We start from the raw sequence: 56328 nt of genomic DNA, 5'->3' as shown, positions 1-56328 counted from the left end.
CGCCACCGGCCAGCATCTCCTCGGTGATCACGGTGAAGGGGGCTGGAGCATGGCCGTCGGCGTCGATCCAGAAAGACCGGTGGAAGATCTGCAGCGGCGTGTGGGTGTCGAAGGTCGGGACGATGCGGTCGATGGCGCCGAGGTTGCGGTGGATGAAGGCGGCGATCCGCGCCGTGTCCTCGACCGCGCCACGCCCGGACCGGCCGCCGACATAGAGCGCGCCGCCCGGCAGGCAGAAATCGCGCTGCAGGTCGATCAGCAGCAGGTCCGTGCGCCGCTCTCCCGCCGTTTTGACCTTGCCGCGCCAGTGCTCGGCCGCGGCACGCAAGGCGTCGAGATCCGGCCGGTACGACCAATCCCCGGCCCGGGCCGGATCGAAGAAGGGAGGAAGCGTCGCGCTCATGCCGGCCCCGCTGCGTGCTGCCGGGACAGCCTAGTCGGCGGGGCAGGGCGCCGGAAGGGGCGTCCGTCCATCCCCCCGTGGCCGGAGAGCTGCGGGCGACCGTGGTCAACGGCGTCACCTACGTCGCCGGCGACGTCAACGGCGACAAGGCGATCGACCTCCACGTCGCCCTGACCAACCATCCGGCGCTGGTCGCCGGGGATTTCGTGCTCTGACGCGACAGCAGGCCGGCGCCCGGACCGAGCCGGCGCCGGCCCTACGTCCCCTTCCGGGGCGCGCTTTGCAGGAAGCTGCGCAGCGCCTCCGCCCAGAACTTCGCCATGCCGGTGGTGCCGTGGCCGCGGGTTTCGGCGCTGGCCGGGATCAGGACCAGCCGCGCGGTCGGGATGCGCTTCAGCGCCTCCTCCATCACCCCGGTCTCCGGCGGGTTGCGCTCGTCGTCGGCCGAGTTGATCGCCAGGACCGGCGCCCGGATGCGGTCCAGGCGCGGCGACGGATCGTAGTCGCGCGACGACTCCCACTGGTACAGCAGGTCGTTGGCATCCGCCGGGAACGGCGCGGCGAGACGGTCGTCGACCAGCTTGTCCGCCGCCGCGCGGGTTGGCGCCAGGGCCTGATAGGCCAGCGTCCCGCCGCTGGTGCCGAAGCCGAAGAAGGCGTTGACCAGCGCCAGCGATTTCGGCTGGGCCGTGTAGTCGCCGCCCTTCCAGCCGGGGTCGCTGCGGATTGCCTCGATCAGCATCCGGCGCATGATCCAGTTCCGGCCGGACATCGCGGCCGGCTGCGACGCCATCGGCACCAGCGCGTCCATGGCGTCGGGATGGGCCTCGCCCCACAGCCATGTCTGCATGCCGCCCATGGAGTTGCCCAGGACCAGGCGCAGATGGCGGATCTTCAGCCCCTCGGTCACCAGCCGGTACTGCGCCTCGACCATGTCGTCGTAGCCGTAGCGCGGGAACCGCATCCGCAGCCCGTCGGAGGGCTTGGACGATTTCCCGGCGCCGATCGCGTCGGGCAGGATGATGAAGTACCGGTTGGCATCCAGCGGCTGGCCCGGGCCGAACAGCTCGCCGGCGAAGGCGGGCGTCAGCATCCCGGCGCCGGAGCCGGCGGTGCCGTGCAGGATCAGCACCGGCTCCCCGGTCGGCTCGCCGACCGTGGTGTAGTGCAGGCGCAGCTCGGGCAGCACCTCGCCGTTCCGGAAGCGGAAGTCGCGGACGATCCAGTCGCCCTCCCGGGGCGCGGGATACTCCGCCGCCCCCGCCGCGGATGCCGCCAGGGCGAGGGCCGCCCCGACCGATGCACGACGCGCCCATTCCAGCCACCGCATGGCCGCTTCCTCCCTGTTCCGCCGCGTGGTTGCCATTCGATGATGGACGGGGCGGCGTCGCGGGACCAGGGCTTACTGGAACAGGCTGGAGACCGACTTCTCCTCGGCGATGCGCAGGATCGCCTCGGCCATCAGGGGCGCGATGGTCAGCTGCCGGATATTGTGGCTCAGCCGCACCGCCTCGGTCGCCAGGATGCTGTCGGTCGTCACCATCTCCTTGAGCGGGGAGGCGCCGACACGGGCCACGGCGCCGCCCGACAGCACGCCGTGGCTGATATAGGCGAAGACCTCGGACGCGCCGCGCTCCATCAGCGCGACGGCGGCGTTGCACAGCGTGCCGGCGCTGTCGGCGATGTCGTCGATCAGGATGCAGCGGCGGCCGTCGATGTCGCCGATCACGTTCATCACCTCCGACACGCCGGCGCGCTCGCGCCGCTTGTCGATGATGGCGAGGTCGGCGTCCAGGCGCTGCGCCACCGAGCGGGCGCGGACCACGCCGCCGACATCGGGCGAGACGATGACCAGGTTGTCGCTGGAGAAGCGGCTGCGGATGTCCTTCACGAACACCGGCGCGGCCACCAGGTTGTCCAGCGGGATATCGAAGAAGCCCTGGATCTGGCCGGCATGCAGGTCGAGGGTCAGCACCCGGTCGGCACCGGCGCGGGTGATCAGGTTGGCGACCAGCTTGGCCGAGATCGGCGTGCGCGGGCCGGTCTTCCGGTCCTGGCGGGCGTAGCCGTAATAGGGCATCACCGCGGTGATCCGGCGGGCCGAGCCGCGGCGCAGCGCGTCGATGGTGACCAGCATCTCCATCAGGTTGTCGTTGGCCGGGAAGCTGGTCGGCTGGATCACGAAGACGTCCTCGCCGCGGACGTTCTCGAGGATCTCGACGAAGACCTCCATGTCGGCGAAGCGCCGGATCTGGGCCTTGGTCAGCGGGATTTGCAAATAGGCGGCGATCGCCTCGCAGAGCGGGCGATTGCTGTTGCAGGCGATGATCTTCATGGGGGGCGGCTCGGTGGTCTCGGGCGGTGGCCGGGGCCGGATGCGGCTGCGTATATCCCGCGCGCACCGGGGTGTAAACGGACTTCGCGCAACCCTGTCCCGAATTTGTCACATCATCATCAGCACGCAGCCGCCGAGCAGCGCCACGATGATGAACAGGAACAGGGTGATCAGATGCGGCACTGTTTCAACCCGTCAGCAGGATCGCCGAGATCTGCCGGCCGTAATCCGGCTCCTTCCTCAGCGTGGTGCGGCGATAGCTGAAGAACTGGTCCTCGTGCGCCAGCGTGTCGAGCCCGGTGACGGTGACCTCGCGAAGCCCGGCGCGGCGCAGGCGATGGGCGACATAGCCCGGCAGGTCGAAGTGCGGCCGCGCGCCGTTGCCGGGGACGCGGAAGAAGCCGGCGCTGTCCGGATCCTCCGTCAGGAACCGGTCGCGGAACTCGGGGCCGACCTCGTAGCTGTCCGGGCCGATGCAGGGGCCGACGGCCGCCGCGATCCGCTCCGGCACTGCGCCGAGCGCCCGCATCGCCGCGACGGTGGCGTCGGTGACGCCGCCGAGCGCGCCCTTCCAGCCGGCATGGGCGGCGCCGACCACCCCGGCCTCGGCATCGGCAAACAGGATCGGGGCGCAGTCGGCGGTGAGGATGCCCAGCGCCACGCCCGGACGGTCGGTGACCATGGCGTCGGCCCGGGGCGACGTCTCCGGCGTCCAGGGCCCGGTCACGGTCACGACGTCCGGGCTGTGCACCTGATGGACGGTCAGCAGCGTCTCGGCAGGCCCGAGCTCACGCCGGCAGCGGTCGCGGTTCTCGGCCACCGCGTCGCGCCGGTCGCCGGAGCCGAAACCGCAGTTGCGCGAGGCGAAGATGCCCTCGCTGACGCCGCCGGTGCGCGGGAAGAAGCCGTGGCCGATGCCGGGCAGGGCGGACAGGGCGTCGACGATGATCACGAGGCGGGCTCCGGCCGATGCGGACGGGAACCGATTAGCATCGTCGGCCGAGTCAGGGAAACCCCGCCGGCGCGCCGAGGCCGGGCGAGGGCAGAGCCAGGGCCTTGAACAGCGTGCCCATCTGGTCCGGGCCGGCCAGCCGCTCGACCGCGGCGTCAATCTCCCCGGCGCGGGCCGGGGAGGCCGTCTTCAGCTGCGCCGCGCGGGCGCGCAGCCCCAGCGCCTCCAGGAACGCGCCCTGGGTCACCGGGCCGTGGGCGGCGGCGCCGGCCTGGGCCGCGGCCTCCGCCAGGGCCTGGAAGTCGACATGGGCGGTCAGGTCGGCCTCGCCCGGCGCGTCGAGCGGATCGGCGAAGGCGTGGCGCCGGACGGCCTGGAAGCTGTCGCCGGGTGCGCTGCGGGCCGGGCCGTAATCGACGATCAGCGCGGCGCCACCCTGCTGCGCCAAGCGCCGGCCGAGGAGGGCGGCATGCGACAGCCCGGCCGGGCAGGCTTCGGCGATCGATCCTTCCGGCGCGTCCCGCACCGCGTCCGGGATCAGCGCCAGCGCGGGATCGGCGCGGGCCGACAGCTCCCAGCGCAGCCGGCCGGCCGCCTCGTCCCAGCCGACCAGCCGCTCGTGCCAGCCCTTGGCCCCGCGCTGCCACTGCCGGATCGGCAGGGCGTCGAAGAACTCGTTGGCGACCACCAGCGCCGGCCCGTCCGGCAGGTCGGCCAGCCGGTCCAGCCAGACCGGGGCCGCATCGGCCAGCCGTGCCGCCTGGGCGGCGCGCAGGGCCGGGCTGGTCTCGACCAGATGCAGGCGCAGCGCGGCGCGGAAGCCGGGCGCGGCGCGGCCGATGGCGCGCAGCGCATCCTGCATCAGCGTGCCGCGGCCGGGACCGAGCTCGACCAGCAGCACCGGGTCGGGCGCGCCCATGCGCTGCCAGAGGTCGGCGCACCACAGGCCGATCAGCTCGCCGAAGATCTGGCTGATCTCGGGCGCGGTGGTGAAGTCGCCGGCCGCGCCCAGCGGGTCCTGTTTGACGTAGTAGCCGTGCCGCGGATGGCCCAGCGCCTCGGCCATGTACTGCGCCACCGTCAGCGGCCCGTCGACCGCGATGCGGCGACGCAGAAGGTGGAGCAGCGCGGTCACGTGCTCGGCGACGGGGCCGGGGCTTCGACTGCCGGCCGGCGGGCCGCCCAGAGCACGATGGCGAGCCCGACGAGGACCATCGGGATCGACAGCTGCTGGCCCCGGGTGAACCAGTCGGTGCCCATCAGGTAACCGAGCTGGGCGTCCGGTTCGCGCACGAATTCGACCAGGAAGCGCGACACGCCGTACCAGGCGATGAAGGCGCCCAGGACGATGCCCGGCCGGGCCCGGACGCGTCGGCTGGCCGCAAGCGGCAGCAGGATCAGGAACAGCACCAGCCCCTCGAGCCCGGCCTCGTACAGCTGGCTGGGGTGGCGCGGCGCCGGCCCGGCGTTCGGGAACACCATGCCCCAGGTCACCCAGGGCTGGGTGACCACGCGGCCCCACAGCTCGCCGTTCACGAAATTGGCGATGCGGCCGAAGAACAGGCCGATCGGCGCGGCGGCGGCCACCACGTCGCCCAGCAGCAGCGGCGAGAAGCCGCGCCGCCAGGCGAACAGGACGATCGCGGCGCTGACCCCGAGGAACCCGCCATGGAAGGACATGCCGCCGTGCCAGATCTCCAGGATCGACACCGGGTCCGCCAGGTATTCGTCGAGATTGTAGAACAGGACGTAGCCGAGCCGGCCGCCCAGGATGGTGCCGATCACCGCCCAGGTCAGGAAGTCGTCCAGCGCCGCGCGGTCGGGCGGCAGCGCGGTGCGGCGGGTCAGCCACAGCGCGTAGCGCCAGCCCAGGATGAAGCCGGCGATGTAGGCGAGGGCGTACCAGCGGATCGCGATGGGGCCGATCTGCAGGGCGACCGGATCGAACCAACCCATGTCTGTTCCCGTTCCGGGGGGCGAAGCGTGCCCTTATAGGCGCGCGGTCCAACGTGTTGCAACGCGGGGGACCGGCCGCCATATTGCCTGATGATGATGATCTGTCCTGGATACCGCCTGCGATGCCCTTCGACACCAAGCTGATCGACGATCTGGTCCGCGTCGCGACCGGAGCCTTCGGTGCCGTCGCCGGCGTGCGCGAGGAGGCGAGAACCCGCCTGCGCGAGCAGTTCGAGCACATCCTGTCGCGGCTCGACGTCGTCACCCGCGAGGAGTTCGAGATCGTCCGCGCCCTGGCCCAGCGGGCCCGCGAGGAGCAGGAACTGCGGGCCGCCCGCGTGGCGGCGCTGGAAGCCGCGGCGAAGCCGGCTGCGGAGGCGAAGCCCGCGGCGGCGAAGCGCCCGGCCGCGAAGCGCGTTTCGGCGGCGGCTGCAGCGGCGGCGACCGCGGCCAATCCCGCCCGCAAGGCCAAGACCGCCGCTTCGGCGGCCGCCCCTGCGCCGAAGGGCCGCAGGGCCCGTACCAAGGCGGCGGACTGATTTTCGTCACAAATCATCCACAACTTTTATCGTGGCGGCGGAGCATATCGGTTGCGCCCAACAAGCCCTTGTGCGACCGTTGTCTTGGAAAGGCTGTAATGGTTAACACCACTACACATTGGGTATTGGCCGACAGCGAGCGCCATAGATGTGCCTCGCCGCGGTACGGGAGCGGAGGATCATGACCACAGCGTCCCAGACCTTCGAGGAAGCCGCCTTCACCCAAAACCCCCTCGATACGCTCGAGGAGATCATCGGCGCCAATGACTGGAGCTTCGAGCGGGCCAGCAACGAGGAGATGCTGGCCGAGGTCGCCGGCCGGTGGTGCAGCTATCGCCTGTTCTTCTTCTGGCAGGAGGAGATCAGCGCCATGCAGTTCTCCTGCCAGTTCGACCTGAAGGTGCCGGAGAAGAAGCGCCGCGACGTGGCGGAGCTGCTCGGCATCATCAACGAGCGGATGTGGCTGGGCCATTTCGATGTCGACTCCGAGGAGCTGACGCCGATGTTCCGGCACACCACGCTGCTGCGCGGCGCCCAGGCGGCGAGCCAGGAGCAGCTCGAAGACCTGGTCGACATCGCGCTGACCGAATGCGAGCGCTTCTATCCGGCCTTCCAGTTCATCCTCTGGGGCGGCAAGAGCGCCAGCGAGGCGGTCTCCGCCGCGATCCTGGACACGGTCGGCGAAGCCTGAGCCGGCCGGCCGATGCGAAGCTGACGACGAGCCCGGCTTCCCCAGAAGCCGGGCTTTTTCATATCGGCGCGGCTCCGCGCCGGCATGACCTGACGGGCGGCGGAGCCGGGACGTCCGGTGCTCACGGATCTGAGCGTCCGCCGCGCTCCGGTTGTCGGGCGCAGTCGGCCTGCCCGTGCTCGGGCAATCCCAGGCGCCGTGCCAGGGCGGGCGGCCTGACCAGCGTGATGCCGCGCTCCTTGGCATAGGCGGCCCGGCGCTGGAATTCGGCTTCCTCCGGATCGAGCTCGGCCGGGGGCGGCTGGGAATCGGGCGGTGCCGCGTCGGCGGGCGGCGTGAATTTGGCCGGGAGCACTGTGTCGCCGGCACCGGCTCGCCAGGGATTGTCGGGCACGCGCAGCCTCATGATGACGTTGTCGTCATCGTCGAAGACTTCGCCGGTGTCGACCCTGTGCAGGTAGGCATCGTCCCCCGGGAGGCCGAGATCGGCGGCGGGGATGCAGCGATAGTATGCGGATTCGGTGACGGGCTCCTCCGAGATCCAGCCGCTGGAGTCGTAGCCGGGCGGCGGGACGAACGGAGTGCCGGCCGATGCCTTCGGGCCGGCCGGATCGGCCTTCGCCTTGGCCGGGTCGAGGCCGGCGGCGAGGGCGCGGCGGGAGAGGCCGATGGTGCGGCCGAGACGCAGGATCAGGGTCTCGACCGGCAGGGCGGTGTCGGCGAGGTCGGCGTCGATACGCTCGTCCTCGATGAGCTTTTCCCAGAGCCCGGTCGTCAGCCGCTCCTTGGCTTCGGGCTTGCCGGCGGCGATGGCGCGGGAGACGCGCTCGGCGACGGCCTGGCGTCGGTCGTTCTTCTCCTCACGCCGCAGGTTCCGGCGGGCTTCGGCCTTGTGCTGCGCCTCCTCGCGCTGCCGGCGCAGCCTGGCCTTGAGGGCAATGGCGCGGCGGATGCCGAGGAAGAGGCTGCTGAAGCCGGCTTCGGCCTTGCCGGCGCGGTCGAGATCGCCGGCCGCGAGGGCAGCGAGGCCCTGGGCCTGGAAGCCGGCGGCCAGCGCCTCGGCGAAGTGGGCCATGCGGGACAGCATCGTGAGGTCGGCCTCATCCGTGGCCGGCGGAGCGGCGGACGGAGTTGCGGCTGTGATCGCGGCATCGACCATCCCTGAATTAGAACAAAAGAAGAACAATTGATCAAGCGAAACCGTATCCGTGCCATCGCGAGGTGCGAAGCCGCGTGGCGATCGGGACCGGCGCCGCCCGGACGGCCACGCCCTGCGGGGCTCGCCATGACGGCTGCGTTGGCAGGCGATTGCGATGAGGAGGCGATAGCGCTGGCGGGGGCAATCCCGCTGCGCAGCGATCCGGAGCGATCGATGGTGATGCTTTTGCCATAACATGATATTCATAACCTCGGCTAAATTGTTTTCATTCCGATCGTTTCCAGACCCGGCCAGCCGGGCGCATTTCACAGTCCGGCCCCTCCCCAGAAGAACGGCGGCGCCCGACAGCAGGAGGAACAGCCGTGACCCAGACCCTGAACGGCACCGCCGGCGCCGACACCCTCACCGGCACCGATCCGGGCAATGCGGCCAATCCGGACGGCATCGACATCATCAATGGCGGCGCCGGCAACGACACGCTCAGCGGCCTCGGCGGCAACGACACCATCTCGGGCGGCGCCGGCGCCGATGCGATGAACGGCGGGGCCGGCATCGACACGCTCACCTACGCCAACGCCACCGCGGGCGTCGGCGTCGCCCTGAACACCATCGCCCGGGGCGGCGATGCCCAGGGCGACACGATGAGCGGCTTCGAGAACCTGATCGGCACCGCCTTCAACGACCAGCTCGCCGGCGATAGCGGGCGGAACGTGATCCGCGGCGGCGGCAACGACTACATCCAGCTCACCGGCGGCGGCGACACGATGGATGGCGGCGCCGGCAGCGCCGACATCATCGACCTCCGCGTCTGGGGCTCGGCCCTCACCGTCAACCTCGCCGCCGGGACGCTGACCGGGGCCTCGACCGGGGGCGCCACCCTCTCCGGCCTCGAATGGATCCTGGGCTCGGGCTTCAACGACATCCAGACCGCCAACCAGGCCGTCAACACCATCCTGAGCGGGGGCGGCGGCAACGACACGCTCAACGGCCTGGACGGCAACGACCAGCTCTATGGCGACAATTTCAGCGGCACCGGCGGCGGCAATGGCACCGACACGCTGAACGGCGGCAACGGCAACGACTATCTAGAGGGCGGCAGGAACGGCGACCAGATCAACGGCGGCGCCGGCACCGACACCATCGGCTATGCCGATTTCAGCGTCGGGGTGACCGTCAACCTGGCCACCGGCACCGCGACCGGCGGCGATGCCACGGGCGACACCTACACCAGCATCGAGAACGTCACCGGTTCGGGCCAGGCCGACATCCTGACCGGCAACGCCGCGGCCAACACCCTCAATGGCGCCGGCGGCGCCGACCTGCTCGACGGCGGCGCCGGGGCGGACGTGCTGAACGGCAGTTTCAGCGCCGACACGGCGACCTATGCCGCGTCCACCGCGGCGGTGATCGTCAACCTGCTGACCAATGTCAACATCGGCGGCCACGCCGAGGGCGATTCGCTGATCTCGATCGAGAACGTCACCGGCTCGGCCTTCGCCGACGTCATCAACGGCAATGCCGGGGCCAATGTGCTGAGCGGCGGCAGTGGCAACGACGCGCTCCAGGGCGGCGCCGGGGCCGACACGCTGGCCGGCGGTGCCGGGATCGACAGGGCGAGCTACACCACCTCGTCCGCCGCGGTCGTGGTCACGGTCAACGGCGCCGCCTCCGGAGGCGACGCCGCGGGCGACATCCTGTCCGGCATCGAGAACCTGACCGGCTCGGCCCTCAACGACAGCCTGACCGGCGATGCGGGGGCCAACACCCTCGACGGCGCCGGCGGGGACGACCCGCCCGCCGGCGGCGCCGGGGCCGACACGCTGATCGGCGGCACAGGCATCGACACAGCCTCCTACGCCGCCTCGGCTGTGGCGGTCGCGGTCAACCTGCTGACCGGGACCGGCACGGGCGGCGATGCCCAGGGCGACATCCTGGGCGGCTTCGAGAACCTGACCGGCTCGGCCTTCGCCGACACGTTGACCGGCTTAGCCGGGGCCAATGTGCTGACCGGCGGCAACGGCGACGATGCGCTCCAGGGCGGCGCCGCGGCCGATACCCTGCAGGGCGGCGCGGGCAACGACCGCTTCGTCCACACCGCTTTGTCCGACAGCGCGGTCTCAGGGCTCGGCAAGGACGTGATCCGGGACGTCTCGACCGGCGACAAGATCGACCTGTCGGCGATCGATGCCGACGGCGACTCCGGCAACGGCGACACCGCCTTCACCTTCGGCACCGGCGACTTCACCCGCCATGCCGGGGAACTGCGGGTGGTGACCTACGGCTCCATCTAGGTGGTCTATGTCGACGTCAATGGCGACAAGGTCTCGGACCTCGCCATCAACGTCACCGCCGACCACGCCCTGACGGCCAGCGACTTCGTGCTCTAACCGGGCGACTTCCTGGATCAGGACGGCGCCGGACGGGTCTCTCCAGGGGCGACCTGTTTTCGGCATTCGATCGCGAATCGAATCCGCGCCTGCGGGATTCTGCCTATTCGGCTATGCATATTGTCTGCTAAATCTGTCGTAATTTTCAGGCCCCGGCCGAACGGGGCGCATTTCAGCCCGGCTGTTCCTCTGGGATCAACGGCGCCCGATGCAGGAGGACGAAGCGTGACCCAGACCCTGAACGGCACCGCCGGCAACGACACGCTCACCGGCACCAATCCGGGCGATCCGGCCAATCCGGACGGCATCGACATCATCAATGGCGGCGTCGGCGACGACACGCTCAGCGGCCTCGGCGGAAACGATGTGCTGAAAGGCGAGGGCGGCAGCGACACGCTCCAGGGCGGGGCCGGGGCCGACACGCTGGACGGCGGCTCGGACACCGGCGTCAACTTCGGCGATACGGTGAGCTATGCCCAGTCCAGCGCGGGCGTCACGGTCGACGTTAGTGCGGGCACCTGTTCGGGAGGCGATGCCGAGGGCGACACGCTGATCGGCATCGAGAACATCATCGGCTCGGGCTTCGCCGACACCTTGGCCGGCAGCAGCAGGGCCAGAAGCATCGCCGGCGGCGCCGGGGACGACCTGCTCCACAGCGCTCTCGTCGGCCTGTCCACCACGCTGGACGGCGGCGCCGGCACCGATACGGCCAGCTTTCATGGCAGCCACCATGCGAGCGTCACGGTCAACCTCGCGGCCAACACCGCGACGGGCGACGCCGAGATCGACACGCTGATCAGCATCGAGAACGTCATCGGCTCGGCCTTCGCCGACACGCTGACCGGCGACGCCGGGGCGAACGTCCTGGCCGGCGACGACGGCAACGACGTGCTTCAAGGCGGCGCCGGCGCCGACACGCTGCAGGGCGGCAACGGCAGCGACACCGCCTCCTATGAAGAATCCGCCGCAGGCGTCTCGCTCAGCCTGTCGTCCAACACGGCGTCTGGCGGCGACGCCGAGGGCGACAGCTTCAGCAGCATCGAGAACGTCACCGGCTCGGCCTTCGCCGACGTGATCAACGGCGAGGCCGGGACGAATGTGCTGGATGGCGGCGCCGGCGACGACGTGCTCGCGGGGCGCGGCGGCGCCGACACCCTGCGGGGCGGGGCCGGCAGCGACACGGCCAACTACATCGCGTCCTCGGCCGTCACGATCAACCTCGCGACCAACAGCGCGGCCGGCGGGGACGCCGCGGGCGACAGCTTCAACGGCATCGAGAACATCACCGGCTCGAACGGGGCCGACAGCCTGACCGGCGATGCCGGGGCCAACGCCCTCGACGGCGCCGGCGGGAACGACCTGCTTGCCGGCGGCGCCGGGGCCGACAGGCTGATCGGCGGCACGGGCATCGACACAGCCTCCTACGCCGCCTCGGCGGCGGCGGTCGCGGTCAACCTGCTGACCGGGACCGGCACCGGCGGCGATGCCCAGGGCGACACGCTGGCGACGATCGAGAACCTGATCGGCTCGGCCTTCTCCGACACGCTGACCGGCAGCGCCGCGGCCAATGTGCTGACCGGTGGCAACGGCGACGATGTGCTCCAGGGCGGGGCCGGGGCCGACACCCTGCAGGGCGGCGCCAACATCGACACCGTCACCTATGCCGCCTCGGCGGCCGGGGTGGTGGTGACGGTCAACGGCGCCGGCTCGGGCGGCGATGCCGCGGGCGACGTCCTGTCCAGCATCGAGGTCCTGACCGGCTCGACGTTCGACGACACGCTGACCGGCAGCGCCGGGGACGACATCCTGGACGGCGGCGGCGGCGACGACACGCTCCAGGGTGGCGCCGGGGCCGACAGGCTGGTCGGCGGCGCGGGCACCGACACGGCGACCTATGCCGCCTCGACCACGTTCGTCGAGGTCTGGCTCGACATCGGCGCCGGCGGGGGCGGCGATGCCCACGGCGACAGGCTGACGGCGATCGAGAACCTCATCGGCTCGGCCTTCGCCGACGCGCTGGGCGGCGATGCCGGGGCGAATGTCCTGGCCGGCGGCGACGGCGACGACCAGTTCGTGGGGCTCGGCGGCGCCGATGCGCTGCAGGGCGGCAACGGCATCGACACCGCCTACTACAACATCTCGGCGGCGGCGGTCATGGTCAACCTGCTGACCGGGACCGGCACGGGCGGCGAGGCCCAGGGCGACGTCCTGTCCGGCATCGAAAATCTGTCCGGCTCGTCCTTCGCCGACACGCTGACCGGCGATGCCGGGGCCAATGTGCTGACCGGCGACTTCGGCGACGACACGCTCCAGGGCGGCGCCGGGGCCGACACGCTGGATGGCGGCGCGGGCACCGACACGGCGACCTATGCCGCCTCGACCACGTTCGTCCGGGTCTACCTCTATATGGGCGTCGGCACGGGCGGCGACGCCCAGGGCGACAGGCTGACGGCGATCGAGAACCTCATCGGCTCGGCCTTCACCGACGCGCTGGGCGGCGATGCCGGGGCGAATGTCCTGGCCGGCGGCGACGGCGACGACCAGTTCGCGGGGCTCGGCGGCGCCGATGCGCTGCAGGGCGGCAACGGCATCGACACCGCCTACTACAACATCTCGGCGGCGGCGGTCGCGGTCAACCTGCTGACCGGGACCGGCACGGGCGGCGACGCCCAGGGCGACGTCCTGTCCGGCATCGAAAATCTGTCCGGCTCGTCCTTCGCCGACACGCTGACCGGCGATGCCGGGGCCAATGTGCTGACCGGCGGCGACGGCGACGACACGCTCCAGGGCAGCAGCGGCGCTGACAATCTGCAGGGCGACAACGGGGTCGACACCGCCTCCTACGCCGCCTCGGCTGTGGCGGTCGCGGTCAACCTGCTGACCGGCACCGGCGCGGGCGGCGATGCCCAGGGCGACACGCTGGCGACGATCGAGAACCTGACCGGCTCGGCCCTGGCCGACACGCTGACCGGCGACGCCGGGGCCAACATCCTAGCCGGCGGCGACGGCAACGACGTGCTTCAAGGCGGCGCCGGCGCCGACACCCTGCAGGGCGGCAACGGCAGCGACACCGCCTCCTATCTCCTCTCCGCCGCAGGCGTCTCGTTCAACTTGTCGTTCAACACGGCGGCCGGCGGGGACGCCTCGGGCGACAGCTTCAACGGCATCGAGAACGTCACCGGCTCGGCGTTAGCCGACACGCTGATCGGCAACGCCGGGGCCAACACCCTCGACGGCGCCGGCGGGGACGACCTGCTCGCCGGCGGCGCCGGGGCCGACACGCTGATCGGCGGTACGGGCATCGACACAGCCTTCTACGCCGCCTCGGCTGTGGCGGTCGCGGTCAACTTGTTGACCGGGACCGGCACGGGCGGCGATGCCCAGGGCGACAGCTTCAACGGCATCGAGAACCTGATCGGCTCGGCGTTAGCCGACACGCTGATCGGCAACGCCGGGGCGAACGTCCTGGCCGGCGGCGACGGCAACGACGTGCTTCAAGGCGGCGCCGGCGCCGACACCCTGGTCGGGGGTGGCAGCGCAGACTATATCACTGGCGGCGCCGGTGCCGACGTGCTCAACGGCGGCGCCGACACGGACACCGTCTCCTACGCCGCCTCGGCCGCCGGGATCGTTATCAACCTGCTGACCCGCGCCGGCACGGGCGGCGACGCGCAGGGCGACAGTTTCTTCTCGATCGAGAACGTCGCCGGCTCCGCCTTCGCCGACCGGCTGTACGGCGACGTCGGCGCCAATGCGCTGACCGGCGGCAACGGCGACGACCAGTTGCGCGGCGGTGCGGGTGCCGATGTGCTGAATGGCGGCGCCGGTATCGACACCATCTCCTATGAAGAATCCGCCGCCGGCGTGTCGCTCAGCCTGTCGTCCGGCGCCGCGTCGGGCGGCGATGCCGAGGGCGACAGCTTCAGCAGCATCGAGAACGTCATCGGCTCGGCCTTCGCCGACACGATCAACGGCCAGGCCGGGGCGAACATCCTGGATGGCGGCGCGGGCGACGACCTGCTGGCGGGGCGCGGCGGCGCCGACACGCTGATCGGCGGTGCCGGCAGCGACACCGCCGACTACATTGCCTCCGCGGCCGTGAATGTGAACCTGGCCACCAACACCGCGACGGGAGGCGATGCCCAGGGCGACACCTTCAGCGGCATCGAGAATCTCTCCGGTTCGAACTTCGGCGACATCCTGACCGGCGATGCAGGGGCCAATGTGCTCGCCGGCGGTAACGGCAATGATATGCTCGAGGGCGGCGCCGGAGCCGACGTTCTGGATGGCGGCGCGGGCAGCGACACGGCGAGCTATGCGGGGTCGGCTGCGGGCGTCGTGGTCAACCTCGAGACCGGCGTCATCGGGATCGTTATCAACCTGCTGACCGGCGCCGGCACGGGCGGCGACGCGCAGGGCGACAATCTCTTCTCGATCGAGAACGTCACCGGCTCCGCCTTCGCCGACCGGCTGTACGGCGACGTCGGCGCCAATGCGCTGAGCGGCGGCAATGGCGACGACCAGCTCCGCGGCGGTGCGGGTGCCGATGTGCTGAATGGCGGCGCCGGCTCGGACTTCGCCAACTACCAGGGCTCGGCGGCGGCGGTGTCGGTCAACCTGCTGACCGGTACCGTCTCGGGCGGCGACGCTGCGGGCGATGTGCTGACCGATATCGAGAACCTGTACGGCTCCAGCCATGACGACCAGCTGACCGGCAACGATGCCCGCAACATCATCGGCGGCGAGATCGGCAATGACACCCTCGCCGGCAATGCGGGCGATGACAGCCTCTCCGGCGAGGAGGGCGACGATACGCTCGACGGCGGCGACGGCAACGACCGGCTCGTCGGCGGCGCCGGCATCGACACCATCCGCGGCGGTCTCGGCCACGACTCGGTCGATGCGGGCAGCGAGAACGACACTGTCTTCGGCGAGGACGGCGACGACTCGCTCCTCGGCGGCGCGGGCGACGACACCCTTCATGGCGGTGCGGGCGCCGACGAGATCGACGGCAGCATCGGGAACGACGTCGTCGCCGGCGATGCCGGGGACGACAGCATCGCCGGCGGTGCGGGCGCCGATCGGATCGACGGCGGCGCCGGCCACGATATCGTCCAGGGCGGCGCCGGCGCCGACGCGCTGGTCGGCGGGGCCGGCATCGACACCGCCTATTACAGCGCCAGCGGGGCCGGGGTGACGATCGACCTCGCGACCGGCACCGGTGCCGGCGGCGATGCCCAGGGCGACACCCTGAGCGGGATCGAGCAGATCTACGGTTCGGCCTTTGCCGACGTGCTCACCGGCGACGCCGGCAACAACACCCTCTGGGGTGTCGGCGGTGGAGACGTGCTCACCGGCGGCCTCGGCGCGGACCTGCTCAAGGGCGGGGTCGGCAACGACGTCTTCGCCTATGCCAGCGTCGCCGACAGCACGGTGGCGGTCGCAGGGCGGGACACGGTCTTCGACTTTTCGGCCGGAGATCGGATCGACCTGTCGGCGATCGACGCGGATGGCGGTTCGGCCAACGGCGACACGGCGTTCGCCTTCGGCACGGGGCCCTTCACCGCGGCCGGCCAGGTCCGGGTCCTCGATTTCGGCGGCGGCCGGTATGGCGTCTATCTGGAGACCTCCGGCGATCGCGTGGAGGACGCGATCATCACCGTTCAGTCCAATCACGCCCTGACCGCGGCGGATTTCGTGCTGTAGGGGCGGGGGCAGGTCGCCGGTCTGCAGGGCGGCCGGTGCGTTCGTGCCGTCGACGCATCGGTCCGGCCGGCATGCCCGTCCGGGACTGCGCGATGACGGAGTGCCGGGAATCGTGCTAGGTCGGCAATGCGCTGATCGCCGGGACGACCGCCATGCCCAAGATCGACCTCGCCGCCGTGCCGGAACGCAAGGGCTCGGGCTATCCGCACCCCTTCGACGCGCCCTGCGCCGACCGGATCCGGCAGCGGCTGGGCGAGGCCGGCGGGCTCACCGATGTCGGGATCAACCTGATGCGGCTGCCGCCGGGCGGCTGGTCGAGCCAGCGCCACTGGCATTCGGAGGAGGACGAGTTCGTCTATGTGCTCGCGGGCGAACTGACGCTGGTCGAGGATGGCGGCGAGACGGTGCTGCGCGCCGGCGACTGCGCCGCCTTCCCGAAGAACTCCGGCGACGGCCACCACATGATCAACCGGTCGGACGCCGTGGCGGTCTATCTCGAGGTCGGCACGCGCTCGCCCACCGACGTGATCACCTGCTCCGACATCGACATGATGAGCCCCAGCACCGACGGCCGGTTCCTGCACAAGGACGGCACGCCCTATTGACCCGGAGGTGACGATGGCCGAGGTCCTGCTGTTCCATCACGCCCAGGGGCTGACCCCCGGCGTGCGCGCCTTCGCCGACGCGCTGCGGGCCGCCGGCCATGCCGTGCACACGCCCGACCTGTTCGACGGGCGCATCTTCGGCAGCATCGACGAGGGCATGGCCTATATCCAGCAGGCGGGGTTCGACGATCTGCGGGAGCGCGGCGTCCGCATCGCCGACGAACTGCCGCCCGCGCTGGTCTATGCCGGCTTCTCCTTCGGCGTGCTGCCGGCGCAGAAGCTGGCCCAGACCCGGCCCGGGGCGCGCGGCGCCCTGCTGTTCTACTCCTGCTTGCCGATCAGCGGCGACTGGGCTTTCGGGCCCTGGCCGGACGGCGTCCCGGTGCAGATCCACGGCATGGACGCCGACCCGATCTTCGTCGGCGAGGGCGACATCGACGCCGCCCGCGAGATCGTGGCCAAGGCGGCGGATGCGGAGCTGTTTCTGTACCCCGGCGACCAGCATTACTTCGCCGACAGCTCGCTGCCGTCCTACGATGCCGAGGCGACCGCGCTGCTCACCCGGCGGGTGCTCGCGTTCCTGGCACGGGTCTGACTGGGCTGGCCATTGTGCTGGGAATTCGATCAATCGGATCTGCACAATCTATTTGTCGGATTTAACCGGGCGTTCCATGCTGGCTTCGATCCAGCGGCGCGGCAGGCGGCCGGCCGGAATCCCTGTTCGTTTGCTCTCCAGAAGACGGTGGCTCCCGGCCATGGCCCGGGGCCCGGCCTCGACATTCCGACGGGAGGAAGACCATGGAGTATCGCAAGCTCGGCAACAGCGGCGCGGTGGTGACGGCCTATTGCCTCGGCACCATGACCTTCGGCAAGGAATCCGACGAAGCGACGTCCTTCGCGCTGATGAACGACTATGTGGAGGCCGGCGGCAACTTCCTCGACACGGCGGATGTCTACAGCACCGGCGTGTCGGAGGAGATCATCGGCCGCTGGCTGAAGAGCCGGCCCGGCATCGGCCAGAGCCTGGTGATCGCCACCAAGGGCCGCTTCCCGATGGGGCAGGGGCCGAATGACCTTGGCCTGTCGCGCAAACACCTTGGGGCGGCGCTCGACGCCTCGCTGCGGCGCCTGGGGGTCGAACAGATCGACCTTTACCAGATGCACGCCTGGGACGCGCTGACGCCGCTGGAGGAGACGCTGCGCTTCCTCGACGATTCGGTGCGCAACGGCAAGATCGCCTATTACGGCTTCTCGAACTTCCTCGGCTGGCAGCTGACCAAGGCGGTGTGGCTGGCCAAGGCGAACGGCTACGCCCCGCCGGTGACGCTGCAGCCGCAATACAACCTCCTGGTCCGCGACATCGAGCACGAGATCGTGCCGGCTTGCCTCGACGCGGGCATCGGGCTGCTGCCCTGGTCGCCCCTGGGCGGCGGCTGGCTGTCCGGCAAGTACAAGCGCGACCAGATGCCGACCGGCGCCACCCGCCTGGGCGAGAACCCCCAGCGCGGCATGGAGGCCTATGACGCCCGCAACGCCAAGCCGGCCACCTGGGCGGTGATCGGGGCGGTCGAGGACATCGCCCGGGCGCGCGGGATCGGCATGGCGCAGGTGGCGCTGGCCTGGGTCGCGGCGCAGCCGGCGGTGACCTCGGTGATCCTGGGCGCACGCACCCGGCAGCAGCTGGCCGACAATCTCGGTGCGGCGAGCCTGGCGCTGACCGGCGAGGAGATGGCCGTGCTGGACGCCGCGAGCCGGCCCGAGATGGCGGACTACCCCTACGGCGCCGGCGGCATCAACCAGCGGCGCCGCAGGATCGAGGGCGGGCGCTGACCCCGCGACGCCGCTCCGTTCAGACCGCCTGGCGCTCGGACGGGGCGGCGGCGCCGTCGCGGGACGGCACGGGCGCCATCGCCTCGAACACGCCGTCGCGCCGCACCAGGGCGTGGTACAGCGCCGCGGCGACATGCAGCAGGATCAGCGCGAAGAAGGCGAAGGCCAGATACACATGCGCGCTCCACAGCAGGGCGTGCAGGCCGGCATCCTGCGGCAGGATCGGCGGCAGGGTGACGCCGGGGAACAGCACGACCGGATAGGCCGCGGCCGACAGCATGCCCCAGCCGATCAGCGGCATGCCGATCATCAGCAGGTAGAAGGCGATGTGCGACAGATGCGCGGCCAGCTTCATCGGCTCGGGCATGTCGGCCGGCAGCGCCGGCGCGCCGTAGCGCAGCCGCAGCCCCAGGCGGATCAGCACCAGCACCAGGATGGCGATACCGAGCGGCTTGTGGATCGCCACGAGCGTCAGATGCTTCGGCATGACGGTGGACACCATGCCGACGCCGATGAACAGCATGGCCAGGATGCAGACGGCCAGCAGCCAGTGCAGCAGGCGCTGGGATGCGGTGAAGTGCCGGCGGCCGCTGGTCATGGCTTCGCTCCCGTCTCGGTGCGCGGATAGTCCTGCTCTTCCGCGGTGCGCAGGTTGTAGGACACGGCATAGGCGGCCGACCGCGCGGCGGGGAAGGGGTCGTCCGAGGTGCGGATGCCGTCGGGCAGCACGGTGGGGTCGAAATTGATGTCGCGGCAGGGGCCGTGCGGCTCGGCCTCGATCCGCTGCACAATCAGGGTGCCGACCTCGACGGTGCGGCGGTCCGCCGGCCAGGCCTTGCTCGGGTCCGCGGTCGGATCGCCCGGATCGGCGACGGTCACCGCCAGGGTCCAGCGCTGCGGGCCGGCGGCGACGCGCTGGGTGATCTCCTGCTCCAGGAGGTCGGGGCCGCGCTTCGCCAGCTCCTCCGGCGGCACCGGCACGGTCTGCGCCGCCGGCAGCAGCGACCAGCGTACCGTGCGGTCGGCGCCGGAGGCATCGGTGAAGACGAAGCTGTTCAGGCTGTTGAACCGGTCCTCGGCATAGCTGCCGGTCCAGGGCGCGCTCTGCGCCCAGGCCACGAAGGCGCCGAATTCCGGATGCGCGGCGGCGAAGCGCTTCATCGCCTCCGGGTCCTTGCTGCCGGAGGCGGTCAGCAGCTCGTAGAAGGCCTGCGGCGTCGCCACCGGGAAGACCGGCGGGTCGATCATGGCGCTGCGCCATTCCTGCCCGTCCGGCGTCGTGATCTGCAGCCCGATGCCGTGCACGCGGACCGTCGCGTCCTCGGCGTTCGGGTTCGGGGTGGCGAGGTTGAAGCGCCCGAGGGCGGGGTACTCGCCCGCGGCGAAGACCCGGGCCTTCGACAGAGCCGCCCCGGCGCCGTTGGACCCGAAGACGCCGGTGAAGCAGATCCCCTTGGCATGGTTGCGGCGATGGCCGGGGGCCGCGCCGCCGGGCGGCGCCAGCGCAGACACCAGCTTGTCCGGGGTCAGGCGCTGGGGCGAGAGCCACCCCGCCGTGTAGGCGAAGGCCGCGCCGCCGGCACCGACGACGACTGCGATCAGGGCCAGCGATCCGAGAGCGGAACGCGATCGTTGCGGCTGGGGCATTCCATCCTCGCTGTACAGGGGACTCGAGGGCCTCGATCCGAGGGTATTGTCTCTTCGTCGGACGAGCCGGAAAGGTTGCCTGGCCCGATGTTCGTCTTGCCGTCTGTAAGGGGAGCCCGCCACTGTCGGGGGGGCAGGGACAGTGGCGGGCGGTGGACATCAGCGGTGTCGGGGGGAGAGCCGCTGTGCCATGACAAGCTAGCCGAAAGGGGCGGTCCGGCTTATCGGACATGCGATCAGGCCGGATCATACCTAGGGATAGGTCAGTCCTGCCCGCCGGCTTCCCCGTTGCCTTCCAGCTTCCGGCGCAGCGCCGACATGACGGCGTGGGTCGTCGCGATGTCCTCGACCCGCAGCCCTTCGGCCAGGCCGTCGACCCAGGGGGCCTGCAGGCGCATGGCGGCGTCGAAGGTCTCTCTGCCCTTGCCGGTCAGCTCCACCAGCTGCGCCCGCCGGTGATGCGGGTTGGGCCGGAAGACGACCAGCCCTTCCGCCTCCAGATCGTTGACGATGCGCTGGACGTTCTGGCGGTTGGCGCCCATGTCGCGCGCCAGCCAGGCCACCGGCTGCGGCCGGTCCGCCGCGACGATGGTGCCGAGCACCTGCCAGCGGGCGCTGGTCAGGCCCAGCCCGACGACCAGCCGGTCCCCCGCGCTGACGATCCGGCTGTTCAGCCGGAACAGGTCGAGGATCAGGTCGGTCAAGGCGGTCCCCGCCGGCGTTCGCGTCGCTCCGGTCACGTGTCACCATGCAGTGATATTGACATTATAATGTCAATATGGTCTGTTGCGGTCACTCCAATTTGACATCATGCAACCATATCGGACGGAGCTTGTCATGCCGCAGATGCGACCCCTGGATCCCGCCTTCCCGATCGACCGCCAGCTCGCCGTCGACGCCGCGCCGGTCGTGCTGGTCAACGTCTTCACGATGGACGCGGCCGACGAGCAGGCCTTCCTCCGGGCGTGGCGGGGCGACGCGGGGATCATGAAGCGCCAGCCGGGCTTCATCTCGACCCAGCTGCACCGGGCGATCGGCGACAGCCCGACCTATCTGAACCATGCCGTCTGGGAATCGACGGCCGATTTCCGGGCCGCCTTCGCGAATCCGGAGTTCCGGGCGAAGCTGTCGGCCTATCCGGCTTCGGCCGTCGCGTCGCCGCACCTGTTCCAGAAGGCTGCGGTGCCGGGCATCTGCGTGGCCTGACCGACCGGACTACTGGCCGACGCTCTGGGCCAGCAGCTGGTTGCGGATCTCGACATGCGGGTAGCCGACCACGGTGACCCGGCGGCCGCTGGAGACCCGGCCGGGCTGGTCGGGCGGCACCACCACGGTCCACGCTTCGGTCGGGGTCTGCAGGCGGAACGAGGTCACGCCGTTGCGGCGGGAGACGCCGTCGATCCGGCCGGTCACGGTGATCGGCGTGCTGGTCGCGTATTCGCGCGGATCGGCCGGCGCCGCCCCGCCCGCCGTCGCCGAGACCGCGGGATGGCGCGGGTCGGGCGCGACCGGCGACCGGCGTGGCTGCTCGAGCTGGGTGCCGGGCGGCACCGGATAGGGCATCGCCTTCTCCGGCACGGTGGTCGGGGCCGGCGCGGTGGGCTGGACGACGCTGGTCTGGGCCCAGGCCGGCGATGCGGCCATCAGGCCGGCGAGAAGGACGGCGGAAACCGCGTGGGGGAGGGTGACCATGCTTCGCTCTCCATCTTCGCCGCCGGGCGGTGACCCGGCGGCGGGAACCGTGAGCGTCAATCTCCGGCAAAGCCGGGATCTCCGCAGCTTAAGAAATGGAGAGCATCCGTCCAGGTTCCGGCCCTGTCCGCGAAGAACCTTGCGCCCGTCCGGGACGGCGCCATGATGGCGCGTCTCGACGGAACGGGGAGCGACAGGTGTCCGATCTTCTGCTGGTCGGCTGCGGCCGGATGGGAAGCGCGCTGGTCAAGGGCTGGCTGGCCGGCAAGGCGGCCGACCGGATCTGGGCGGTGGAGCCGGCCGAGCTCGGCCTCGCCGACCCGCGGCTGCACCATGTGCGCGGTGCCGCCGGGCTGCCGGCCGATCTGGCGCCCGAGGTGGTGGTGCTGGCGGTGAAGCCGCAGATGATGCCCGAGGCGCTGCCGGCCTATCGCCGCTTCGCCGGGCCGGGAACGCTGTTCCTGTCGATCGCCGCCGGCCGCACCCTGGCCTGGCTGGAGCAGGGGCTGGGGGCGGAGGCTGCGGTGGTCCGCGCCATGCCGAACACCCCGGCCGCGATCGGCCAGGGCATCTCCGTCCTGGTCGCGAACGCCGCGGTGACGCCGGAGCAGCGCCGCCGCGCCGAGACGCTGATGCAGGCCGCCGGGCAGACCGCCTGGATCGAGGACGACGCGCTGATGAACGCGGTCACGGGCGTCTCCGGCAGCGGCCCGGCCTATGTCTTCTACCTGATCGAGACCCTGGCTGAGGCCGGCCGTGCCGCCGGGCTGCCGGCCGAGCTGGCGATGCAGCTGGCGCGGCAGACCGTGGTCGGCGCCGGCGCCCTGGCCGGGGCCGCGACCGAGAGCGCGGCGGAGCTGCGCATCGCCGTGACCAGCCCGAAGGGCACCACCCAGGCGGCGCTGGACGTGCTGATGGCGCCGGACGGGCTGCAGCCGCTGATGACCAAGGCCGTCGCCGCGGCGACGCAGCGCGGCCGCGAGCTGGCGTAATGGCCAGCAGCAGCGAACGCGTCGCCGCGGCGCTGGCGGCGGCGGGGCATGCCCCCGAGATCCGGGTGTTCGACGCATCGACCCGCACCTCTGCCGACGCCGCGGCGGCGATCGGCTGCGAGGTGGCGCAGATCGCCAAGTCGCTGGTGTTCCGCATCCGCGGCAGCGCCCGGCCGGTGCTGGTGATCGCCAGCGGCGTCAACCGGGTCGACGAGGCGGCGGTGGCGACGGCGCTGAGGGACCGGATCGACGGCGCCCGGATCGAGCGCGCCGATGCCGGCTTCGTGCGCGACGCCACCGGCTTCGCCATCGGCGGCGTCGCCCCGGTCGGCCACGCCACGCCGCCGCATGTGGTGATCGACCGCGACCTGCTGGCGCTGCCCCGGATCTGGGCCGCGGCCGGGACGCCGAACTCGGTCTTCGCCCTGACGCCGGAGCAGCTGGTGGCCCTGACCGGCGGCGTGGTCGCCGACGTGGCGAAGCGAGACGGCACCGGTTGACTCGTCTCGCTGCGGGACGCTACGACAGGTCCATGGCGACGACGATCATCCTGAAGCGCACCACCAAGACGACCGCTACGGCGGGCGCTCCCTGGTGCGCGCGGTGACCGCCGCGTCCTAGCAACCAGAGGCCCCGCCGAGGACGGACGGGGCCCACCGGTGAAGCCATCGTCCCTCCCGGTTCAACAGGAAGGACGACATCGTGCTCGCATCATCCGATCTCCAAGAAGCCCCGCGCGGCGTGCGCTCGCGCGATCCCGTGATCGCGATCGTCGGCGCCACCGGAGCGGTCGGCATCGAGCTGCTGCGCTGCCTGGAGGCGCGGCGCTTCCCGGCCGCCGAGGTCCGGCCGCTGGCCTCGGCCCGCTCCGCCGGCCGGACGATCCCGTTCCGCAGGCGCGACCTGGTGGTCGAGGAGCTGACGGAGGGCAGCTTCGCCGGCGTCGACATCGCCTTGTTCTCGGCCGGCGCCGGCATCTCCCGGCGCTACGCCCCGGCAGCGGTGGCGGCCGGGGCGGTGGTGGTCGACAACTCCTCGGCCTTCCGTATGCAGCCGGACGTGCCGCTGGTGGTGCCGGAGGTGAACGCGGCGGCGCTGGCGGGCCATGCCGGCATCGTCGCCAACCCGAACTGCGTCGCCGCGATCATGACGGTCGCGCTGGCGCCGCTGCACCGGGCGCATCCGCTGCGGCGGGTCTCGGCGGCGACCTACCAGGCCGCCTCGGGCGCCGGCGCCGCGGCGATGGAGGAACTGCGGGAGGCCACCGCCGCCCATCTGCAGGGCCGGCCCTTCGAGCCCAAGGTGCTGCCCCACCCCTATGCCTTCAACCTGTTCAGCCACAATGCCGAGGTCGACCCGGCCAGCGGCTACAACGGCGAGGAGCTGAAGGCGATCGCCGAGACCCGCCGCATCCTGGGCGCGCCGGACCTCCCGATCGGCATCACCTGCATCCGCGTGCCGGTGCTGCGGGCCCATTCGATCGCGCTCTCGGTCGAGTTCGACTCCGTGGTGACACCGGAGGAGGCGAGAGGCCTGCTCGAAGGCGCGCCCGGCCTGCGCCTGGTCGACGACCGGGCCGCGAACCATTTCCCGATGCCGTCCGAGGCGAGCGGCCGGGACGAGGTGCTGGTCGGCCGCATCCGGACGGATCTCGGCGACCCCAGCGGCCGCTCCCTGGCCTTCTTCGTCTCGGGCGACCAGCTGCTGAAGGGCGCCGCCCTCAACGCCGTGCAGATCCTGGAGCATCTGCGGTCGTGATCCCGGTGCCGGCTCGCCTTCGCGGCGAATTGCGCTAGATTGGAACCGATCGCGCCCGGCTCCGTTCGGGGCCGGGCGCTCTCCGGGGGGCCGCAAGGCCGAGCGCGCGAGGGCCGGGACCATGGCGAAGAAGGCCGATATTGCGAACCACATCGTCACCACCGCGGTCGACCTGGCGGCGGAGAAGGGGTGGCGCGCCTTGACCCTTTCCGACGTCGCCCAGGCGGCGCGGGTGCCGATGTCGGCGCTGTACCGCCACTGCCCGACCAAGGCGGAGCTGCTGGCAGGGTTCAGCCGGATGATCGACCAGGCGGTGCTGTCCGAAGGCCTGCCGGGCGAGGAAGAGAGCCCGCGCGACCGGCTGTTCGACCTGCTGATGCGCCGCTTCGACGTGCTGTCGGGCCATCGCGCCGGGGTCAAGGCGATCCTCCGCGACCTGCGGCTCGACCCGCTGACCATGCTGTTGCAGGCACGGCAGCTCGAGCTGTCGATGCGCTGGACGCTGCAATCCGCCGGCATCTCGACCTCCGGGCTGCTCGGCCGGGCGCGGGTGCAGGCGCTGTGCCTGATCTACGGGCTGGTGCTGCGCGCCTGGGAGCAGGATGATTCGCCGGATCTCGACCGCACCATGAAGGCGCTGGACCAGCGGCTGCGCCAGGCGGAGCAGTGGGAGAACACCTTCGGCCGCGGCCGCGGCGAGCGCCGGTCGGAGCCGCCGGCCCAGCCGGAAGCCCAGGCGGGGCAGGAGCCGACGCTGCACTAGATGGCAATCGGTTGCGCTGGATGACAGCTTTGCTGCAGTGCACAATTTCCGTTTGCGGTGCGGCCGGCCCCGTGTAAGGTGCTGTTTAATTGTGCAACCAGGAGTTGGGCCATGAGCAAGGTGCCGCCGGTCTGGGATGTCGACTTCACCAAGCTGCTGAGCGAGTTCAAGGTGCCGGGCGTCGACCTCGACGCGGTGCTGCAGGCCCAGCGCAAGAACATCGAGGCGCTGACCGCCGCCAACCGCACCGCGGCGGAGGGGCTGCAGGCCTTCGCCCGCCGCCAGGGCGAGATCCTGCGCCAGAACCTGGCCGAGCTGCAGAGCCAGTTCTCCAACGCCGTCGCCGCCGGCGCGCCGGAGGAGAAGCTGGCGAAGCAGACCGAGCTGGCCAAGGCCACCTTCGAGAAGGCGATCGCCGACATCAAAGAGCTGGCCGAGCTCCTGGCCAAGTCGAACACCGAGGCCGCCGAGATCGTCAGCAAGCGCGTCAGCGCCAGCTTCGACGAGCTGAAGAGCGTTCTGAAGACCCCGACGACCAAGCGCTGATTCTGATGTACGAGAGAAGGCCGCCTGCAGGCAGCCTTCTTGCCTTTCGGGTGCCGGCGCGGCAGGGTGCGCGCCGGTTTCGCGGAGGGCAGAATGACGATCAGCTACGACGATTTCGCCAAGGTCGACATCCGGGTAGGCACCATCGTGGCGGTCGAGCCCTATCCCGAGGCACGCAAGCCGGCCTACAAGCTGACCGTCGACCTGGGGCCGGAGATCGGGCAGAAGCGCAGCTCGGCCCAGCTGGTCGCGCTCTATACGCCGGAGACGCTGCTCGGCCGCCAGGTGGCGGCGGTGGTGAACTTCCCGCCCAAGCAGATCGGCCGCTTCATCTCCGAGATCCTGGTGCTGGGCTTCCCGGACGCCGATGGCAACGTCGTGCTGGCCGCGATCGAGCGGCCGGTGCCGAATGGCGGGCGGCTTTACTAGGCCTCCACGGTTGACGCGGCGGCGAGACCCGCCGATCATCGTCCCGATCGCAGGATCAGCCATACCCTCCACGTGACTGGCGAGACGGGGGAGCACCCCGAGGGAGCGTGGAGGACCGTTTCGATGCCGCTCGCCTGGGCAGCCTTCTTTGGAAGCTGGTCAGGCGATTCGTGTTCTAGGCATCGAAACGGAGACTTCCATGGACTATCAGCACCAGCCCGATCCGGCAGATCCCGATCTGCGCAGCCGACTGGCCGAAGCCGATCCGCAGGCCGCCGCGATCCTCGAGCGCGAGGAGCGCCGGCAGCAGCAGGGCCTGACCCTGATCGCGTCGGAGAACCATGCCTTCCCCGAGCTGCGGCCGCTGATCGGCTCGGTCTTCGCCGACAAATACGCCGAAGGCCAGCCGCGCCGCCGCTACTATGGCGGCAACCTCCACGCGGACGAGATCGAGGAGCTGGCCCAGGGCCGGGCCAAGGCGCTGTTCGGGGCCGAGCACGCCAATGCCCAGCCGCTGTCCGGGTCGCCGATGAACCAGGCGGTGTATTTCGGCCTGCTGCAGCCGGGCGACACCATCCTGGCCATGGACCTGTCGCATGGCGGGCACCTGACCCATGGTGCCCCGGTCTCGGCCATGGGCCGGATCTTCCGCTTCGTCCGCTACGGCACCGTCGCCGGCGGCGGCTTCGATTTCGACGCGATCCGCGAGATCGCGCGGCGGGAGCGGCCGAAGCTGCTGATCACCGGCTTCTCCTCCTACCCGCGCGACATCGACTACGCCGCCTTCAAGGCGATCGCCGACGAGGTCGGGGCCATCACCATGGCCGACGTCTCGCATATCGGCGGGCTGATCGCCGGCAAGGCGCTGCCGAACCCGCTGGCAGCCGGCTTCGACGTCGTCACCACCACCACGCACAAGACCCTGCGCGGCCCGCGCGGCGGCCTGATCCTGTGCCGCGAGCCGTTCCGCAAGGCGATCGATCAGGCGGTGTTTCCGGGGCTGCAGGGCGGGCCGCACATGGACCAGGTGGCGGCGCTGGCCACGGCGCTGCACCTGGCGGCGCAGGAGGAGTTCCGGGCCTATGCCCGGCGGGTGCTGGACAACGCCAAGGCGCTGGCCGCCGCGCTGCAGGGCCGCGGCGCGCAGCTGGTGACCGGCGGCACCGACAACCACCTGATGGTGGTCGACGTGGCATCCAGCTTCGGCATCGACGGCGACGAGGCGCAGCAGCGACTGGACCGGGTCGGGCTGGTGACGAACAAGCAGGTGGTGCCGGACGACACCCGCCCGCCGCTGCGCCCCTCCGGCCTCCGGCTCGGCACGCCGGCCGTCACCACCCGCGGCATGCGCGAGGGGCAGATGACGGCGCTGGCCGACCTGATCGTCGACGCGGTCACCGGCGCACGGCCGGAGCCGGCTTTGGCGAACGCGGTCCGGGACTTCGCCAGGCGGTTCCCGATCCCGGGGTGAGCGGGGCGGAGAGGCGGGGGAACCCCCTCACCCGAAATCGCTGCGCGATTTCGACCTCTCCCCGAGGGAGAGGTGATTTCAGCGCTGGCCTCGAATTCCCTCTCCCCAGGGGAGAGGGAGGGGCCCGGCGCGCAGCGACGGGAGGGTGAGGGGGTGGCTCGGTGCCCGCCGGTCAGCTCGTCGGCTTGAACCCGGCCCTTTCCCCATAGGCGAAGCACTCCTCGGCCGAGGGGATCGCCCGCGACGTGCTGTACGACCCGAGGCTGAGCGCCGCGACGCAGACGCCGAGACGCAAGCCCTTCTCCACCGGCCAGCCCTCGTGCAGCCCCAGCATGACGCCGGAGGCGAGGGCGTCGCCGGCGCCGTTGGTGCTCTTGACCTTCTCCGGCGGCACCCAGGCCGCGCCCTGGCGCCACAGGCGGCCGGCGCGGTCGGCGGCGACCACGCCGTCCGGGAAATGCACCACGGCCAGGGTGAAGACGCCCATGCGGATCAGCGCCGCGGCCGCTGCCTCGACCAGCGCCCAGTCGGGCCGGCCGTCGCGATGGGTCTCGACGCCGGTCAGCGCCGTCGCCTCCGACTCGTTGATGATGATGCTGTCCAGCAGCGGCAGGCAGGGGAGGGCGAGGTCGCGCAGCCGCTCCCCCGCCACCCCGACCAGCTCCAGATTGGTGCGGTGTCCGGTGGCCTTGGCGCGGGCCAGCACCTCGGAGAAGCCGTTGCCGTTGCCCTGCGGAACGTCCATCCGGGCGTGCACCCCGGGCGAGCCGACATGGAAGATCTTCGCGGTCGACCCGGCCAGGTCGAAATGCCCGGTCGAGAGCTGGGCGTTGACCCCCTCCTGGTGGAAGAAGGTGCGCCGCCCGCCCTCGGCCACGATCATCACGTCGGTGTAGGAGGTGCGGCCGCCCGGCACCACCGCGATCCGCCCGGCGCCGATGCCGAGCTCGCGGCAGGTGTCGAGCGCGATCCGCCCGTAGGCGTCGTCGCCGACGATCCCGATCACCTCGATCGGGAAGGGGGCGCCGAGGCGGGCCAGGTCGATCGCCATGTTGAGGCCAGGCCCGCCGCAGTCCGGCATCTCCTCCCGGATTCGGGCGACGTGCTCCTGCGGCGGGAAGCGGTCGATGACCTTGTTGACGTCGATGCAGATGGTGCCGCCGCAGATGATGCCCGAGCGCTCCATCTCAGCCCTGCTTCAGCACGGCTTCGGTGGTCTGGATGTCGTCGGCCAGCGGGCGCAGCGGGGTGATGCCCTGCTTCTGCAGCTCGCCGTGATAGGCGCGCACCGCCTCCTCCGGCGCGATCGTGCCGTCCGCCACCTGGCGCATGAAGCCGACCATCGCCAGCGGCGATTCCGCCAGGTTGATCTTGCGGCCGAACAGGGCGACGCGGGCGCCGTATTTCTCGGCCTGGTGCAGCAGCTCGAAGCAGTCGCGGGTGGTGCCGGCGCCGCCGCCGAGCACGCCGACGATCAGGCTGGGGTCGAAGCCGGCCAGCTCCTCCAGCGCCTTCGGGCCGTTGTAGGGGATCTTCAGGAACTGCGGCCGGTCGGCCTTCATCACCCCGGCCAGGCAGCGCAGGATGCAGTCGTTGACGTAATGCGGCTGCACCGCCGGGTCGATGCCCGTGGCGACGTTGGGATTGAACACCTCGAGGAAGTACTTGAAGCCGTTGGCGGCCGCGTCGGCGCGGAATTCGGCGAAGGCCTCCAGCGACCGGATGTCGGCGTCGAGGTCGTTGTTGAAGGTGACGGAGTAAAGGCCGAGATCGGTGCCGGTCACCGGCGCCTGCGGATCCGGCGCCGTGCCGCCATGCATCACCCGCGGCAGCGAGGCCGAGCGGAAGGGCCGCGACGGCTTCTGCGTGTAGCCGCCGCCGCGCACGGCCCAGACGTCGGTGGTGTCGTTGGCGCGGATCGCCGGCTTGACCTTGCTGTTGCGGAACGTGCCGCTCTCGACCAGCCGCTCCAGGTTCGAGGCGGAGACCAGCATGATGTCGACGATGTCCTGCTCCACCACCTGGCGGATGGTGTCCAGGAACTCGTCGCGGGTGCGGTAGCGGGTCCAGCTGCCGTCCGGCGCGCGCTTCGGGCCGGTCGAGGTCAGGCTCGGCCCCATGTCGCCGTCCTTGGCGTCGGCGATGATGAAGTCGCTGCGCTTGTACTGTCCGGCGCGGATGCGGGCCAGCTTCTCGTCCAGGCGGGTCATGCTCGGTCTCTCGTCTTTCGGTCGGTTGGGGTCAGAGTAAGGATTCACGTGGCGGTCTCGACGTTCGGGGCAGGCTGGTCGCCCGGCATCGCCCCGGTCATGATCGCCACCACCTCGGCCATGCTGTGGCGCTGCGGCGAGGTCACGGCGACGCGGCGGCCCAGGCGCATCACATGGATGCGGTCGGCCACCTCGAACACGTTCGGCATGTTGTGGCTGATCAGGACCACCGGCAGGCCGCGGTCGCGGATGCCGCGGATCAGGTCCAGCACCTGGCCGGTCTCGCGCACGCCCAGCGCCGCCGTCGGCTCGTCCATGATCACCAGCTTGCGAGCGAAGACCGCGGCTCGGGCCACGGCGACGCCCTGGCGCTGGCCGCCGGACAGGCTCTCGACCGCATGGGTAATCGAGGGCAGGCGGAAGCGCAGCTCGTCCATGTGGCGCTGTGCCTCGCGCCGCATCCGCGGCTTGTCGAGCAGCCGCAGCCAGCGGCCGAGCGGTCCGGGCCGGCGCAACTCGCGCCCCAGGAACAGATTGGTGGCGATGTCCAGCGCCGGCGCCACCGCCAGATCCTGATACACCGTCTCGATGCCGCGGCGGCGGGCGTCGAGCGGCCCGTGGAACCGCACCGGCTGGCCGTCCAGCAGCACCTCGCCCTCGTCGGGCGTTATGGCACCGGACAGCACCTTGATCAGCGTCGACTTGCCGGCACCGTTGTCGCCGACCACCGCCAGCACCTCGCCGTCGCGCAACTCGAAATCGACGCCGCCCAGCGCGGTGACGTGGCCATAGCGCTTGACCACGCCGCGGGCCTCCAGGACGGGTGCGGTCATACCCGCCTCCATCGCGACAGCTGGTCCAGCGCGACGGCGGTGATCACCAGGACGCCGGTGACGAGGTCCTGCCACAGCGGGTCGATGCCGATCAGGGTCAGGCCGTTGCGCAGCACGCCGACGATCAGCACGCCGATCAGCGTGCCGATCAGGCTGCCGCGGCCGCCGAACAGGCTGGTGCCGCCGATCACCACGGCGGTGATGCTGTCGAGATTGGCGGTCTGCATCGCGTTCGGATCGGCGTTCGGGATCCGTCCCAGCGCCAGCCAGGCGCCGATGCCGTAGAGAAAGGCTGCGAACAGATAGACCGACAGCAGTCGCCGCTGCACCGGGATGCCGACCAGCCGCGCCGCCTCCGGGTTGTTGCCGATGGCGTAGACATGCTTGCCCCAGGCGGTGTGGTTCAGCAGGTACCAGACCAGCCCGTAGAGGCCGAGCATGATGATGATGCCGTAGGTGACCACGGCGCCGCCCAGGCGCAGCGTGTTGCCGGTCCAGCCCAGCAGGTCGTCCATCACTGGGAAGGCGCCGCCGCCGGAGAACAGGCGGGTCGCGGCGGTGACGATGCCGAGCATGCCGAGCGTGACGATGAAGGGCGGCAGCTTCAGCCGGCTGACCAGCGTGCCGGTGATCAGCCCGACCAGGCTGCACAGCCCGATCGCCAGCAGCAGCGAGGGCAGGGCGGCATGGCCCTCGTCGACCAGCTTGCCGGCGACGATGGTGCCCAGCACGGCGATGGCGCCGGTGGCCAGGTCGATACCGGCGGTCAGGATCACCAGCGTCTGGCCGATCGCCAGCGTGCCGATGATCACCGATTGCTGCACGATCAGCGACAGGTTGCCGGGGGTCAGGAAACGCTCGCTCATCGCCGTGAACACGGCGCCGAAGACCACGAGCACGATCAGCGGGCCGAGCGGCGGGGTGGTCAGCACTCGCGCCGTCCGACCGATCCAGGACGAGGAAGGGACCATCGCTCTCTCGTTCGGGAGGGCCGGGGGATGGGCGGGCCCTTTGCGGCCCGCCCCGGTCGCGCTGGCGGTCAGCCCCAGCAGTTCTTCTCTCCGAATTCGAGGTCTTTCGACTCCAGCCCCGGCAGCGGCTTGCCGGTGATCAGGAAGGATCCGGTGTTGACGAAGCCGCTCGGCTTCTTGCCGCTCTTGGCGTATTCCGCCACGGCGTCGACGCCCATCTGAGCCATCTTGTAGGGGAACTGCATCACCGTCGCGGCGACGCGCCCGTCCTTGACATATTTGACGCCCAGGCAGCCGCCGTCGATCGAGGTCAGGACGATGTCGTCCTCCTTGCCGGCCGCGCGGATGGCGGCATAGGCGCCTTGCGCCGCGGGTTCGTTGATGGTGTAGACGACGTTGATGTCGGGATGGGCCGACAGCAGGTTCTCCATCGCCGTCTGGCCCTTGTCCTGGGCGCCGTTGGTGTTCTGCTTGCCGACGATCACGGCGTCGCCCTCGGCGATGCCGAAGCCCTTCAGGAAGCCGTCATGGCGGAAGGTGTCGACCGTGCCGCCCGGCGTGCCGTCCAGCATCGCCAGCTTCGGCGCCTTGTCGCCCAGCGCCTTGCGGGCGTACTGGCCCTGCTGCACCCCGGCCTCGAAATTGTCGGTGGCGAAGGTGGCGTCGACCGCGTCCGGCGGGTCGGTCGCGGTGTCGAGCGCGATCACCAGGATGCCGGCGTCGCGCGCCTTCTTGACCGCGCCGAGCACGCCGGTCGAGTTGTTCGGGGTGATCAGGATGCCCTTGGCGCCGGCGCTGATCAGGTCCTCGATCGCTGCTACCTGGCCCTCGTTGTCGCCGTCGAACTTGCCGGCCCGGGCGATCAGCTTCAGCCCCTTGGCCTTGGCCTCCGCCTCGGCCGCCTGGCGCATCTTTACGAAGAACGGGTTGACCTCGGTCTTGGTGACGAGGCCGACGATGGCCTCCTGCGCCATCGCGGCGGTGCTGCCGGCGGCCAGGGCCAGTCCGACGGCGCCGGCGGCGAGCAGGCCGGCAAGGCGACGGCGGTTCACGGACAGCGCAGCCTTGGGCGTCTGCGATCGGATCATCGCGGTTTCCTCCTGTTTGCGGGCCGGCGCTTCTGCGGCGCCGGCCCTGCGGATTGGCCGGACGATTGACCGGCAAGCGGAACGATAATTCCGACTTTTGACGAGAGTCAATCTGATCTTCTGGATCTTTTGCACGAAAACAATCATAAATGAGCGATGGCTGTTTCAGACCCCGAGATCCATGCCCTGGGTACCGCCGGCGCCGGCCATGTGCTGTCGTTGATCCTGTCCGGCCAGGCGCGGTCGCGGGCCGACCTCGCCCGTATCTCCGATCTCTCCCGCGCCACCATCACCCAGCGCCTGGGCGTGCTGTTCGAGTCCGGGCTGCTGCGGGAGGCGGAGGAGACGCAGGCCAGCGGCGGCCGACCCGCCCGCGTTCTCAAGCTGAACGAGGGGTTCGGCGTGGTGCTGGCGGCCGATGTGGGCGAGAGCCGGATCCGGGTGGCGGCGACCGATCTGGGGCCGCATGTCCTGGCCGAACGGCTCGGGGATCTCGAGGTCGGCAGCGGGCCGGTGCCGATCCTGACCTGGATCGCGCAGCAGTTCCGCGATCTCCTGGCCGAGATCGGCCGGCCGGCATCGGACGTGCTGGGCATCGGCCTGTGCCTGCCGGCGCCGGTCGACCATGCCGGCGGACGGGTCGTGGGGCCGTCGGTGATGACCGGCTGGGACGATTTCGACATTCCCGGCTGGTTCGCTCCCGACTATGCGGCGCAGGTCCTGGCCGAGAACGACGTGCGGCTGCGCACCCTGACCGAGCACCGGCAGTTCTGGCCGGAGGAGCGGCAGCTGGTCTTCATCAAGGCCGGCACCGGCATCGGCAGCGGCATCATCACCGACGGCCGGATGCATCGCGGCGCCCGCGGGGCGGCGGGCGACATCGGCCACATCCAGCTGCGCGACGCCGAGGCGCCGCTGTGCCGCTGCGGCAAGCTGGGCTGCGTCGAGGCCTATGCCGCCGGCTGGGCGATCGCCCGCGACCTGCGGGCCCGGGGCTTCGAGGCGCGGGACGCGCGCGACGTGATGGCGCTGGTCCAGCGCAACCGGCCGGAGGCGATCAGTCTGGTGCGCCAGGCCGGCCGGGTGCTGGGCGAGGTCGCGGCCGATGTGGTCGCGGTGTTGAACCCCGGCGTCATCGTCGTCGGCGGCACCTTGGCCGAGGCGGGCGAGCACCTGCTGGCCGGGGTCCGCGAGTTCGTCTACCAGCGCTGCCTGCCGCTGGCGACCGGCGACCTGACCATCACCACCGCCCGGTCGGGCGAAATGGCCGGCCTGCTGGGCGCGGCCCGGCTGGTGGTCGACACCAGGCTGCAGCCGCAGGCGGTCGACCGGCTGATCGCGGGTCGGAGAACCGCTGCATCGTAGGTAGGGTTCGCCCTTGCGAACCCAACCTACGCCGTCCGCTCCTCGACGACGCAGAACTGATTGCCCTCCGGATCGACCATCACCGTGTAGCCCTCGGCCTCGCGCTGGACCCTGGCGCCGAGGGCCAGCAGGCGCCGCACCTCGGCGGCGCGGTCCGGCGCGGTGATGTCGAGATGGACCCGGTTGTTCGTGTAGTCGCGCCCCGGCACCTGGTGGAAGCACAGGCTGGAGCCCGGCCCGTCGACCAGGACCACGGGGTCGGTCTCCGGCGTCAGGCCCAGCGCGGCCAGACGCTCGATCTCCGCCTGGTCATAGGCGCGCACGGCATAGCCGTCGAGTGCCGCGGCCCAGAACCGGGCCAGGGCCGGCGCCGAGCGGCTTTCGAACACGATCTCCCGCAATCGGCCCATTGCTTTCTCTCCCAGGGTCAGAGCGGCAGCCGCACCGTGCAGCGCAGCCCGCCCATCGGCGAGGTCGACAGCACCAGGTCGCCGCCGTGGCTGCGCGCGACGTCGCGGGCGATGGCGAGGCCGAGGCCGGTGCCGCCGGTCTCCTGGTTGCGCGACTCGTCCAGCCGGACGAAGGGCTTCATCGCCTCCTCGCGTTGCTTCGGCGGGATGCCCGGGCCGTCGTCGTCCACCACCAGGGCGACGGCGCCGTCGTCCTGGACCACGGACAGCCTGATGTGCCGGGCGTGGCGCCGCGCATTGGACAGCAGGTTCGCCAGGCAGCGCCGCAGCGCCTCGCGCCGCAGCGGCAGCACGTGGCTCTCCGGCGTGTCGAAGGCGATGTCGGCGCCCTCCCGCCGGGCGGCCACCACCACCTCCTCGAGGAAGGCGGCGAGGTCGGTCGGCGTCGCCTCCTCGGTGCCCTCGCCGCGGGCGAAGGCGAGATAGGCGTCGATCATCTGCCGCATCTCGTCGACATCGGCGCGCAGCTCGTCGATGTCCGGCCCGTCGCCGAGCATGGCGAGCTGCAGCTTCATCCGGGTCAGGGGCGTGCGCAGGTCGTGGCTGACCCCGGCCAGCATCTCGGTGCGCTGCTGGATCTGACGGCGGATGCGGTCGCGCATGTCGATGAAGGCCTCGGAGGCCTGGCGGATCTCCTCCGCCCCATGCGGCCGGAACCCCGGCATGTCGCGGCCCTTGCCGAAGCGGTCTGCGGCGATGGCGAGGCGCCGGATCGGGCGCAGCTGGTTGCGCATGAAGATTATAGCGACGGCGGACAGGATCACCGTCGACCCCAGCATCGACAGGTAGAACAGGTTGGTGGTGAAGCTGGACAGCCGCTTCGACGGCACCTCCACCGTCAGCACGCCGTCCGGCAGTTGCATGCGGACGACGTCGGTGTCGTCCTCCCTGGAGGACTGGATGGTGAAGTCGTAGGGCTGCGAGGCGCGGATGGCCCGGGCGAGGGCGCGCTGGCCCTCGTCCAGCGCATCGCTTCCGGTCGGCCCCAGCTCGACGCCGGGATCGAAGCTGTAGACCAGGCCGGTATTCCGCTGCGCCCGCAGGAACACGGCGCCGCGGGCGACGGGCGTCATGCCGTCGGCGATCTCGTCGATGGTCAGGCCGATCTCGCCGGAGACGGTGCGGGCCATCGTCGTGGTGATCACGTCGATGTGGCGGCCGAAGAAGACGTAGGTGGAGATCGCCTGGGCCAGGATCATCGGCGTGACGATGATCACCAGGGCCCGGCCGAACAGGGTCCGCGGCAGGAACCGCTTGATCCGCGCCCGCAGCCGGAAAGGGGTGGACAGCCGGGGCAGGGCGGCAGGAGCTCGCATCATCCGTCGGGTCTCAGCACATAGCCTTCGCCGCGCACGGTGTGGAGATAGCGGGGCAGGCGCGGGTCCGGCTCGATCTTACGCCGAAGCCGCGTCACCTGCACGTCGACCGCCCGCACGCCGCCGTCGATCGTGCCGGATTCGGTCAGCGCCTCGCGCGACACGGTCTCGCCGGCGTGCTGCGCCAGGATGCGCAGCAGGTTCTCCTCGCCGGTGGTCAGGCGCACACGCTCGCCCTCCTGCAGCAATTCGCCGCGCTCGATGTCGAAGGTGAAGGCGCCGAGCCGGATGGTGCCGGCGGCCCGCGGCGGCGGGGGCGCCAGGCGGCGCAGGATGCTGTTGATGCGCAGCACCAGCTCGCGCGGCTCGAACGGCTTCGGCAGGTAGTCATCGGCGCCGCTCTCCAGCCCGGCGATCCGGTCCTCCGGCTCACCGCGGGCGGTCAGCAGCAGGATCGGCGTGCTCATGCGCTGGCGCAGATCGGCGGTCAGCTGCAGCCCGGTCTCGCCCGGCATCATCACGTCCAGCACGATCAGGTCGAAGGCGATCGCCGCCAGCTTCTCGCGCGCATCCGCGGCGTCGACCGCGGCCGTCACCAGGAAGCCGTTCTCGACCAGGTATTTGCGCAGCAGTTCGCGGACGCGGCGGTCGTCCTCGACGACCAGGATATGGGCGGGCTCGTCGGCGGTCATGGTCATGGCCGGCTACCGGCTGGCGACCCGGGGGGCGGAGGCCGGGGCTTCCGGCTCCTCCTCCGCGGCGGCCGGCTCGCTCAGCGCGATCAGCCCTTCCAGCACCTTGCGGAAGCCGTCCACCGCCTCGGCCCCGGCGTTGCGGTAGGCCTGGCCGATCAGCTTGCGCTGGCTCTCGAACAGCTGGCGCTCCAGCACCGCGCCCGTGTCGGTCAAGGTCAAGAGGCGCTGGCGCCGGTCGCGCTGGCCCTGGCGCTGCTCGACATAGCCGCGCTCGACCAGGTCGTTCAGGACTCGGCCCAGGCTCTGCTTGGTGATGCGCAGGATCGCCAGCAGCGCACTGACCGTGATCTCCGGATGCCGTCCGATGAAATAAAGCGCGCGGTGATGGGCCCGGCCGAGACCCAGGGTTGCCAGCAGCGCATCGGGCTCGGCAGTGAAGCCGCGATAGGCGTAGAATAGCAGCTCGATGCCTTGGCGGATCTCCTCCTCGCGGAGGAAGAGCGGGTTCACGGGCGATTTTATGTCAGCCATGTTGACTTGTTTTGACCCCGAATGTTACCGCTCACGGTCCGACGGCGACACAAATGACAATGCGGGAAAGGCCCATCATGTCGACGACTCCTCCCTTCCACGACCGTGACGGCTGGATATGGATGGACGGCAAGCTGGTCGAATGGCGTAGCGCCAACATCCACGTCCTGACTCACGGCTTACACTACGCCAGTTCTGTATTCGAAGGGGAGCGGGCTTACAACGGCCGGATCTTCAAGGGCACGGAGCATTCGAAGCGGCTGGAGTTCTCGGCGACGACCCTGGGCATGAAGCTGCCCTACAGCACGGCGGAGCTCGACGCGGCCAAGAAGCTGACCCTCGAGAAGAATGGGCTGACCGACGCCTATATCCGCCCGGTGGCGTGGCGCGGGTCGGAGATGATGGGCGTCTCGGCCCAGGCCAACACCATCCATGTCGCGATCGCGGTGTGGGAATGGCCGAGCTACTTCTCGGCCGAGGCGAAGATGAAGGGCATCCGCCTGACCCTGTCCGACTGGCGGCGGCCGTCGCCGGACTCCGCCCCGGTGCACGCCAAGGCGGCCGGCCTGTACATGATCTGCACCCTGGCCAAGCACAAGGCCGAGGCGGCGGGCTACCAGGACGCGCTGATGTACGACTATCGCGGCTATGTCGCGGAGGCGACCGGCGCCAACGTCTTCCTCGCCATCGACGGCAAGCTGCACACGCCGACCGCCGACTGCTTCCTGAACGGCCTCACCCGCCAGACCGCGATCGAGCTGGCGCGGCGCAACGGCATCGAGGTGGTCGAGCGGCACATCCAGCCGGAGGAGCTGGCGAAGGCGACCGAGGTGTTCCTGACCGGCACCGCGGCCGAGATCACCCCGGTCGGCGAGATCGGGGCGCACCGCTTCACCCCGGGCCAGATCTGCAAGACCATGATCGACGCCTACAGCGCCGAGGTCAGGAAGGCCCCGGCGGCTGCCGCGGCCTGATCGGTCGGTCAGAATAGGACAGGGCGCGGCCATCTCGGCCGCGCCCTTTCGTTACCACCGGTAGCGGATGCTGCCGATCACCGTCTGGCCCTGGCCTTCGTAGCAGTAGCCCTGGGCGCAGGTGGTGTAGTCGCGGTCGAACAGGTTGGTGGCGTTGACCGCCAGCTGCACCCCGTCCAGCCGCGGCTCGACCGCGCCGAGATCATAGCGGATCGCGGCGTCGAACAGGGTCACCGCCTCGTTCCGGCCGGTGGTGTTGTCGTCGTCGCGGTAGCTCGACCCGATATAGCGCAGGCCGGCGCCCAGGCTGAGCCCCGGCACGATCGTGTCCGGAACCCGGTAGTCGGCCCAGGCGGAGACGATGTGGTTCGGGATGCCGGACGGGTCCTTGCCCTCCGTCGCCTCGGTGCCCTTGGTCACCTCCGGATCGAGATAGGTGTAGGCCAGCTGCAGGCTGAGCCCGTCGCCGAGATCGGCGAGGCCCTCCAGTTCGATGCCGCGCACCCGCACCTCGCCGCGGGCGGCCCGGAAGTTGACATGGGCCGAGTCCGCGATCAGCCCGTTCTCCTGGGTCATCTGGAACACCGAGGCGGTGATCAGGCTGTTCAGCCCCTCGGGCTGGTACTTGACGCCGGCCTCGATCTGCTCCCCGGTCGTCGGCTTGAACAGGCGGCCCTGCCAGTCAGTCCCCGTGTTCGGGGTGAAGGACGTGGCGTAGGAGACATAGGGCGCGAGGCCGAAATCGGTAAGATAGCTCAGGCCGACGCGGCCGGTGAAGGCGCTGTCGGAGGCGTCCTGATCGGTGCCGGCGATGCGCTCCTGGCTCGTGGTCTCGAGCCAGTCGTGCCGGCCGCTCAGCGTCAGAAGCCAGCCGCCGAAGCGGATCTGGTCCTGCAGATAGACGCCGATCTGCTGCTGCTGCTGCAGGGTGCGGGCATAGACCGGCGGCTGGTCGATGTGCTGCTTGCCGTAGTTCCGCGTGACCAGGTCCAGATCAGGCGCCGGCCCGTCGCCGGCGATGTTGGTGGTGTCGAGGAAGGTGTAGTCGAGCCCGGCCAGGAGCGTGTGCTGCACCGGTCCCGTGTCGAAACGCAGCTGCGCCTGGTTGTCGACCGACACCGTGTCCAGGCTCTCGCGGTCCTGCCCGGCCCGGCGGAAGACGGTGTTGCCGTCATCGGACAGGCCGGTGATGTAGACGTAGCGGGTGTTGGAATCGACATGGGCGTAGCGGAAGTTCTGCCGCAGCGTCAGCGTGTCGTCGACCCGGTGCTCGATCTCGTAGCCCGCCCGCACGCTCTCCATGTCGAGGTCGTTCCAGGCGGAATCCGCGGTGCGGATGTCGAGCAGGCCCGTGGCCGGCGAGTAGTAGTTGAACAGGCTGCCGCCGGTCTTGTCCTTCTGGTAGGCGCCGAGGAAGGTGACCGTCGTGTCCTCGTTCGGTCGCCAGGTGAAGGCCGGGGCGATATAGGCGCGGTCGTCCGGCACCGCCGGCATCTGGGTGTCGCTGTCGCGGAACAGCCCGGTCAGGCGCCAGGAGAAGCGATCGTCCAGCGGCCCGCCGACGTCGAACTGGCCCTGATAGCGGTCGTGGTTGCCGAACTGCAGCTCGGCCTCGCGCAGCGGCTCGTCCGGCGGGCGCTTGGTGACCAGGTCGACCAGCCCGGCCGGCGAGGACAGGCCGTAATTGGCCGAGGCGGGGCCGCGCAGCACGTTGATCGCCGACAGGCCGTAGGGCTCGGTGCGGATGCCGGCGAAGACCTGGCCGGTCGGCTGCCGCAGCCCGTCGCGGAAGATGCCGAAATAGGCGGCGTCGAAGCCGCGGATCCAGAACTGGTCGAGCCGCGGCGAGAAGCCGTAGAGGCCGGTCAGGATACCGGGCGTGTAGACCAGGGCCTCCTGCAGGCTCTGCACGTTGCGCGCGTCCATCTGGCCGCGGGTGACGACCGAGACGGATTGCGGCGTCTCGATCAGCGGCGTGTCGGTCTTGGTGGCGCTGGCGCTCCTCGTGGCGGTGAAGCCGCGCACCTCGGTCGTCGGCGTCTCCGTGCTGCCCTGAACGACGATCGGGGCGAGGGTCACCCCGGTGTCGGTGGCCGGAGCCGGTTCCGCGCCCTGTGTCGCGGCCTGGGCCAGGATCGCCGTCGGCGCCAGCGCCGTGGTGGCGAGCAGCCCGAGCAGAAGATAGGTGCGGGATCCTGGTCGATGTCGCATGGGGAAGGTCGGCTCCGATCGCGAGGGAGGCCCGGCAGGGATCGCCGGGTTCAAACGGCGGGCTAATTGACATCAATTCTCATTCTCGTCTAGGTCGTTTTGGGAACGTGACCAGGATCCACCATGAATCGATGCAAGGCGCTGGCCTGCGCCCTTCTGCTGCTGACCTGCCTGCTGGCCCCGTCGGTCCGGGCGGAATGGCCCGTCACCGTGACCGACGCCGCCGGCCGGCAGGTCACGGTGCCGCACCAGCCGCGGGCGGTGCTGCTGGGGGCGGGCATCAACCTGGTCGCCCTGTCGCTGATCGACCCCGATCCGGTGTCGCTGCTGGTCGGCTGGGCCGACGACACGCGGCAATACGACCCCGGCCTCTACGCCGCCTTCCTGGCGAAGTTCCCGCGCCTGGCCAAGGTGCCGGTGGTGGGCGGCGGCACGGATGAGAGCTTCTCGCTGGAGAGGGCGCTGACGGTCGGGGCGGACCTCGCGATCTTCGGCGCCTGGCAGGCCGAGACCGAGCAGGGGCGGCAGATCCTGGACCGGCTGACGGCGGCGGGGGTGCCGGCGGTGGTGGTCGACTTCAACCACCGGCCGCTGGCGAACACGGCGCCGGGCATGCGGCTGCTCGGCCGCGTGCTCGGCCGCGAGGACCGGGCCAACGCCTTCGCCGATTTCTGGGAGGCGCGGATCGACCGCATCCGCCGGCGCGTGGCGGAGCATCCGGAACCCGGCCCGGCCGTGCTGATGCACGCCTATCCGCAGCCGGAGGACTGCTGCTGGGCGATCGGGGAGACCGGGCTGGGCGAGCTGGTGTCGCTGGTCGGCGGGCGCAACATCGCCGCGGACCGGTTTCCGGATGCCGGGGGCGGGGTGCTGAGCCTGGAATACGTGATCGGGCAGGACCCGCAGGTCTATATCGCCACCGGCCTGCCGGAGGCGGAGGGTGGGCGGGGCTTTTCGATCGGCCCGGGCGTCCCCGCCGAGACCGCCCGGCAGGGGCTCGCCAGGGTGCTGGCCGCGCCGGGCCTCTCCGGCCTCGCGGCGGCCCGCGACGGCCGGGTGCACGGGCTGTGGAACTTCTTCAACGCCGTGCCGCTGAACATCGTGGCGGTGGAGGCGGTGGCGCGCTGGGTGCGGCCGGAGATCTTCGGCGACCTCGATCCCGGCGCCACCCTGGCCGAGATCAACAGCCGCTTCGCCGCCATGCCGTTCGACGGCGCGCTGTGGGTCAGCCTCGACCCGGCTCGCGACCGGCCGTCGGCGCATTAGCCGCGACGGTCAGCCGCCAGGCCGCCCAGGCGCCGAACAGGGCCAGCGGCAGGGCGGTGACGAACACCCACAGCGCCGCCGCCCGGGCGGTCTCCACCGTCAGGCCCCCGCCGAAACCGACCAGGTTGGCGGTGGCGCCGGCGATGGCGGCGCCGACCGCGCCGCCGGTCTGGCGCACCGCGATCAGCGCCGAGCTGCCGATCGCCTTGTCGTCATCGGCCAGGGTGCCGATCAGCCGGCGGTTCAGGAGGCTGGAGGAGAAGCCGAAGCCCGCCCCCATCAGCAGGGCGGCGGCGACGATCCAGATCAGCGGCGCGTCGCGCATCACCAGCACCAGCAGCACGGCGCCGGCCAGGATGCAGCCGGCGCCGCGCAGCAGCCAGCGCAGCTCTCCGGCGCCGGTGGCGCCGGCGACGACGAAGGCGGCGAGGGTCCAGGCCAGCGCCATGCCCCCGACCACATAGCCGGCCCAGAGCGGCGACAGGCCGTGCAGCGTCTGCAGGATGGCGGGGCCGTAGACGTTCAGGCCCATCGAGGTCGCCATCAGGGCGAAGATGGCGGCATAGGCGGTGCCGCAGACCGTGCGCAGGTTTCCCGCCTGGCGCGGCATCAGCCGCACCCGGGCGCCGGAGTCGACCCGCAGCACCAGCACCAGGATGCCGAGGCCGGCGATAACCAGCGCCAGGGCGATCGCCGGGTTCGGGCTGACATCCGCCATGGCGATGGCGCCGACGCCGAGTGTCAGGCCGCCGATCTGCGCCCAGGGCACGCCCGGCTGGCCGCCGCTGCGCACCGTGCCCTTCAGCAGCCAGGGCGAGGCGGCGGCGAAGACCAGCGACTGCGCCGTGAACAGCCAGAACACGGCGCGCCAGTCGCCGGCCTGCGCGAACAGGCCGCCGACCAGAGGTCCCAGGATGGTGGCGATGCCCCAGATGCCCGACGCCACGGCGAACATCCGGGCCAGATGGCGCTCGGGGAACAGCAGGGCGATCGCGACCATGGAGAAGCCGGCGACCCAGCCGCTGCCGACGCCCTGCAGCACCCGCCCGGCCAGGAACACGCCGATGGTCGGGGCGGCGGCGCTGAGCACGCAGCCGAGCGCAAAGGCCAGGCCGGCGATGGCCGAGGCCCAGCGCAGCCCGAACCGTTCCGACAGCCGCCCGGCGCTGGCGCCGGCCAGGATCGCGCCGACCAGGAAGCCGGCCGTGGCCCAGCTGAAATAGGCATAGCCGCCCAGGTCGGCACCGACGCTGGGCATGATGGTGGCAGTGACCAGGGCGTCGGCCGCGTTCAGCCAGATGCCCAGGCAGACCATCGCGAATCGCGGCAGCCGGCCTTCGGCCAGCAGATCCGCCCAGCCCGCCGGCGGTTGCGCCGAGACCTGCACCATGTTGCGTTTCCCCTTCGTTACCGTCGGGGCTACACCGCCGCCGGCACGATGAGAAGCGTGGAGTCGGCAGGACTGCCGTCAGCGCCAGCGCGCCGCGGCCTCGTCGTCCTCGGCGCGGGCCTCGACCCAGCGCTCGCCTTGCGGCGTCTCCTCCTTCTTCCAGAAGGGGGCCTTGGTCTTCAGCCAGTCCATCAGGAAGGCGCAGGCCTCGAAGGCGGCGCCGCGATGGGCCGAGGCGACGCCGCAGAACATGATCCGGTCGCCCGGCCCCAGCCGGCCGACGCGATGGACGATCCGCACCTCCAGGAGCGGCCAGCGGTCCCGCGCCTCGGCCTCGATCTCGGCCAGCTGGCGCTCGGTCATGCCGGGATAGTGCTCCAGCGTCATCGCCGTGACCGCGGTGCCGCCGGCGATGTCGCGCACCAGCCCGACGAAGCAGGCGACGCCGCCGACATCGGTGCGGCCGTCCGACAGCGCGGCCATCTCGGCGCCGGGATCGAAATCGGCTTCCTGCACGCGCACCGCCATCTCAGCCCCCCGTGACCGGCGGGAAGATGCCGATCTCGTCGCCCGGTGCCACCGGGTCGGTCGGCCTGGCGAAACGCTGGTTGACCGCGACCCGGATCACCGCCGGATTGGCCAGGGCGTCGGCATAGCCGGCGCCGCGGGCGCGCAGCCAATCCAGGAGGCCGGCGACGTCGCGCACCGACTCCGGCGGCGACACCGTCTCGGCGGCCGTGCCGATCTTGCTGCGGACCCAGGCGAAATACAGGAGCTTCATGCCGGTTCTCAGATCAGGGCGCTCAACGGGATATAGGCAACCGGATCGCCCGGCGCCACGGCGGTGACGTCCTCCGGCAGCTCGACCAGCCCTTCGGCGCCGGCGAGGGAGCTCAACATGCCGGAGCCCTCCCGGCCGTGGCGGCGGGCGACCAGGGTGCCGGACGGGCCCGTCTCCAGCACCGCGCGCAGGAACTCGCGGCGGCCCGTCTTCTTGCCGTGGGCGAAGCCGGCGGCGACCGGGAAGCGGCGCAGCGGCGTCGGCTCGGCGCCGGCCAGGTGCAGCAGCAGCGGCCGCGCCACCAGCAGGAAGGTCACCATCGCCGCGACCGGATTGCCGGGCAGGCCCAGCAACGGCACGTCGCCGAGCTGGCCCAGCGCCACCGGCTTGCCCGGCTTGATCGCCAGGCGCCAGTGGTGCAGCTGGCCGCCCGCCGCCTCCAGCGCCGCCTTGACGTGATCCTCGTCGCCGACCGAGACGCCGCCGGAGGTGACGATGGCGTCGGCTTCCGCCGCGGCGGCGACAAGGGCCGACCGCACCGCCTCGGCCCGGTCCGGCACGATGCCGCGGTCGGCGACGTCGCAGCCCAGCCGGCGCAGCAGCGCCGCCAGCAGATAGCGGTTGGCGTCGTAGATCTGGCCCTCGGCCACCGGCAGGCCCGGGTCGCGCACCTCGTCGCCGGTCGACAGCACCGCCACCCGCAGCATCCGGCGAACGGGCAGGGCGGCGCGGCCGAGCGAGGCGGCCAGGCCGATCTCGGCCGGGCCCAGTCGGCACCCGGCGGTCAGCACGGTGTCGCCGGCGCGGATGTCGTCGCCGGCCTGCCGGACATGGGCGCCGCGCCGCAGGCCGGGCGGGAACGTCACGCGGCGGTCGGCGACCCTGCAGTCCTCCTGCATCACCACCGTGTCCGGCCCGTCGGGCAGCGGCGCGCCGGTGAAGATGCGGATCGCCTCGCCCCGCCGGCCGGGCCGGCCGAGCGGATGGCCGGCGGCGGCGCGGCCGACCACCGGCAAGGTGGTCGGAGAGCCGGGCGACAGGTCGTCGAAATGAACGGCGTAGCCGTCGACCGCGGCGTTGGCGTGCGGCGGCACCGGCCGGTCTGCCACCAGATCCCCGGCCAGGAACCGGTCCTCCGCCGCGGCGAGCGGCACGGTCTCGGCCCCGGCGACCGCGGCCAGGCGGGAGCGGAACTCGGCCACCGCCTCCTCGACCGACAGCAGCCGGTCGCCCAGGGCGAAGCAGTCGTCGGAGAGCTTGGCCACGCTCAGCCGGCCTTGCGGGCGAAGTCGGCGACGAAATCGGCGATCGCCTCGATGTCGTCGATGTCCAGCCGCCGCAGGGCGGGGTCGGCGATCGGCCCGTCGCTGGCCACCGCGATAATGCCGGGATCCTCGGGATGCAGCGGCGGCTTGCCGGTCGCGGCCCGCCACACCTCCAGCTTCGGATAAGCCTCTCGCTTGAAGCCTTCGACCAGCACCAGGTCGACCGGCTGCAGCTTCGCCAGCAGCGCCGCCAGCGGCGGCTCGGCGGCGCCGCGATGCTCGTGCATCAGGGCCCAGCGCCGGTCGGAGGAGACCAGCACCTCGGTCGCCCCGGCCTCGCGGTGGCGCCCGCTGTCCTTGCCCGGCTGGTCGATGTCGAAATCGTGATGGGCGTGCTTGACGGTGGAGACGGTCAGGCCGCGGCCGATCAGGGCCGGGATCAGCTTCGCCAGCAGCGTGGTCTTGCCGCTGCCGCTCCAGCCGGCGATGCCGAGCACGCGCATCGGGGTCAACCGGTGGTCCTGGCGGCCTTGGCCGGGGGCGTACCTGGATCTTCGGTGATGGCCTGGCGCACGCCCTCGCGCAGATAGCTCCAGCCGGTCACCAGCGTCAGCACCGCGGCGACCCAGATCCCGGCGATGCCGATCTGGGTCACCGGCACCTGGCCGTCGAAGGCGCGGGTGCCGGCATCGCCGACGATCAGGAAACCGATCGCCAGCATCTGGATCGTGGTCTTCCATTTGGCCAGCGCGGTGACCGGCAGGCCGCGCGCATTCATCCCGGCCAGGAACTCGCGCAGGCCGGAGATCAGCACCTCGCGCAGCAGGATGATCACCGCCGGGATCACCGACCAACCCTGCAGCCGGCCGAAGGCGGCCAGCATGAACAGCACCGCGGTGACCAGCATCTTGTCGGCGATCGGATCGAGCAGCCGGCCGATCAGCGAGGTCTCGTTCCAGGCCCGCGCCAGCTTGCCATCGAAATAATCGGTGATGGCGGCGGCGGCGTAGATCACGAGACAGGCCCACGCAGCCCAGGCGTCCGGCACGTAGAACAGCGCGATCAGCACGGGGATGGCCGCGATGCGCGAATAGGTCAGGAGGTTCGGCAGGCTGGTAACCATGGCGACGGCACTGACTTCAGGGGCTTTCGAACGCTAGCACATGGCGCCTCAGGCGTCGGGATGGAAATGTCGGTAGATGAGGCTTGCGACCGCCTTGCTGATGCCGTCGACCGCCTCGAGGTCCTGCAGGCTGGCGCGGCTGACCTCGCGGGCCGAGCCGAAATGCAGCAGCAGCGCCTTCTTGCGGCGCGGGCCGATGCCCGGGATCTCGTCGATCGGCGACCTGGTGATGTCGCCCGCGCGCCGGGTGCGCTGGCCGCCGATGACGAAGCGGTGGGCTTCGTCGCGCAGCCGCTGCAGGAAATACAGCACCGGGTCCTTCGGTTCCAGGCCGAAGGGCGGCCGGTTCGGCAGGAAGAAGCGCTCCCGCCCCGCGTCGCGGTCCGGCCCCTTGGCGATCGACACCAGGGCGATCTCGGCCAGGCCGAGTTCGGCGAACACCTCGCAGGCGACGTTCAGCTGGCCCTGGCCGCCGTCGATCAGCACCAGGTCGGGCCAGCCCTCCTGCTCGCGGTCCGGATCCTCCTTCAGCGCCCGTGCGAAGCGGCGGGTCAGCACCTCGCGCATCATCGCGTAGTCGTCGCCGGGGGTGACCGCGCCCTTGATGTTGAACTTGCGGTAGGCGGCTTTGATGAAGCCGTCCGGCCCGGCGACGATCATGGCGCCGAGCGCGTTGGTGCCGCCCAGATGGCTGTTGTCGTAGACCTCGATCCGGCGCGGCGGCGCGTCGAGGCCGAAGACCCGGGCCACGCCCTCCAGCAGCACCGCCTGGGTCGCGCTCTCGGCCATGCGGCGGCCCAGCGCCTCGCGGGCGTTGTTCAGCGCATGCTCGATCAGCCGCCGCTTGTCGCCGCGCTTCGGCACCGCGATCTCGACCCGGCGGTCGGCCTTCAGGGTCAGCGCCTCGGCCAGCAGCTCGGTCTCGGCCACCTCGTGGCTCAAGAGCACCAGGGGCGGCGGCGGATGGTTGTCGTAGAACTGGCCCAGGAAGGCGGCCAGGATCTCGGCCGGCTCCGCCGACTTGTCATGGCTCGGGAAATAAGCGCGGGTGCCGTAGTTGCGGCCGCCGCGGAAGAAATAGACCTGGACGCAGCTGTGGCCGCCGGCCTCGTGGATCGCCAGCGCGTCGGCGTCGCCGATGCCCTCGACATTGATGTCCTGATGCGACTGGACGTTGGTCAGGGCCCGGATGCGGTCGCGCCAGCGCGCCGCCTGCTCGAAATCCAGCCGCTCGCTGGCCGCCATCATCTGCTCGGCGAAGCGGGCCTGCACGCCCTGGCTGCGGCCGCTCAGGAAGTCGACCGCGCTCGCCACCTGCTCGGCATACTGCGCCTCGGTGACGTAGCCGACGCAGGGGGCGGTGCAGCGCTTGATCTGGTACTGCAGGCAGGGCCGGCTGCGGCTGGAGAACACCGAATCCGAGCAGTTGCGCAGCAGGAAGGCGCGCTGCAGCGCGGTGATGGTGCGGTTGACCGACCCGGCCGAGGCGAAGGGGCCGAAGAACTGGCCGCTCGGCCCCGTCGCGCCGCGGTGCTTGGCGATCCGCGGGAAGGCGTGGTCGCCGGAGATCATGATGTGCGGGAAGGTCTTGTCGTCCCGCATCACCACGTTGTAGCGGGGCTTCAGCCGCTTGATCAGGTTGGCTTCGAGCAGCAGCGCCTCGACCTCGGACCGGGTCACCACGAATTCCATGGCGACCGTGTCGGCGATCATGCGCAGGAGGCGCGCCGGCTGCTTGCCGGTCTGGGTGTAGGCGAAGACCCGCTTCTTCAGGTTGCGCGCCTTGCCGACATAGAGGGCGTTGCCGGCCTCGTCGAGCATCCGGTAGACGCCGGGCGAGCTGGGCAGGGTGCGCAGATGGGCCTGGATCACCGCGACTCCGTCGGCGATGCTATGCGCCCGCGCCTTCGAACGGCCCGCGGGCTTCGGGCGCTCGGGTGGCGGGCTGCCGGGCGGAAGGTCGGTGACGGTGTCGCTCATGGCCGCAATGTCGGCCGGTCCGGGCGCGGCGTCTAGACCGGATCGTGAACGTCCAACTGAGTCGGCGAAGCGGGGCGATGACGCTTCGGTGATATCCACCGAATCTGTGGATAACTTTGTGGGGAACCGTCTGCGAACGACCCGCAATCGAGGCGCCGCCTAAGTGTCATCGTTGTTGCTCAAAAAATAGGCAAAAAATCTAAGCTATTGAGAAATAGAGACAAATTCCAAGTCAAGTTGAAACAGAAGCATCACACGCTATGTGCGGGCCGGAAAATTGCGGACGTCTCCGATTCGGATTTCGCCTGTGCACAACTCCCGGTCGTGGCGAAGCGGCGAGGCCAGGAAATCCAAGGCGATAGCGACTACCGCAGAGCGGTTGCCTGCGGCGTCCGGGCGCAGCATCGCGGGCAGCCCCGGGCTGCCGCGACGGAGGGAGCGGGTCAAGGGCGTTCGATCGCAAGCTTGAGATAATTTCGATGCGAATGCCGGCCCGGCCATGTCGTTCATTCCATCGGCACGATGCCGCGGCTGGGCTGGGCCCAGCCGAGATGCTCGCCGCCGTCCAGCGCGATCATCTGCCCGGTCATCGCCGGCGCCGACAGGATGAAGCGGATGGCATCGCAGATCTCCTGCGGCGCCGTCGGCCGGCGCAGCGGCACGGCGTCCCACTGCCGGGCGAAATGCTCCTCGCTCTGCCGATCGCTCTTCAGCGTCGGGCCGGGGCCGATGCCGTTGACGCGGATCTGCGGCGCCAGCGCCTGGGCCAGGGTGCGGGTCAGGGTCCACAGCCCGATCTTGGCGACGGTGTAGGACAGGAAATAGGGGGTCGGGTTCCACACCCGCTGGTCGAGCATGTTGACGACGTTGCCCGGCCAGTCTGCCGGCAGCTGCCGCGCCAGCGCCAGGGTCAGCACCAGGGGCGCGCGCAGATTGGTCTCGAGATGCTCGTCCCAGCTGGCCCGTGTCGCCGTCGCCACCGTGTCCATGCGGAAGGCCGAGGCGTTGTTGACCAGCAGCGACACGGATCCAAGCGCCGCCGCGGCCTTCGGGATGACCGTCTCGACCTGGGCCTCGTCGGTCAGGTCGGCCTGGATCGCCACGCCCTGCGCCCCGGCCGCCTCGATGTCGCGCACCGTCTGCGCCGCCTCCTCGGCGGAGCTGTGGTAGGTGATCGCCACCCGCCAGCCATGGCTGGCGAGGTCGATCGCGATCGCCCGGCCGATCCGCTTGGCGGCGCCGGTGACGACGGCGACGCGCGGCATGGCCCGGCCGGTCGGCGGCAGGGGACGTTCGGCAGGGCTCATCGGCTCACGGTCCCTTGCGGCGGCGGCCGCCCTTGCGCGGCCTCTCGGTGGGCTTGGCGATCGACAGGGGCACGCCCTCCAGCGCCGCCGCATGGCCGTGCGAGCCGACCCGGGCATGGACGATGATGCCGGCGCCCTGGTCCAGCTCCATCTCGGCCGATTCCAGGCGCCGGATCTCGTCGCGCAGCCTTGCCGCCTCCTCGAACTCCAGGTTGGCCGCGGCCTCGCGCATCCGCTTCTCCAGGTCGCCGATATGCTCCTGCAGCGACTTGCCGGTCAGGTGCTTCACGCCGCTGTCGCCGGTCGAGACGGTGACCCGGTCGCCGCGCTCATAGACGCTGTCGAGGATGTCGCCGATCTGCTTCTTCACGCTCTCGGGCGTGATGCCGTGGGCGGCGTTGTAGGCCTGCTGCTTCTCGCGCCGGCGGTTGGTCTCCTCCAGCGCCGCGGTCAGGCTGCCGGTCATGGTGTCGGCGTAGAGGATGGCGCGGCCCTCGATGTTGCGGGCGGCGCGGCCGATGGTCTGGATCAGCGAGGTGCGGCTGCGCAGATAGCCTTCCTTGTCGGCGTCGAGGATGGCGACCAGCCCGACCTCGGGGATGTCCAGCCCCTCGCGCAGCAGGTTGATGCCGACCAGCACGTCGAACACGCCGAGCCGCAGGTCGCGGATGATCTCGATCCGCTCCAGCGTCTCGACGTCGGAATGGATGTAGCGGACCTTGATGCCCGATTCGGTCATGTATTCGGTCAGCGCCTCGGCCATCTTCTTGGTCAGGGTGGTGACCAGGACGCGCAGGCCGCGGGCGATGCAGTCGCGGCATTCGGCCATGACGTCGTCGACCTGGGTCGCGGTCGGCCGGACGATCACCAGCGGGTCGATCAGCCCGGTCGGGCGCACCACCTGCTCGGCGAAGACGCCGCCGGTCCGCTCCATCTCCCAGTTGCCGGGGGTGGCGGAGACGAAGACGGTCTGCGGCCGCATCGCGTCCCACTCCTCGAATTTCAGCGGCCGGTTGTCGCGGCAGGAGGGCAGGCGGAAGCCGTATTCGGCCAGGATGTCCTTGCGCGCCCGGTCGCCGCGGAACATGCCGCCGATCTGCGGCACCATCACGTGGCTCTCGTCCACGATCAGCAGCGCGTCCTCGGGCAGGTACTCGAACAGGGTCGGCGGCGGCTCGCCGGCGGCCCGGCCGGTCAGGTAGCGGGAATAGTTCTCGATGCCGGCGCAGCTGCCGGTGGCCTCCATCATCTCCAGGTCGAACTGGGTGCGCTGCTCCAGCCGCTGCGCCTCCAGCAGCTTGCCGCTGGCGTTGTATTCGGCCAGCCGCTCCTTCAGCTCCTCGCGGATGCCTTTGATCGCCTGCAGCAGGGTGGGCTTGGGCGTGACGTAGTGGCTGTTGGCATAGACGCGGACCTGCTTCAGCGCCGCGAACTTCTCGCCGGTCAGCGGATCGAACTCGTGGATCGAATCGATTTCGTCGCCGAAGAAGGAGATGCGCCAGGCGCGGTCCTCCAGATGGGCGGGGAAGATCTCGACCGTGTCGCCGCGCACCCGGAAGGTGCCGCGGCCGAAGGCGGTGTCGTTGCGCCGGTACTGGATGTCGACCAGATGCTTCAGCAGCACCTGCCGGTTCAGCCGCTGCCCGGCCTCCAGCGGGATCGTCATCTCGCTGTAGGATTCGACGTCGCCGATACCGTAGATGCAGGACACCGAGGCGACGATGATGCAGTCGTGCCGCTCCAGCAGCGCCCGGGTGGCCGCGTGGCGCATCCGGTCGATCTGCTCGTTGATCTGGCTTTCCTTTTCGATATAGGTGTCGGTGCGGGCGACGTAGGCTTCCGGCTGGTAGTAGTCGTAGTAGCTGACGAAATACTCGACCGCGTTCTCCGGAAAGAAGCTCTTGAACTCGCCATAGAGCTGGGCGGCGAGGGTCTTGTTCGGGGCCAGCACCAGGGTCGGGCGCTGCAGCGTCTGGATCACATGCGCCATGGTGAAGGTCTTGCCGGAGCCGGTGACTCCGAGCAGCACCTGGTCGCGCTCGCCGCGTTCGATCCCGGCCACCAGCTCGGCGATCGCCGTCGGCTGGTCGCCCGCCGGCTTGTAGTCCGACACCAGCTTGAACGGGGTCGAGCGATCCTTCTCCGGCAGGGCCGGGCGATGGACGACGACCGGAGTGGCCTCGCCGCGCGGCGAGGCCGGGGTGGGGGAGAGGAGGGGCGCTGAGCTCATGTCGACACTATCGGTCCGGCAGGGGCGGAGGGGAAGGGCCGCCGGCGAAGCGGAACGCGAAGGGTTGGAGCGTCGATAGGAACATAGGGGGAACATGACGTCAAGCGGGGAGCGCTGGGCTCCGAGTTTCAGAGACCAGAAGGTTCCCCCTTTCTGTCATTGCCCGGCTTGACCGGGCAATCCAGGGCCACCGAGAGCCGCTCTGGCGGCCCCTGGATCCTCGGGTCAAGCTCACGGCTGTCCGGTTGAGGGGTTTCGGGGTGCGGACGAGGAGTAGGGCTCAATTTATATTGTCATCGCCGGGCTTGACCCGGCGATCCAGGGGCCGCCCGGAGCGGCATCGACATTCCTGGATGCCCGAGTCAAGCCCGGGCATGACAGTTATAAATAGAAGGTCATGATCTGAAGTTCTTCCGCTGGTTGCTGCTGAACCTCAACCGGACAGCCGCGGGTCAAGCCCGAGGATGACAATTCTCTTTCATGCGGTTGGGTCCGCCCTGGCGAACCCAACCCACGGTCTCCGACCGACGGAGGGAGCAGCGCCGAGATCCCGTATCTGCGCTGCGATTCGCATCGCGGGCAGGCACGGGCGGCGATCCGCTCAGACCTATGTTCGCCGGTCGGGCGGCGGCCGGGGGGCTGGCGGCGCGATGCCGGTTGGATCGCAGCGCCGGGGCCGGGCGGATACGGGCAGGGTGCGGACGACGTTACCCGACCCGTCGCAGACCTCACCGGCGGCGAGGTCGTGCCGCCGGTGCTCGCCTTCGGATCCGCCGAGATCGCTGGCCCGGATGACGGGCTCGTCGGGGACCGACGTGGCCCGCGGCGGCGGGGTGGCGATCCTGCCGATGGTCCCGCCCGGCGGCTTCGGGCCGGCGTCATCGGTGCCGGCGGTTCCGTCGTGGTCGAAGGAGCGGCGGAAGAGGCCGATCTCGCAGCGGAGACGCTGGATCAGGACCTCGACCGGCAGGGCGGTGTCGGCGAGGTCGGCGTCGATGCGCTCGTCCTCGGTGAGCCGTTCCCAGAGCTCGGCGGTGAGCCTTTCCTTGGCCTCGGGCTTCTCGGCGGCGATGGCGCGGGAGAGGCGCTCGGCGACGGCGCGGCGCCGGTCGTCCTTCTGGCCCCTGCGGCTTTCGGCCTCGCGCTGTGCCTTCTCCCGCTGCTCCCGCAGCTTCATCTTGAGGGCGACGGCGCGGCGGATGCCGAGGAAGAGACTGCTGAAGCGGGTCTCCGCCTCCCCGGCGCGGTCGAGATCGCCGGCCTCAAGGGCGGCGACGCCCTGGGCCTGGAAGCCGCGGGCCAGCTCCAGGGCGAACCCCACGAGCTCGGACAGCATCGCAATGTCGGCCTCGTCCGTGGCCGGCGAAGCGGCAGAGGGAGTTCCGGCATTGACGATATCATCGACCATCCCCGGATTAGAACAAATCAGGAACATAGAGTCAAGCGGAACCGCCGCGCGCTTGACAGCCCCCGGCGGCGGCTCGTATCCAGGCATCAATTGGTTAACCAAAAGGTTTATCCAACCATGCCGGAGGACACGCCCGAGACGCTCGCCCCCGGCCCGCGGGCGACGCGCCGCGAATGGATCGGCCTGGCCGTGATCGCGCTGCCCTGCCTGCTGTATTCGATGGACCTGACGGTGCTGAACCTGGCGGTGCCGACGCTGACCGCCGACCTCCGGCCCAGCGCGGCGCAGCTGCTGTGGATCGTCGACATCTACGGCTTCCTGGTGGCGGGATCGCTGATCACCATGGGCACGCTGGGCGACCGCATCGGCCGGCGCAGGCTGCTGATGATCGGCGCCGCGGTGTTCGGCCTGGCCTCGCTGCTGGCCGCCTTCGCCAACACGGCCGAGACGCTGATCGCCGCCCGGGCGCTGCTGGGCGTCGCCGGGGCCACCGTGGCGCCGTCGACCCTGTCGCTGATCCGGAACATGTTCCACGACCCGCAGCAGCGCACCTTCGCCATCAGCGTCTGGATCACCAGCTACTCCGTCGGCGGCGCGATCGGGCCGCTGCTGGGCGGCGTGATGCTGCAGCATTTCTGGTGGGGCTCGGTGTTCCTGCTGGCGGTGCCGGTGATGGTGCTGCTGCTGATCGTCGCCCCGATCCTGCTGCCGGAATACCGCGACCCGCAGGCCGGCCGGCTGGACCTGGCCAGCGCCGTGCTGTCGCTGGTGGCGGTGCTGGCCGCGATCTATGGCGTCAAGATGCTGGCCGAGCACGGGCCCGGCTGGCCGCCGCTGCTGTGGATCCTGGCCGGCCTGGCCGTCGGCACCGTGTTCATCCGCCGGCAGGCCCGGCTGGACGACCCGCTGATCGACCTGCGCCTGTTCCGGTCGCCGGCCTTCGGCGCGGCGCTGGCGGTGAATGTGCTGGGCCTGTTCGCGGTCTTCGGCACCTTCCTGTTCGTGGCGCAGTACCTGCAGCTGGTGCTGGGGCTGTCGCCGCTGGAGGCCGGGCTGTGGACGCTGCCCTCGTCGCTGGCCTTCGTCGCCGGGTCGATGCTGACCCCGATGGCGCTGCGCCGGACCCGGCCGGTGGTGCTGATGGCCGGCGGGCTGATGGTCGCGGCGGCGGGATTCCTGGCGCTGACGCTGGTCGACCATGTCTCGAGCCCGGCGCTGCTGGCCGGCGCCGCGGTGGTCTTCGCCACCGGGCTGTCGCCGGTGTTCACCCTGACCACCGACCTGATCGTCGGCGCCGCGCCGCCGGAGCGGGCAGGGTCGGCCGCCGCGATCTCCGAGACCGGGGCCGAGTTCGGCGGGGCGCTGGGCATCGCCGTGCTGGGCTGCATCGCCACCGCTTTGTATCGCGGCGTGATGGCCGACGGCGTCCCGGCCGGGGTGCCGCCGGAGGCGGCGGAAGCGGCCCGGGCGACGCTGGGTGGCGCGCTGGCGGCGGCGCGGGAGCTGCCGGACGAGACCGGCCGGGCCCTGGCCGATGCGGCGCGCGGCGCCTTCACCCACGCCTTCGGCCTGGCGGCCCTGGTCAGCGCCGGCATCGCGGTCGCCGCCGCGGTGCTGGCCGCGACGGTGCTGGGGCCGCCCCGGCGGGGCGCCGAAGCCCACGCCACCGAGTGAGGGTGTCAGGCCGCCAGACGCTGCGCCCGGCCGGTCCACAGCGCGGCCAGGCCGGCCTCGACCTCGGCCGGGGACTCGGTCTGGCACAGCACGCGGCGGGCCTCGCGCCGGTCGTCGGCGGCGGCCGGCCAGGGCGCGGCGTCGATATAGGCGGCCAGATGCTTGCGGAACACGCGCAGCCCGTGAGGATCGCCGTAGAAGGAAAGCGTCTCGCGGAAATGCTGCAGGGCGACGGCCAGCCGGTCCTCGGGGCCGGGTTCGGCGGCGCTTTCGGCCTCGGGCCGGTCCAGCGCGGCCTCGATCGCGGCGGCGATCCAGGGCTTGCCGGTGACGCCGCGGCCGACCATGACGCCGTCGGCGCCGGACAGTGCCAGCGCCTCCCGCGCGGTGGCGCCGTCGACGATGTCGCCGTTGACGATCACCGGCACGTCGACCGCCTGCTTCACCGCGCGCACCGCGCCCCAGTCGGCCGTGCCCTTGTAGAACTGGCAGCGGGTGCGGCCGTGCACCGTCACCGCCCGGGCGCCGGCGGCGACGCAGCGGCGGGCGAAGTCCGGCGCGTTGCGGCTCGCGTCGTCCCAGCCCAGCCGGATCTTGACCGTGACCGGGACGTCGACGGCGTCGGACGCGGCCGCCACCAGCCGCTCGGCCCGATCCGGGTCGCGCATCATGGCGGAGCCGGACTGAACCCCGGTGACCTCGCGCGCCGGGCAGCCGAAATTCAGGTCGATGATCTGCGCCCCGGCGGCCGCAGCCAACCGGGCGCCTTCGGCCACGGCGGCGGGGTCGTGGCCGATCAGCTGCACCACCATCAGCGGCAGCCCGTCGCCGACCGCGGCGCGGCGCACCACGTCGGGCCGGCCGCGGGCGAATTCGGCGCAGGCCACCATCTCGGTCGAGACATAGGCCGCCCCCAGCCGCGACGCGGCGCGGCGGAACGGCAGGTCGGACACCCCGGTCATCGGGGCGATCCAGACCCGTCCGGGCACGGTGACGGAACCGATGGTCAGGGCTTCGGGCATGGCGCTTATCTAGGCCTGCGGCGGCCCGGCGTAAACCGCCGCGGCCGCAACCCTGCCGGCCGGGCCGCGTCGGCCGATGTCGATTTCGCGCTTCCCGGAACGACCAGCCTGCATCCACACTCGAGAGCCGGGAGGACCCGCCATGAAGTATCTCTGCCTGGTCTATATGGAGCAGCGGACCCTGGACGCCATGGCGCCCGGCGAGCTCGACGCGCTGATCCGCGAATCCATGGCCAATGACGAGGAGATGCGCCGCCGCGGCCAGTTCGTCGCCGCCCAGGCGCTGCAGCCGACCAGCGCCGCCACCACGCTCAGGATCCGCGGCGGCCGGGTCATCACCAGCGACGGGCCCTTCGC

General features: G+C 70.9%; 53 protein-coding genes and 1 riboswitch (2 of these 54 running past the window's edge). Of the genes, 21 read left to right on the top strand and 32 right to left on the bottom strand.

Annotation, left to right across the window (positions count from 1 at the left end; translation table 11 throughout):
- Positions 1-403 carry the beginning of a hypothetical protein gene (locus LG391_RS13025; protein WP_225768429.1) on the bottom strand. 638 nt of this gene lie to the left of the window's left edge, so only the first 403 of its 1041 coding nucleotides appear in the window; it begins with the start codon at positions 401-403; its stop codon lies off the left edge, out of view.
- Positions 404-480: 77 nt separating this feature from the next.
- On the opposite strand from LG391_RS13025, the gene LG391_RS13020 reads away from it, so the two are divergent.
- The gene (locus tag LG391_RS13020) at positions 481-618 is read left to right on the top strand and encodes a hypothetical protein (RefSeq protein ID WP_225768428.1); all 138 of its coding nucleotides are present in this window, start codon (positions 481-483) and stop codon (positions 616-618) included.
- A gap of 41 nt (positions 619-659) precedes the next feature.
- Here the strand turns inward: LG391_RS13020 and LG391_RS13015 are convergent, their stop codons facing one another.
- The 5 genes from LG391_RS13015 to lgt all read right to left on the bottom strand — a co-directional run bounded on the left by LG391_RS13015 (position 660) and on the right by lgt (position 5646).
- On the bottom strand, positions 660-1733 hold the full coding sequence (locus LG391_RS13015) for an alpha/beta fold hydrolase (RefSeq protein WP_225768427.1): 1074 nt from the start codon (positions 1731-1733) through the stop codon (positions 660-662).
- 72 nt (positions 1734-1805) lie between these two features.
- A complete protein-coding gene (locus tag LG391_RS13010) occupies positions 1806-2738 on the bottom strand; it encodes a ribose-phosphate pyrophosphokinase (protein WP_225768426.1) in 933 nt (310 codons plus the stop codon).
- 187 nt (positions 2739-2925) lie between these two features.
- Positions 2926-3690, bottom strand: coding sequence for a peptidoglycan editing factor PgeF (pgeF, locus tag LG391_RS13005; RefSeq protein WP_225768425.1), 765 nt, complete (start codon positions 3688-3690; stop codon positions 2926-2928).
- 52 nt (positions 3691-3742) lie between these two features.
- Positions 3743-4825, bottom strand: a complete 1083-nt coding sequence (locus tag LG391_RS13000) for a class I SAM-dependent methyltransferase (RefSeq protein ID WP_225768424.1) — start codon at positions 4823-4825, stop codon at positions 3743-3745.
- Positions 4822-5646, bottom strand: a complete 825-nt coding sequence (gene lgt / locus LG391_RS12995; protein ID WP_225768423.1) for a prolipoprotein diacylglyceryl transferase — start codon at positions 5644-5646, stop codon at positions 4822-4824. The genes LG391_RS13000 and lgt overlap by 4 nt, the downstream gene beginning before the upstream one ends.
- 122 nt (positions 5647-5768) lie before the next feature.
- On the opposite strand from lgt, the gene LG391_RS12990 reads away from it, so the two are divergent.
- Positions 5769-6185, top strand: a complete 417-nt coding sequence (locus LG391_RS12990; protein WP_225768422.1) for an accessory factor UbiK family protein — start codon at positions 5769-5771, stop codon at positions 6183-6185.
- 181 nt (positions 6186-6366) lie between these two features.
- The gene (locus LG391_RS12985; protein ID WP_138887742.1) at positions 6367-6876 is read left to right on the top strand and encodes a YbjN domain-containing protein; all 510 of its coding nucleotides are present in this window, start codon (positions 6367-6369) and stop codon (positions 6874-6876) included.
- A 121-nt stretch (positions 6877-6997) separates the two neighbouring features.
- Here the strand turns inward: LG391_RS12985 and LG391_RS12980 are convergent, their stop codons facing one another.
- Positions 6998-8272: a hypothetical protein gene (locus LG391_RS12980; RefSeq protein WP_225768421.1), complete on the bottom strand. Its 1275-nt coding sequence runs from the start codon at positions 8270-8272 to the stop codon at positions 6998-7000.
- Positions 8273-8397: 125 nt separating this feature from the next.
- On the opposite strand from LG391_RS12980, the gene LG391_RS12975 reads away from it, so the two are divergent.
- The 5 genes from LG391_RS12975 to LG391_RS12945 all read left to right on the top strand — a co-directional run bounded on the left by LG391_RS12975 (position 8398) and on the right by LG391_RS12945 (position 18563).
- Positions 8398-10326, top strand: a complete 1929-nt coding sequence (locus tag LG391_RS12975; protein WP_225768420.1) for a calcium-binding protein — start codon at positions 8398-8400, stop codon at positions 10324-10326.
- A 321-nt stretch (positions 10327-10647) separates the two neighbouring features.
- Entirely contained in the window at positions 10648-16128 is a 5481-nt protein-coding gene (locus LG391_RS34865; protein WP_304608464.1) for a hypothetical protein, read from the top strand.
- Positions 16129-16280: 152 nt separating this feature from the next.
- Positions 16281-16733: a cupin domain-containing protein gene (locus tag LG391_RS12955; protein ID WP_225768419.1), complete on the top strand. Its 453-nt coding sequence runs from the start codon at positions 16281-16283 to the stop codon at positions 16731-16733.
- Positions 16734-16746: 13 nt separating this feature from the next.
- Positions 16747-17328, top strand: a complete 582-nt coding sequence (locus LG391_RS12950) for a dienelactone hydrolase family protein (RefSeq protein ID WP_225768418.1) — start codon at positions 16747-16749, stop codon at positions 17326-17328.
- 203 nt (positions 17329-17531) lie between these two features.
- Complete coding sequence (locus LG391_RS12945) at positions 17532-18563, top strand: aldo/keto reductase (RefSeq protein ID WP_225768417.1); 1032 nt, start codon at positions 17532-17534, stop codon at positions 18561-18563.
- Between the two features lie 19 nt (positions 18564-18582).
- Here LG391_RS12945 and LG391_RS12940 read toward each other — a convergent pair whose 3' ends face one another.
- The 3 genes from LG391_RS12940 to LG391_RS12930 form a co-directional block, all read right to left on the bottom strand.
- Positions 18583-19161 carry a cytochrome b gene (locus tag LG391_RS12940; protein ID WP_225768416.1) on the bottom strand — a complete coding sequence of 193 codons (579 nt, stop codon included), beginning with the start codon at positions 19159-19161 and terminating at the stop codon, positions 18583-18585.
- Positions 19158-20210, bottom strand: a complete 1053-nt coding sequence (locus LG391_RS12935; protein ID WP_225768415.1) for a catalase family peroxidase — start codon at positions 20208-20210, stop codon at positions 19158-19160. Before LG391_RS12935 ends, LG391_RS12940 begins: the two co-directional genes overlap by 4 nt.
- Before the next feature lie 263 nt (positions 20211-20473).
- A complete protein-coding gene (locus tag LG391_RS12930; RefSeq protein ID WP_225768414.1) occupies positions 20474-20914 on the bottom strand; it encodes a MarR family winged helix-turn-helix transcriptional regulator in 441 nt (146 codons plus the stop codon).
- Between the two features lie 133 nt (positions 20915-21047).
- Between LG391_RS12930 and LG391_RS12925 the strand changes: the two genes are divergently transcribed.
- On the top strand, positions 21048-21416 hold the full coding sequence (locus tag LG391_RS12925) for an antibiotic biosynthesis monooxygenase (RefSeq protein WP_225768413.1): 369 nt from the start codon (positions 21048-21050) through the stop codon (positions 21414-21416).
- Positions 21417-21425: 9 nt separating this feature from the next.
- Here LG391_RS12925 and LG391_RS12920 read toward each other — a convergent pair whose 3' ends face one another.
- Positions 21426-21902: a hypothetical protein gene (locus tag LG391_RS12920; RefSeq protein ID WP_225768412.1), complete on the bottom strand. Its 477-nt coding sequence runs from the start codon at positions 21900-21902 to the stop codon at positions 21426-21428.
- A 197-nt stretch (positions 21903-22099) separates the two neighbouring features.
- Here LG391_RS12920 and proC point away from each other — a divergent pair, with 197 nt between their 5' ends.
- The 7 genes from proC (at position 22100) to glyA (ending at position 27861) form a co-directional block, all read left to right on the top strand.
- Complete coding sequence (proC, locus tag LG391_RS12915) at positions 22100-22894, top strand: pyrroline-5-carboxylate reductase (protein WP_225768411.1); 795 nt, start codon at positions 22100-22102, stop codon at positions 22892-22894.
- Complete coding sequence (locus LG391_RS12910) at positions 22894-23394, top strand: YbaK/EbsC family protein (RefSeq protein WP_225768410.1); 501 nt, start codon at positions 22894-22896, stop codon at positions 23392-23394. The genes proC and LG391_RS12910 overlap by 1 nt, the downstream gene beginning before the upstream one ends.
- Before the next feature lie 202 nt (positions 23395-23596).
- The gene (locus tag LG391_RS12905) at positions 23597-24652 is read left to right on the top strand and encodes an aspartate-semialdehyde dehydrogenase (RefSeq protein ID WP_225768409.1); all 1056 of its coding nucleotides are present in this window, start codon (positions 23597-23599) and stop codon (positions 24650-24652) included.
- A gap of 121 nt (positions 24653-24773) precedes the next feature.
- A complete protein-coding gene (locus tag LG391_RS12900) occupies positions 24774-25415 on the top strand; it encodes a TetR/AcrR family transcriptional regulator (RefSeq protein WP_225768408.1) in 642 nt (213 codons plus the stop codon).
- 111 nt (positions 25416-25526) lie between these two features.
- Positions 25527-25961, top strand: coding sequence for a phasin family protein (locus LG391_RS12895; protein ID WP_225768407.1), 435 nt, complete (start codon positions 25527-25529; stop codon positions 25959-25961).
- 93 nt (positions 25962-26054) lie between these two features.
- Positions 26055-26390: a tRNA-binding protein gene (locus LG391_RS12890; RefSeq protein WP_026870892.1), complete on the top strand. Its 336-nt coding sequence runs from the start codon at positions 26055-26057 to the stop codon at positions 26388-26390.
- Between the two features lie 62 nt (positions 26391-26452).
- Positions 26453-26537: riboswitch (ZMP/ZTP riboswitch) on the top strand.
- A gap of 52 nt (positions 26538-26589) precedes the next feature.
- The gene (gene glyA / locus LG391_RS12885) at positions 26590-27861 is read left to right on the top strand and encodes a serine hydroxymethyltransferase (RefSeq protein WP_225768406.1); all 1272 of its coding nucleotides are present in this window, start codon (positions 26590-26592) and stop codon (positions 27859-27861) included.
- 172 nt (positions 27862-28033) lie between these two features.
- On the opposite strand, the gene LG391_RS12880 is transcribed toward glyA, so the two are convergent.
- The 5 genes from LG391_RS12880 to LG391_RS12860 form a co-directional block, all read right to left on the bottom strand.
- Positions 28034-29047: a carbohydrate kinase family protein gene (locus tag LG391_RS12880; RefSeq protein WP_225768405.1), complete on the bottom strand. Its 1014-nt coding sequence runs from the start codon at positions 29045-29047 to the stop codon at positions 28034-28036.
- 1 nt (position 29048) lies between these two features.
- Entirely contained in the window at positions 29049-30071 is a 1023-nt protein-coding gene (locus LG391_RS12875) for a hypothetical protein (RefSeq protein WP_225768404.1), read from the bottom strand.
- Between the two features lie 44 nt (positions 30072-30115).
- Positions 30116-30904: an ATP-binding cassette domain-containing protein gene (locus LG391_RS12870; RefSeq protein WP_225768403.1), complete on the bottom strand. Its 789-nt coding sequence runs from the start codon at positions 30902-30904 to the stop codon at positions 30116-30118.
- The gene (locus LG391_RS12865; RefSeq protein WP_225768402.1) at positions 30901-31875 is read right to left on the bottom strand and encodes an ABC transporter permease; all 975 of its coding nucleotides are present in this window, start codon (positions 31873-31875) and stop codon (positions 30901-30903) included. The genes LG391_RS12870 and LG391_RS12865 overlap by 4 nt, the downstream gene beginning before the upstream one ends.
- Positions 31876-31943: 68 nt before the next feature.
- Positions 31944-32963, bottom strand: coding sequence for a substrate-binding domain-containing protein (locus tag LG391_RS12860; RefSeq protein ID WP_225768401.1), 1020 nt, complete (start codon positions 32961-32963; stop codon positions 31944-31946).
- Positions 32964-33119: 156 nt separating this feature from the next.
- Here LG391_RS12860 and LG391_RS12855 point away from each other — a divergent pair, with 156 nt between their 5' ends.
- Positions 33120-34328, top strand: coding sequence for an ROK family transcriptional regulator (locus LG391_RS12855; protein WP_225768400.1), 1209 nt, complete (start codon positions 33120-33122; stop codon positions 34326-34328).
- A 26-nt stretch (positions 34329-34354) separates the two neighbouring features.
- Here LG391_RS12855 and LG391_RS12850 read toward each other — a convergent pair whose 3' ends face one another.
- From LG391_RS12850 to LG391_RS12835, 4 genes are read right to left on the bottom strand one after another with little or no spacing between them, the layout of a single operon-like run.
- Positions 34355-34738: a VOC family protein gene (locus tag LG391_RS12850; protein WP_225768399.1), complete on the bottom strand. Its 384-nt coding sequence runs from the start codon at positions 34736-34738 to the stop codon at positions 34355-34357.
- Positions 34739-34755: 17 nt separating this feature from the next.
- Positions 34756-36117: an ATP-binding protein gene (locus tag LG391_RS12845; protein ID WP_225768398.1), complete on the bottom strand. Its 1362-nt coding sequence runs from the start codon at positions 36115-36117 to the stop codon at positions 34756-34758.
- Positions 36114-36806, bottom strand: coding sequence for a response regulator (locus tag LG391_RS12840; protein WP_225769345.1), 693 nt, complete (start codon positions 36804-36806; stop codon positions 36114-36116). The genes LG391_RS12845 and LG391_RS12840 overlap by 4 nt, the downstream gene beginning before the upstream one ends.
- A 12-nt stretch (positions 36807-36818) precedes the next feature.
- Complete coding sequence (locus LG391_RS12835) at positions 36819-37340, bottom strand: MarR family winged helix-turn-helix transcriptional regulator (protein ID WP_225768397.1); 522 nt, start codon at positions 37338-37340, stop codon at positions 36819-36821.
- 77 nt (positions 37341-37417) lie between these two features.
- On the opposite strand from LG391_RS12835, the gene LG391_RS12830 reads away from it, so the two are divergent.
- Positions 37418-38314 (top strand): branched-chain amino acid aminotransferase, encoded by an 897-nt coding sequence (locus tag LG391_RS12830; RefSeq protein WP_225768396.1) that lies wholly within the window; start codon positions 37418-37420, stop codon positions 38312-38314.
- A gap of 51 nt (positions 38315-38365) precedes the next feature.
- Here the strand turns inward: LG391_RS12830 and LG391_RS12825 are convergent, their stop codons facing one another.
- On the bottom strand, positions 38366-40525 hold the full coding sequence (locus LG391_RS12825; protein WP_225768395.1) for a TonB-dependent siderophore receptor: 2160 nt from the start codon (positions 40523-40525) through the stop codon (positions 38366-38368).
- 123 nt (positions 40526-40648) lie between these two features.
- Here LG391_RS12825 and LG391_RS12820 point away from each other — a divergent pair, with 123 nt between their 5' ends.
- Entirely contained in the window at positions 40649-41791 is a 1143-nt protein-coding gene (locus LG391_RS12820; RefSeq protein ID WP_225768394.1) for an ABC transporter substrate-binding protein, read from the top strand.
- Here LG391_RS12820 and LG391_RS12815 read toward each other — a convergent pair.
- The 10 genes from LG391_RS12815 to LG391_RS12770 form a co-directional block, all read right to left on the bottom strand.
- Positions 41751-43181 carry an MFS transporter gene (locus LG391_RS12815; protein WP_225768393.1) on the bottom strand — a complete coding sequence of 477 codons (1431 nt, stop codon included), beginning with the start codon at positions 43179-43181 and terminating at the stop codon, positions 41751-41753. The genes LG391_RS12820 and LG391_RS12815 overlap by 41 nt on opposite strands.
- Positions 43182-43259: 78 nt before the next feature.
- Positions 43260-43709 carry a molybdopterin synthase catalytic subunit MoaE gene (moaE, locus tag LG391_RS12810; RefSeq protein ID WP_225768392.1) on the bottom strand — a complete coding sequence of 150 codons (450 nt, stop codon included), beginning with the start codon at positions 43707-43709 and terminating at the stop codon, positions 43260-43262.
- Position 43710: 1 nt separating this feature from the next.
- Positions 43711-43962, bottom strand: coding sequence for a molybdopterin converting factor subunit 1 (moaD, locus tag LG391_RS12805; protein ID WP_225768391.1), 252 nt, complete (start codon positions 43960-43962; stop codon positions 43711-43713).
- A gap of 8 nt (positions 43963-43970) precedes the next feature.
- Complete coding sequence (glp, locus tag LG391_RS12800) at positions 43971-45227, bottom strand: gephyrin-like molybdotransferase Glp (RefSeq protein WP_225768390.1); 1257 nt, start codon at positions 45225-45227, stop codon at positions 43971-43973.
- A 2-nt stretch (positions 45228-45229) separates the two neighbouring features.
- A complete protein-coding gene (gene mobB / locus LG391_RS12795) occupies positions 45230-45730 on the bottom strand; it encodes a molybdopterin-guanine dinucleotide biosynthesis protein B (protein WP_225769344.1) in 501 nt (166 codons plus the stop codon).
- A gap of 5 nt (positions 45731-45735) precedes the next feature.
- Positions 45736-46350 carry a CDP-diacylglycerol--glycerol-3-phosphate 3-phosphatidyltransferase gene (pgsA, locus tag LG391_RS12790; protein WP_225768389.1) on the bottom strand — a complete coding sequence of 205 codons (615 nt, stop codon included), beginning with the start codon at positions 46348-46350 and terminating at the stop codon, positions 45736-45738.
- Positions 46351-46398: 48 nt separating this feature from the next.
- The gene (uvrC, locus tag LG391_RS12785; protein WP_225768388.1) at positions 46399-48330 is read right to left on the bottom strand and encodes an excinuclease ABC subunit UvrC; all 1932 of its coding nucleotides are present in this window, start codon (positions 48328-48330) and stop codon (positions 46399-46401) included.
- A 506-nt stretch (positions 48331-48836) separates the two neighbouring features.
- Positions 48837-49637 (bottom strand): SDR family oxidoreductase, encoded by an 801-nt coding sequence (locus tag LG391_RS12780; RefSeq protein WP_225768387.1) that lies wholly within the window; start codon positions 49635-49637, stop codon positions 48837-48839.
- 4 nt (positions 49638-49641) lie between these two features.
- Positions 49642-51867: an excinuclease ABC subunit UvrB gene (gene uvrB / locus LG391_RS12775; protein ID WP_225768386.1), complete on the bottom strand. Its 2226-nt coding sequence runs from the start codon at positions 51865-51867 to the stop codon at positions 49642-49644.
- A 607-nt stretch (positions 51868-52474) separates the two neighbouring features.
- Entirely contained in the window at positions 52475-53203 is a 729-nt protein-coding gene (locus LG391_RS12770) for a hypothetical protein (RefSeq protein ID WP_225768385.1), read from the bottom strand.
- A gap of 189 nt (positions 53204-53392) precedes the next feature.
- Here LG391_RS12770 and LG391_RS12765 point away from each other — a divergent pair, with 189 nt between their 5' ends.
- Positions 53393-54949 carry an MFS transporter gene (locus LG391_RS12765; protein WP_225768384.1) on the top strand — a complete coding sequence of 519 codons (1557 nt, stop codon included), beginning with the start codon at positions 53393-53395 and terminating at the stop codon, positions 54947-54949.
- Between the two features lie 5 nt (positions 54950-54954).
- Here the strand turns inward: LG391_RS12765 and dusB are convergent, their stop codons facing one another.
- The gene (dusB, locus tag LG391_RS12760) at positions 54955-55971 is read right to left on the bottom strand and encodes a tRNA dihydrouridine synthase DusB (protein WP_225768383.1); all 1017 of its coding nucleotides are present in this window, start codon (positions 55969-55971) and stop codon (positions 54955-54957) included.
- Positions 55972-56113: 142 nt separating this feature from the next.
- On the opposite strand from dusB, the gene LG391_RS12755 reads away from it, so the two are divergent.
- On the top strand, positions 56114-56328 hold the 5' portion of the coding sequence (locus LG391_RS12755) for a YciI family protein (RefSeq protein ID WP_225768382.1). Its footprint extends 145 nt past the window's final position; 215 of the gene's 360 nt are visible here — the first part of the coding sequence; its start codon is at positions 56114-56116; its stop codon lies off the right edge, out of view.

Source organism: Inquilinus sp. Marseille-Q2685 (genome assembly GCF_916619195.1).
In the GTDB taxonomy this organism is placed as follows: Bacteria; Pseudomonadota; Alphaproteobacteria; order DSM-16000; family Inquilinaceae; genus Inquilinus.
The sequence above is the reverse complement of the archived record's forward strand: the minus strand, read 5'-3'. Positions and strand labels throughout refer to the sequence as shown.

Excerpts from the sequence above, each read along its gene's own strand:
- LG391_RS12830 (WP_225768396.1), top strand. The coding sequence starts at position 37,418 with ATGTCGACGACTCCTCCCTTCCACGACCGTGACGGCTGGATATGGATG.
- LG391_RS12865 (WP_225768402.1), bottom strand. The coding sequence starts at position 31,875 with ATGGTCCCTTCCTCGTCCTGGATCGGTCGGACGGCGCGAGTGCTGACC.
- LG391_RS12940 (WP_225768416.1), bottom strand. The coding sequence starts at position 19,161 with ATGACCAGCGGCCGCCGGCACTTCACCGCATCCCAGCGCCTGCTGCAC.
- LG391_RS12980 (WP_225768421.1), bottom strand. The coding sequence starts at position 8,272 with ATGTTATGGCAAAAGCATCACCATCGATCGCTCCGGATCGCTGCGCAG.
- dusB (WP_225768383.1), bottom strand. The coding sequence starts at position 55,971 with ATGCCCGAAGCCCTGACCATCGGTTCCGTCACCGTGCCCGGACGGGTC.
- LG391_RS13015 (WP_225768427.1), bottom strand. The coding sequence starts at position 1,733 with ATGCGGTGGCTGGAATGGGCGCGTCGTGCATCGGTCGGGGCGGCCCTC.
- mobB (WP_225769344.1), bottom strand. The coding sequence starts at position 45,730 with ATGCGCGTGCTCGGCATCGCCGGCTGGAGCGGCAGCGGCAAGACCACG.
- moaD (WP_225768391.1), bottom strand. The coding sequence starts at position 43,962 with ATGAAGCTCCTGTATTTCGCCTGGGTCCGCAGCAAGATCGGCACGGCC.
- LG391_RS12840 (WP_225769345.1), bottom strand. The coding sequence starts at position 36,806 with ATGACCGCCGACGAGCCCGCCCATATCCTGGTCGTCGAGGACGACCGC.
- LG391_RS12985 (WP_138887742.1), top strand. The coding sequence starts at position 6,367 with ATGACCACAGCGTCCCAGACCTTCGAGGAAGCCGCCTTCACCCAAAAC.
- LG391_RS12820 (WP_225768394.1), top strand. The coding sequence starts at position 40,649 with ATGAATCGATGCAAGGCGCTGGCCTGCGCCCTTCTGCTGCTGACCTGC.
- LG391_RS12990 (WP_225768422.1), top strand. The coding sequence starts at position 5,769 with ATGCCCTTCGACACCAAGCTGATCGACGATCTGGTCCGCGTCGCGACC.
- LG391_RS12890 (WP_026870892.1), top strand. The coding sequence starts at position 26,055 with ATGACGATCAGCTACGACGATTTCGCCAAGGTCGACATCCGGGTAGGC.
- LG391_RS13010 (WP_225768426.1), bottom strand. The coding sequence starts at position 2,738 with ATGAAGATCATCGCCTGCAACAGCAATCGCCCGCTCTGCGAGGCGATC.
- moaE (WP_225768392.1), bottom strand. The coding sequence starts at position 43,709 with ATGGCGGTGCGCGTGCAGGAAGCCGATTTCGATCCCGGCGCCGAGATG.
- LG391_RS12835 (WP_225768397.1), bottom strand. The coding sequence starts at position 37,340 with ATGGCTGACATAAAATCGCCCGTGAACCCGCTCTTCCTCCGCGAGGAG.
- LG391_RS12825 (WP_225768395.1), bottom strand. The coding sequence starts at position 40,525 with ATGCGACATCGACCAGGATCCCGCACCTATCTTCTGCTCGGGCTGCTC.
- LG391_RS12860 (WP_225768401.1), bottom strand. The coding sequence starts at position 32,963 with ATGATCCGATCGCAGACGCCCAAGGCTGCGCTGTCCGTGAACCGCCGT.
- LG391_RS12875 (WP_225768404.1), bottom strand. The coding sequence starts at position 30,071 with ATGACCCGCCTGGACGAGAAGCTGGCCCGCATCCGCGCCGGACAGTAC.
- LG391_RS12925 (WP_225768413.1), top strand. The coding sequence starts at position 21,048 with ATGCCGCAGATGCGACCCCTGGATCCCGCCTTCCCGATCGACCGCCAG.
- LG391_RS12850 (WP_225768399.1), bottom strand. The coding sequence starts at position 34,738 with ATGGGCCGATTGCGGGAGATCGTGTTCGAAAGCCGCTCGGCGCCGGCC.
- LG391_RS12950 (WP_225768418.1), top strand. The coding sequence starts at position 16,747 with ATGGCCGAGGTCCTGCTGTTCCATCACGCCCAGGGGCTGACCCCCGGC.
- LG391_RS12855 (WP_225768400.1), top strand. The coding sequence starts at position 33,120 with ATGGCTGTTTCAGACCCCGAGATCCATGCCCTGGGTACCGCCGGCGCC.
- LG391_RS12765 (WP_225768384.1), top strand. The coding sequence starts at position 53,393 with ATGCCGGAGGACACGCCCGAGACGCTCGCCCCCGGCCCGCGGGCGACG.
- uvrC (WP_225768388.1), bottom strand. The coding sequence starts at position 48,330 with ATGAGCGACACCGTCACCGACCTTCCGCCCGGCAGCCCGCCACCCGAG.
- pgsA (WP_225768389.1), bottom strand. The coding sequence starts at position 46,350 with ATGGTTACCAGCCTGCCGAACCTCCTGACCTATTCGCGCATCGCGGCC.
- LG391_RS12870 (WP_225768403.1), bottom strand. The coding sequence starts at position 30,904 with ATGACCGCACCCGTCCTGGAGGCCCGCGGCGTGGTCAAGCGCTATGGC.
- LG391_RS12900 (WP_225768408.1), top strand. The coding sequence starts at position 24,774 with ATGGCGAAGAAGGCCGATATTGCGAACCACATCGTCACCACCGCGGTC.
- lgt (WP_225768423.1), bottom strand. The coding sequence starts at position 5,646 with ATGGGTTGGTTCGATCCGGTCGCCCTGCAGATCGGCCCCATCGCGATC.
- LG391_RS12770 (WP_225768385.1), bottom strand. The coding sequence starts at position 53,203 with ATGCTGTCCGAGCTCGTGGGGTTCGCCCTGGAGCTGGCCCGCGGCTTC.
- LG391_RS12815 (WP_225768393.1), bottom strand. The coding sequence starts at position 43,181 with ATGGTGCAGGTCTCGGCGCAACCGCCGGCGGGCTGGGCGGATCTGCTG.
- LG391_RS12895 (WP_225768407.1), top strand. The coding sequence starts at position 25,527 with ATGAGCAAGGTGCCGCCGGTCTGGGATGTCGACTTCACCAAGCTGCTG.
- LG391_RS12955 (WP_225768419.1), top strand. The coding sequence starts at position 16,281 with ATGCCCAAGATCGACCTCGCCGCCGTGCCGGAACGCAAGGGCTCGGGC.
- LG391_RS12920 (WP_225768412.1), bottom strand. The coding sequence starts at position 21,902 with ATGGTCACCCTCCCCCACGCGGTTTCCGCCGTCCTTCTCGCCGGCCTG.
- LG391_RS12945 (WP_225768417.1), top strand. The coding sequence starts at position 17,532 with ATGGAGTATCGCAAGCTCGGCAACAGCGGCGCGGTGGTGACGGCCTAT.
- LG391_RS12780 (WP_225768387.1), bottom strand. The coding sequence starts at position 49,637 with ATGAGCCCTGCCGAACGTCCCCTGCCGCCGACCGGCCGGGCCATGCCG.
- LG391_RS12935 (WP_225768415.1), bottom strand. The coding sequence starts at position 20,210 with ATGCCCCAGCCGCAACGATCGCGTTCCGCTCTCGGATCGCTGGCCCTG.
- LG391_RS12845 (WP_225768398.1), bottom strand. The coding sequence starts at position 36,117 with ATGATGCGAGCTCCTGCCGCCCTGCCCCGGCTGTCCACCCCTTTCCGG.
- LG391_RS12910 (WP_225768410.1), top strand. The coding sequence starts at position 22,894 with ATGGCCAGCAGCAGCGAACGCGTCGCCGCGGCGCTGGCGGCGGCGGGG.
- glyA (WP_225768406.1), top strand. The coding sequence starts at position 26,590 with ATGGACTATCAGCACCAGCCCGATCCGGCAGATCCCGATCTGCGCAGC.
- uvrB (WP_225768386.1), bottom strand. The coding sequence starts at position 51,867 with ATGAGCTCAGCGCCCCTCCTCTCCCCCACCCCGGCCTCGCCGCGCGGC.
- LG391_RS12880 (WP_225768405.1), bottom strand. The coding sequence starts at position 29,047 with ATGGAGCGCTCGGGCATCATCTGCGGCGGCACCATCTGCATCGACGTC.